A 57,671-nucleotide genomic window follows, 5' to 3' on the forward strand; every position below is an offset into this window, starting at 1 on the left:
CAGAAAATTCAAATAAAACCAATGCCAAGGGAAACATTAAGGTGGCACGACTTAATTTTGTGGTTTGTACGTTTTGCATTGTTATCTACATATCAAATGTGTGCTGTCGAGCTTGAAATGACAAATAGGGAGAGACACTTCAGCCCAATGACGAGCATTGTAATATTAATTTTAAAAATGAATTTTCGGCGTATCCGCCATATGTGCATCGTATTCACAAGACGCTAGATAGAGATAAAATGAACTTCAACGAACCGATCTGTCGGTTTGAGTCCGACTATTTTAACAGTGTTTGCTGGCGTTGTATTGGTCTTTTTATCTAGCCACTTTTATGGCTTTTCATTGTCTGCTTTTTGGATAAAGCGACCTTGTTTTAGGTCCTCATAGGCTTGCATGACTTCTGCAAAATGATTCATCACAAAATAGCCTCGCCCATAGATGGGTTCATTTAAAGGCTGCGCCGATAAATACAATATGTGGCTATCTTCGACTGCCGTCAATTCGACATTTTCACCTTGGCTCGACATGACTGCCATATGCTGTGCATTTAACTGTTCATCTGTTTCAGTAAATTTCAGTTTGCCTGAGCGTAAATACACAAGTGTGGTATCCCCTTCTTGTGCAGGTAGTGTGATACTTTGATTGGCACTGACAAAGACATCAAATACTTGCATGGGTGTATGTGTCTCTGCAGGGCCGTGGGCCGTTAAATATTGCCCTGCAATGATCCGTACATAACCGGCATCTTGGGCTAAATTGACCTTTGGAATACTGGCTTTGGTTAAGCTCTGATAGCGTGCAGGATTCATTTTATCTTTAGCAGGTAAATTGACCCACAATTGCAATATTTCAAATGCTCCGCCCCGCTGTGCAAAGGCTTGGCTAAAAACTTCTTCGTGTTGTATGCCTGAAGCTGCAGTCATCCACTGTACATCTCCCTCACCAATGACACCACCGCCGCCAGTCGTATCATGATGTTCAAGTTCACCTTTAAACACCAAGGTGACGGTTTCAAAGCCTCGATGTGGATGTTCCAATACGCCTTTTTTCAGTTTGGTTGGTTGCAGTACTCCAGGCCCTAAATGGTCGAGCAATAAAAACGGCGAAACGGTATTGCCCAACTCATAATGGGAAAATACTGAAGTCACTGGTGCAAAGTCACCCACGGGTGAACCTGAGTCATTAACATGAATAAAAGCGAGGGTTTTCATCATAAATTTGAAATCTGATCATGATTTGAATTCGGTTTTATATTATTAAAAACTATACGAACTCACGAGAAAATTTTTAGGATTGAATATTCTATGTTTAGGATGAAAATTAAGATACGCGGAAACTCATCCGCAACTGTCCGAGTCAGGACACATTCAATATGTAAAGTTTCTGCGACCTACACAATTGAAGATGGTATTTGACGAGTTTTGGGATGAAAGATGGTTTTGCTACTTTTGCCGAAACAAAAGTAGATACGAGCTCCAATCATCGAATTTAAAATGAAAGGACCCCGTCATGCTGAATATTTAATAAGAAATTTAGACCTTAACTTTTTATAATTTAAGGACACTTCGCCGATTGGAAAGTCTTGGTATTTTTACCACGTTGGCACTGATATTCCTTTTGCGTATTTACACGCTCCCAGTTACCATCCACCAATCTAAAACTATAAATGGTACGAACCGATTTCACCGAATCATCCATCAAACCTGTTTCCGTCACTTTCACCTGCCCCGCATTTGGCGACTCAACACGGTTAAAGTACTGACGAATTTCCACAGTCGACAGCTCTTTACGCAAATCAGGACGTTCTTTTAATACCTGATCGAGTGGCGTTGCAGAAGAACCGACTTTAGACACAATTTTCTGCGTTGTCGCACAACCCGCCAACATCCCCACACACAATGCAGACACAGCAATTAAACGATACATAGAAGCAACTCAAATTTATTATTCAGACCTATCATGCCGAACATTTGTCCAAAACACTATTTAAGCAATGTAAAAGAAGTAGTCCAGTCCACAAAATCAACGTGCGCTCTCTCATCCATGTGCGGCTAAAAAGGCGTGCTATAGCCATAAAAAAACGCACCCGAAGATGCGTTCTAGTACGTCTTTAAAAAATTAAAGATCGAACAATTTACCTGGGTTCATAATTGCATTTGGATCGAATACTTTTTTCAATGCTTTCATATATTCGATTTCTTCTGCTGAACGTGTGTAATCGAGGTAAGGCTTCTTAGTCATACCTACGCCATGTTCTGCTGAAATTGAACCGTCATATTTTTTCACAGTTTCAAATACGTATTTGTTTACCACTTGGCATTTTGCAAAGAATTCATCTTTACTTAAATCCGCAGGTTTCAAAATATTTAAGTGCAAGTTACCATCACCAATATGACCGAACCAGCAAATTTCAAAGTCTGGGTAGTTCGCTTCCACAATTGCATCAATTTCTTTAATAAATGCAGGCACATGTGTAATCAGAACTGAGATGTCATTTTTGTATGGTGTGAACGGTGCGATTGACTCTGAAATGTCTTCGCGTAAACGCCATAAGCTATGTACTTGGTCTAAGCTTTGGCTCATCACGCCATCCAGTACCCAACCTTGTTCCATGCAATGTTCAAAGATTTCCATTGCCGCATCCATGATCGGTTCAAATGGTGCTTCAAACTCAAGTAATACATAGAACGGACATGGTGTTTCAAACGGACGTTGCACATGACCATTGTCCAATACTTTTTGCATCGCAAGTTCACCAAAGAACTCAAATGCAGTCAGGTCGATTTTCTTTTGGAAGGCATGCAGAACAGGCATAATCGCATCAAAATCAGGGACACCAAGCACCAACACTTGTAAGTCATGGGGTTGGCGTTCAAGTTTGATTTCAGCTTCCGTCACGAGGCCCAAAGTCCCTTCACCACCAATAAATAAGTGTTGAAGTGCATAACCCGTCGCGTTTTTGATCATGCCTTTGTTCAAGCGCAGGATGTCACCTTTACCAGTAACCACAGTCATGCCCAACACCCAGTTACGAGTCATGCCGTATTTGATAACTTTAATACCACCCGCATTGGTACCAATGTTGCCGCCAATTTGAGATGAACCTGAAGATGCAAAATCAACGGGGTAGTACATGCCTTGTTCTTCAGCATAGTTCTGAAGTTGTTCAGTCACCACGCCTGCTTGTACGCGAACCATACGGTCAGCTGGGAAGAATTCCAAGATTTGGTTCATCTTGTCCATGCTCACCACGATTTCACCGTTGGCAGCTACAGCACCCGCAGATAAACCAGTACGGCCGCCACTTGGGGTAATCGCTACATTAAATTGGTTTGCCAGCTTAACAATTTGTTGAACTTGTTCTGTGCTTGAAGGGAAAACGACGACCGACGGATTTGGATCGAAGTGCTTAGTATGGTCACGACCCCAATTTTGGAGACTATCCGCATCGGTTTTAATTCGGCTTTCGCCAACAATAGCGGTCAATTGGGTCAATAACTCTGGGGTTAAAGCGACTGGAGCATTCATCGTTTTCAGACCTTGCAAGAAGTAAACAAGTTTTTTTAAAGGTCCAGACTTCATTCAGTCAAAACTGCGGTAACGCATATTTCAAGGGAAAAAGCCTGAAACAGAGCGCATCAAAATGTCAGGAAATTGGTCATGATGATTTTGAGCGGCACCATTATAAGCTATAACTGGGCTTTTTTTGACAAAACCCAAAGAAAAACGTGATTTCAAAATGTCACGAGAAATATGACCAAGTTAATTAGACCAAATCTAAAAAATATTGACTCATCATTCGCCAAAATAGCCATGACGTCAGTCATAAAGGAAATGTATATCAGGCGACTTCCTATGCTATTATATGCGCACTAAATTTGGCCTTTGTAGCGGAGCCGTAATGAGCCAACATCTTTCTTTACCTAAAGATAAAATTCGTTTCTTGTTGTTAGAAGGCGTTCACCAAAACGCAATCGACACTCTAAATGCTGCTGGATACACCAACATTGACTACCGTAAAACTGCGCTTGAGGGTGAAGCGTTGAAAGAAGCGGTTAAAGATGCTCACTTCATTGGTATTCGTTCACGTACTCAATTAACTGAAGAAGTTTTTGAAGCGGCGAACAAACTGATTGCTGTGGGTTGTTTCTGTATCGGTACAAACCAAGTGAACTTAAATGCTGCAATGATTCGCGGTATTCCAGTATTTAACGCACCATACTCAAATACGCGTTCAGTTGCTGAACTAGTACTTGCTGAAGCGATTCTATTACTTCGTGGTGTTCCTGCAAAATCTGCTTCAACTCACCGTGGTGGTTGGAACAAGTCTGCAGTTGGTTCATTTGAAACTCGTGGTAAAACTTTAGGTATTGTTGGTTACGGTTCGATTGGCTCGCAACTTTCTGTACTTGCTGAAAGTTTAGGTATGCACGTAATTTATTACGATGCTGTAACTAAACTTCCAATGGGTAATGCACGTCAAGTCGGTTCTATGGGTGAACTTCTTGCCAATGCAGACGTCGTATCTCTACACGTTCCAGACGTTCCATCAACTCGCAACTTCTTCGGTAAAGAGCAATTTGCTCAAATGAAAGAAGGCGCAATCTTCCTCAATGCTGCACGTGGTACATGTGTAATCATTGAAGATCTTGCTGATGCAATCAAATCTGGTCATATTGCTGGTGCGGCTGTAGACGTATTCCCTAAAGAACCTAAAGCAAACGGTGAAGAATTCGTTTCTCCACTTCGTGGCTTAGACAACGTGATTTTGACTCCTCACGTGGGTGGTTCAACCATGGAAGCGCAAGCGAACATCGGTCTAGAAGTGGCTGAAAAATTCGTTGCTTACTCTGATAAAGGTATGACTTTATCTGCAGTGAACTTCCCAGAAATCGCGTTACCGTTGACTGAAGGCAAACACCGTTTACTTCATATCCACAAAAACGTGCCAGGCGTTCTTTCAAAAATCAACAACTTGTTTGCTGAACACGGTATCAACATCTCTGGTCAGTCTTTAATGACCAAAGGCGATGTGGGTTATCTTGTGATGGACGTTGATGCAACTGCATCTAAAGAAGCTTTGGATACTCTTCACGAAGTTGAAGGTACCATCCGCGTTCGCGTATTGTTCTAATTTAATTAGACACTGAAGCCACAGCCTTCGGGCTGTGGTTTTTTTATTGTAGTAGACTTTTAAAATCTGGCTTTTGCCAATCTCCCGCTATTCGAGTCATCGAAACAAATTTAGTCTATGCCAAATTTTAAAATTACCCCTGCTCTACAAGCACCACTGATCTTGCTTATTGCAATGATCAGTATGCAAAGCAGTGGTTCGTTCGCTAAGTACCTGTTTGGTCAGTTTCCCATCCTGACCGTATCCGCGATGCGTTTACTGCTTGGTGCATTAATCTTGGCGATTATCTTTAAAATTTGGCAAATCAATTTTAAACAAGTCAAATGGTCTGCAATTATCAGCTATGGCTGTGCGCTTGCAGGCATGAATATGCTGTTTTACTTGTCCATTGATCGCCTACCTCTCGGCATTGCCGTCTCTTTTGAATTTATTGGTCCGCTCAGTGTCGCACTATTTGCTGCACGCCGAAAATTTGATTTTATTTGGGTCGGACTGGCTATTTTAGGCCTTATCCTACTTTTTCCTTTTGACCAAGCTGTACAACGACTTGACCCAATTGGGATCTTGCTTGCCCTCGGTGCAGGTGCGTGTTGGGCACTCTATATCGTGGCAGGTCAAAAACCATCAGGGGTCTCAGGCAATCATACCGTTTGCTTAGGCATGTTCGTCGGCATGTGTGTTCTGATACCCATCGCAATCTTTGCAGGTATGCCGGTAGAGGCGTTTGAGCCAAGTAGTCTGCTGTATTTTATTGCACTTGCGACCTTAGCTAGTGCTTTACCTTTTACTCTAGAAATGATTGCGCTACGTAACATGACTGCGCTGAGTTTCGGTACACTCATGAGTTTGGAACCCGCTGTTGCCGCTCTCTCGGGTTTTATCTTTTTGCATGAACAATTGTTATGGACACAATGGTTGGCATTGGCAGTGATAATCAGTGCTTCGATTGGCTGTACTTATACCACGCAAAAGGCCAAATCAATTTAAATTCAAACCGCCTTAATCTTTTGAAAATATCTCCATTTTTTATTTTGAATTTAAAAATGGTGGCGATTTAAAGACGATTTTTTATATTCAATTTTTTTAAATTCAAAACCTGCAAATTGCATTTCTGCCTCTGAAAAGTCATCAATAATTCAATATTAACCGCTATACTGAGCAGAATTAAAAATTGGGGTACTTTGTTCCCCCCACCACAGCGTGCCGCATGCCAAACTCACAATTATTAGCAGTCGTTTTCATGGTACTTTCCATGATCTCCTATCAAATCAGTGCATCATTCGCCAAGCAATTATTTTTGGTGCTTGATCCACTCAGTGTGACCATTTTACGTCTCTGTTTTGCTTCAATTATTATCTGCTTAATGTTTCGTTCATGGCACATTTTAAAACGACTGTCGTTTTTAAAATGGCGTGATCTGCTCTGCTATAGCGCAGCACTGTGCCTCATGAATGTCTTGTTCTATATGTCACTGGGCAAACTCCCTCAAGGCATTGCCGTAGGACTCGAGTTTATTGGGCCGCTAGGTTTGGCACTGCTGTCGATTAAAAATCGTAGTGACTATATTTGGGTGTTTTTGGCGATCTTAGGGATTGCGTTGATGGTACCTTGGGGGCAAGCTCAAAGTGGTAATTTCTCAATATTTGGAGCAGCTTGTGCCTTAACTGCGGGGCTATGTTGGGCATTCTATATTTACTTTGGACAAAAAGTGGTACACCAAAATATTGGTATGCATGCACTGACCATCGCCATTAGTTTATCGGCATTGACCTTATTACCCATCGGCCTCTATAACAACGCATCAGCTTTATTGGATACGCAATATTGGCCTAAAGCCTTGTTGATTGCGATTTTAGCTACAGCCATACCTTATGCCCTTGACCTCAAAGCGTTGAAGATTCTAAGCAAACTGAGTTATGGCACATTGTCGAGTATCTCACCTGCTTTGGCAGCCATTACGGGTATGGTGGTATTGGGGGAACGCATTAATATAGGGCAATGGCTTGCTTTGGTGTGTATTATGCTTGCCTCGGTCGGGGTGACAATGCGCTCCTCTCGCACTACAACGACTAGCGGATCAGACTAAATTTTTATATTTATAGTTGAAACAAAAAGACGGCCTCTGCCGTCTTTTTTTTGATTTTGCATTCGTCTTCAGGCTTCACTTGCGTTTATCCCGTCAAACTGTCTTTATCTGCTTTCTTGTATTTCTTATATTCCGCCAAATATTGTTTGGCTAAACTTTCCTTTTGTTTTTCATCTAAGATTTTACCTGCTTGCTGAAAAAAGCCATGTTCTTCTTCCTGCAAATGATGATGTACCGTTTCAGATAACTTTTTCGCAATTGCCAACCAACCTGGATTACTAAATTCAGTTTCCGTCAGTTGCTCTAATAATTCATCCATCTCATGATGTTCCGCCAATGCATGACGGGTGATGTTTAGGCCTGAATCAGTCATCATTAACGGGATGTAAAAATAACGATCTTCGCCAACAGCATGAGCAAATAACTCATTTTTGAGCAGCTCAAATAAATCTCGACGCTCAGGTGTATCCCCTGATGTTTGAATGAGTTTTTCAACAAGTTCTCGTTGCTTTTCATGACTTTGGCGTAAAGCTTCAAATATATTCATTGTAGTGATGACCTCTGATGCTTAGCTAATTGTGTATTATGCAATTTAATTATTATCCACAACTCAAACGAGTCGCTTATTTTCATACTAATCATTTCAGCGACAGAATTCAGCAACGCTCTGTTAAGATTTGTTTTAAGCTTGTCCCGTAAAGGTTTGATAACCCAACCGTATAATCAAAATACTCACCAAAATCAAAAATAGAATTCGAATAAAGCCACTACCGTATTTAATTGCCGCACGCACACCAACGATCGAGCCTAAAATATTTGCTACAGCCATCATTAAGCCTATCGCAAATAACACATGGCCAGTGGGCGCAAAAAAACTCAGTGCAGCTAGATTTGTGGTTAAGTTGGCGACTTTTGACAAAGCAGAGGCATGTAAAAAGTCTGCTTGTAGATAACGAATAAAAAAGAAAATAAAGAAACTGCCAGTGCCAGGTCCAAAGATGCCATCATAAAAGCCAATCACCAGACTACCAATAGCGGCAAAACCGAGGATTTTAGGAGTCAGTTCTTGGCGTACATGCACCTGACCAAATTGTTTTTTGGCAAAGGTATAAATCGCAATCACGATCAACATGACCAAAACGAAAGGACGTAAGACTTCTTTTGGAATCATTGATACACAGGCTGCTCCCACAAAGGAGGCAACAAATGCACAGCTTGCAATGACCGCAAGTAATTTCCAACGGAGTTTGACTTGGCGTAAAAAAGAATAGGAAGCTGACGCTGTACCAAAAATCGAAGACAACTTATTAGTGCCAAATACGGTCGCTGGAGATAAGTGCGGCATGGCATTCATAATGGCAGGAATTTGAATCAGTCCGCCACCGCCAACAGCTGCATCAATTGCACCAGCAAAAAATGCAAAAAATAGCAGGCTTAAGATGATTTCAATTTCCATAATTTGGCTTCAGTGGCTGTTAATGACTATTCAAGATTTAATACACGTTTTGGTACTAAGCGCTTACGATCGGTAATTTCCGCTAGACCTAAGCAACGCTCACCTTCAAATACCAAAACCTGCGCTTCCGCAGCATGCTCAATATTACTTTCCATTCCACGACTAAAATATTCAGCTCGACCTTCCGGCGCTTGCACTTTGCAGAAATGATCGACAGGCGAATACACCGGCAGCAATAATGCTTCACGCTCAGCTTCGGTCAGACTCTCTAAATATTCAATAGTGTAAGTTGGATTGAGATCAAAATGCCCTGTTTGCGTACGGTGTAGATAGGTCAAATGTCCAAAAGTACCCAATGCTTTGGCAATATCTTCGCCTAAAACACGAATATATGTGCCTTTGGAACAGGTGATGTCGAGTGTAATACTATTCTCATTAAATGATAATAACTCGATGGCATAAATCGAAATTGGACGTGCTTCACGCTCAATTTCTATGCCTTTACGCGCCAACTCGTACAGCGGGCGACCTTCTTTTTTCAATGCCGAATACATGGGTGGAATTTGTTGAATATCCCCTACAAATTGCGCCAAGACATTTTGAATATTTTCTTCAGTCAATGTTGGAACAGCTTGCTCTAATAGTACTTCACCTTCCACATCACCCGTCGTGGTACTGTGTCCTAAAAAGACGGTGGTTTTATAACGTTTAGTCGAATCCAATAAAAAATGCGAAAACTTTGTTGCTTCACCTAAGCAAATTGGTAATAAACCTGAGGCTAATGGATCTAGCGCACCTGTATGTCCTGCTTTTTGTGCTCGATACAACCAACGCACTTTTTGTAATGCAGCATTCGAGCTAATGCCCAAAGGCTTATTTAATAAAAATACACCATGTACAGGACGACGCTGAATCTTAGGAGAAGCTTTTTTCATGACTAAAATAGGGCAAAAAGAGAACTGCGCCATGGTATCAATCCATGCTAAGCGTTTACAACTTTTCTATGTTTTTATCTGCATTTTATGTCATATTGAGTTCGCATTTAGAACTCTAGAACAATTAAAAACGGAATAAAGGTGCATTGGGATATGCAAAAAAATAAACTTTGGCTCATCATAGCCTTGGTCGTTATCGCAGTTGCTGCATTCATATATTGGCTTGCGCCAAAAGCATCACAAAATGATCCTTCAGATCAATCGATTCAACAACAAAATACGCCTTTAGCTCAGGGCGAAACCGCTACGGCTCAAGCAACAAGCGGTTCTTCGCTGCTCAGTCCAAGTCAACAAGACACGGAAGTTAACTGTCAAATCAGTATGGATGGTTCAAACCGTTTGATCGTGAATGAACAAACACGGAATTGCTTTGAATATTTCATTACTCAGTATGGTGAAAAGTCGTTAGATCAAATTAAAAAGGATTTTAAAGCCTACATTGCACAAGGTCATAAAGAACCTGCGCTGTCCCAAATTTATGATTTGTGGGATCGTTATATGAAATATCGTGAACAGTTAGGTCATTTACAGCCACCAAGCGACGACAAAGAATCACCACAATACTATCGCTCGATCTACAGCAGCACCCAGAATTTAAGAAAACAGTTCTTTTCTGATTATGAAATTGAAGGTTTATTTGGCAAGGAAAATACTTATCACGAATACACGCTGAAACGGATGGAAGTAGTAAATGACAAAAAACTATCTGAATCAGAAAAAGCCAAAAAACTAAAAGCCCTGTTTGATGAACTCCCAGAAGATTGGAAAGAAAATCTGGAACAAATCAATAAACTTGAAGATTTACGCAAGCTCACAGCAGACATTAAAGCCCGTGGTGGTTCAAGCGAAGAAATCCATCAAATGCGGTTAAATTTAGTGGGTCCAGAAGCTACTCAGCGCCTTGAAAATCTAGACAGCCAGCGCAGCTCTTGGAAATCTAGCGTAAATCAATACCTCACAGAGCGTGACAGCATTGTGAAAAGCAATATGAGTGACAGTGCGAAACAACAAGCGGTGCAGCAACTCCGTAATCAACATTTTAAATCGAAGGAAGATCAGCTCCGCGTCAGTACCTTTGAATCTGTGCATGATCAAGGTGGAAAATTACCTTTCGCAGAATAACTGCAAACAACAATTTAAAAACAACCTCAATTTCAGGATGAAATGATGAAAAAACCACAAGCTCTTTTATGCGCAATCATCGCTACATCAGCAGCGATCGCCAGCACACAATCCCAAGCGGCGGCAGGACTCCAACATGTCACCGCCAACAGCTCGGCAAACTATGCCAAGACCAAATATCCGATTGTGTTTACCCATGGTATGTTCGGGTTTACTCGCATTGGTTTTGACAGCTTTGGCATGGATTATTTTTATCAAATTTTGCCAGATTTAGCTCGTAATGGGGCCAATACCTTTGCTGCCCAAGTTTCACCGCTAGAGTCGACAGAAGTCCGTGGTGAGCAATTGCTCTCTCAAGTCGAAGAAGTTCTTGCTCTGACCGGCCAACCCAAAGTGAACCTCATTGGTCATTCACATGGTGGACCGACAACTCGCTACATTGCAGCGATCAAACCTGAATATGTGGCTTCGGTGACTGGGGTTGCAGGCACTTATCGTGGCTCTCTAGTCGCAGATAAAATCCAAGCGAATAAAACCATTAATTCAGTCTTTGGGGTCCTTGGCGATCAACTCTTAGCACCGATTATTACTTGGGCTGAAGGCAACTCGAGTCTACCCAACAGTGTTGATGCATCACTTACCGCGATCAGTGAAAAAGGTTCTGCTGAATTTAATGCAAAATTTCCAACCGCAGCACTGGCTGCGAACTGTAATCAGTCGGGTGCCAAAGTCGACAATGGCGTGTATTACTACTCATGGACAGGTACAGCACAAACCACGAATCTATTAGATGTACTAGATACAGTGATTAGTCAGCTTGCCCCTTTGGCCTATGGAAATCGTGACAATGACGGTTTGGTTGGACGCTGTAGCACCCACATCGGACAAGTAATCCGTGATGACTACAATCACAACCACTTAGATGAAGTGAATATGGTCTTTGGTCTACGCAGCCTATTTTCACCTGACCCAGTTGCGCTCTACCGCCAACATGCCAATCGTTTAAAATTACAGGGACTGTAACTTCAAAAAGTTGGCTCCCTTTCAGCACTGAACAGGACGTCTTTGGACGTCCTTTCTTGTTTACAATTTTTTTATTTGTACGCATTAAACAATTTAATTCAATAAGTTATTAAATGATAACAACTAAAATAAATAGCAAAAATAAAAGACGAATGTATATAAATATACTTGTCACCTCAATGCCGTCCATGTCCTAAAATGACATGGAATTTCAAACCGAGCATGAAAAAATGACAAGGCATCTTTGTCTATTCAAACTCTCTAAAATCAAAGATATGGCTTGGCCAATCACAAAGATGTTACTTAAAAACAGAGAGTATTTTCATTATTAAAAAGTAATAAAAACAACATCAGATCAAGGAACATTTATGCGATCTTTAGTAAACACGGCCAAGATGGCCTCTGTAGCTGCAATTGCAAGCTTAGCGATGAGTATATCGGCAAGCACTCAAGCTGCGCCTAGCGTCCTCCAGGTGAAGGAAACGGCAAAATCTGACTACGCAAAAACCAAATATCCAATTTTAATGGTGCATGGTTGGCTCGGTTGGTCACGTATCGGTACCGACACCATTGGACTGGATTATTGGTACCAAATCTTGCCAGATATGGCACGAAATGGCTCAACCGTATTCGCAGCGCAATTATCTCCTGCAAATACTACAGCACATCGTGGTGAGCAGTTAATTGCACAAGTTGAAGATGTTTTGGCTATTACAGGGAAGCCAAAACTTAACTTAATCGGCCACTCTCATGGTGGTCCAACTGTATTGTATGTTGCTCAAACAAAACCACAGTACATTGCGTCTATTACAGGTGTTGCAGGTACCTATCACGGCTCTAAAGTAGCGGATGATATTCAAGGCAACTCACTTTCTCGTACTGCCTTCAATATTTTAGGTGATTATATTGTCGGCCCACTGATTGCTTTAGGTCAGGCAAAACCTGAGCTTGAAATTGATTTCGATGCTTCTATGAAATCATTATCACAAACAGGTTCTGCTGCATTTAACAGTACGGTTGCAAAATCTGCTGTAGCTGACGGTGTTTTGGCATCTTCAGAAAATTGCAGTAAGAACTTAAAGCAAGTCGACAGCAAAGGCATTCAATACTATTCATGGACCGGTGTTGCGCAAACCACAAATCTACTTGATATCGACACGATCCTAATGCAACTCGGGCCATTGTCTTATGGCAATAAAGACAATGACGGTATGGTTGCACGTTGTAGTGCTTATATCGGTAAAGTCATTAATGACAGTTACAAACTTAACCATACCGATTTAGCCAATATGATGTTCGGCTTAACAGGTCTATTTGCACAAGATCCTGTGGCGCTGTACCGTCAACATGCAAACCGTTTAAAACTGCAAGGACTTTAATTCTTATCGTTGAAATTTAAATGCAATAAGGGGGCTTCGGCCCTCTTATTTGCTTTTATCAATCTGAAAATTCGTGATCTTTTATTTTGTTACATTTAGCGTCACAGTTAATCTTTTTCAATTTGCAACAGGTGATCTTTATTGCTTTATTAGAAGTGACAATAAATATTGTCATAAAACAATAATACATTGAGGATCGCTCATGAAATACGGATCATTTTTAGCAGGTTTAATTGCAGCTACGTTCATCAGTAATGTATCTGCATCGCAAGCAACCCAAGTCACTGCCAAAGCTAGTTCCAGCTATGCAAAGACCAAATATCCAATCGTATTTAACCATGGTATGGGTGGTTTTATTACCGTTGGTACGGACTCATTTGGACTCGACTATTGGTATCAAATCCTTCCTGATCTTGCCCGAAATGGTGCAAATGTTTGGGCAACTCGCGTATCGCCTTTTAACTCTACCGAAGTGCGTGGCGAACAGCTTCTACAACAAGTTCTTGAAATCCAAGCACTCACAGGTGCGGATAAAGTGAATTTAATTGGACATAGTCATGGTGGACCAACGATTCGTTATATTGCCGGTGTTCGCCCAGATGTCGTGGCTTCATTAACCAGTGTTGCAGGACCTCATCAAGGCTCCCCTGTTGCAGACTTAATTTTAAAAGCTGAAGGCACCGCTGTCGAAGCACCCTTGGTTGGAGCTGTGAATTTTGTCTCTAAAGCCATCGTTTGGGCGCAAGGTCTAGATCCAAAGACTTACCCTCATGATGCATTGGCAGGTGGTTCAAGTTTAACGCTAGCGGGTTCTGCAAAGTACAATGCCGCATTCCCTCTGGGCTTGCCTAAATCCAATTGTGCTGATGGCAATAGCGTTGAGAAAGGCATTTATAACTATTCATTTACAGGTGTGGGCCAAATCACCAATATTTTAGATTTAGACTCAGCCCTAAAAGTGACCGCATTACTGATCGATGGCGGAAAAGACAATGATGGCCTCGTATCACGCTGTAGTGCCAAGTTTGGTAAAACCATTCGTGATAACTACAACTGGAACCATTTAGATGAAGTCAACCAAGTGCTTGGTCTCAAAGCGTTGTTCGCACCAGATCCTGTCGATGTTTATCGTCAACATGCCAATCGTTTAAAACTTCAAGGTTTATAATTTAGTAAAGCTATACATTAAACCCTGTAAATTCAGGGTTTAATGATATTTTCATTAATCTATTTACAAAATATCTTTCATTCTGTCGATTAGCTCTCACATTTTGCTTTCCTTTTTTTATAATCCTTAATGACAATAAAAATTGTCAGATAGGCAATTTTGTCTATTTCCAAACTGAACTAAATCACAGTTTGAATACCAAAACAAAAAGAAAGGAATGAAAAATGAAAGGAAAATTGCTCTTCGCCACGCTCCTTGCAAGTATGGCAGTGACCCAAACGCATGCTGAATTGGGTATACAGCAAGCGACCACTAAAAAAGTCATCGACAATTATGCTGAAACCCAATACCCCCTAGTGTTTGTACACGGGATGTTTGGTTTTAACCGCTTAGGCGGTGCCGTTTTTGGTCTAGATTATTGGTATCAAGTTCTCCCCGATTTGGCAAGCCATAAGGCAACGGCCTTTGCTACTCAAATCTCCCCATTGGAATCCATTGAAGTTCGCGGTGAACAACTGTTAGACCAAGTTGAACAAGTGGTTGCAATTACAGGCAAACACAAAGTGAATTTAATTGGTCATTCACATGGTGGTCCTACGGCTCGATATATTGCTGGTGTACGACCTGATTTGGTTGCCTCTGTCAGTACAGTTGCAGGCACCAATGACGGTTCACCTGTGGCGGATTTAGTACAGAGTGTGCCGATTTTAAATGGCGTATTAGCGACAGTTATGGATGCCTTAATGACCCCAGTGATTAACTTCGCCCAGCAGTCGAATCTGCCTTCAAATTTTAAAGCTTCGATCTACAGTATGTCTCAACCAGGTGTGAAAGCTTTTAATGCAAAATTCCCGCTCGGTATGCCTACAACCAAATGTGCTGATGGCCCAAATGTAGCCAATGGCATTAGCTTCTATTCATGGACAGGTATATCTAACACCACCAACTTACTTGATCCAGATACGATCTTTACTGCAATGGGGCCAATAGCATTTAGCGGACAACCGAACGACGGCTTAGTGAGCCAATGCAGCAGTAAATTGGGTAAAACCATCCGTGATAATTATAAGTGGAACCATTTCGATGAAGTCAATCAAGTATTAGGCTTGAAAGGCTTATTTGCACCAGACCCTGTTTCAGTCTACCGTCAACATGCCAATCGTTTGAAACTTCAAGGGTTATAATTTTCTTTCTTGCATAAAAAAATGCGCCTAAAGGCGCATTTTTTTACAGCGTTGTAAAACAAATTATTTTGCTTTACGAGCTGGTAATTTTTCACGAATACGTGCAGCTTTACCAGACAATTCACGTAGGTAGTAAAGTTTAGCACGACGAACGTCACCACGACGTTTCACTTCGATACCAGCAACGATTGGTGAGTGAGTTTGGAATACACGCTCAACACCGAAACCACTAGAAATTTTACGTACTGTGAACGCAGAGTTCAAACCACGGTTTTTCTTAGCAATTACAACACCTTCAAATGCCTGAAGACGTTCACGCTCACCTTCTTTTACTTTTACTTGAACAACTACTGTGTCACCAGGAGCAAAAGCAGGGATGTCTTGTTTCAACTGTGCATTTTCAACAGCTTGTACTAAAGGATGTTTACCGCTCATGGGGTATCTCCAATTATGCGAGTTAGAAGAGGTCTAATCATCGCTGGGGCTAGAGGCTAAAGCGCATAGACCCGATTGACTTTCCCTTTATGCTTGACCGCTTCAATGCATAAAGAGCCTAATATAAGATTTAAAAAATTTAAACCTGGGAATCTTTTAGCCATTTCTTTTGCTGCTTGGTCAATTCAACTTTTTCAACCAACTCAGGTCGGCGTTCTAAAGTGCGTTGATATCGCTGCAAAAACCGCCACTTCTCAATATTGGCATGATGTCCCGATTTTAATACTTCAGGAACATCTAAACCTTCAAAATGGTCTGGCTTGGTATATTGTGGGCAATCTAAAAGACCATCCACAAATGAGTCTTGCACATGTGATTGCTCATCAGACATTGCACCCGGAAGTCTCCGAATCACACTATCCAATAAAACCATCGCAGGAAGTTCACCACCAGATAAAACGTAATCGCCTATTGACCATTCCTGATCAACATATTGTTGGATCAAACGCTCATCTACACCTTCATAACGACCACACAATACAATCAATCCATCATATTTGACGAAATCTTGTACCGCAGGTTCATTTAAGGTTTTTCCTTGCGGCGACATATACACCACAGGGACATGAACAGCACCCGCTTGCTTGGCAAGCTCTTTGGCACGATGAATTGCTTTCGCTAATGGCTCAGCCATCATCACCATACCTGGACCACCACCAAATGGACGTTCATCCACTCTTTTGTAGTTGCCCTCAGCAAATTCGCGTGGATTGATACAATGAACTTGCACAATGTCACGTTTTGCTGCGCGCCCGCTAATACCGTAGGCTGTAATCGCTTCAAACATTTCAGGAAAAAGCGTAATGACTGCAAAAAACATCGCAGACTCCTCTATTTTCCTGCTGCGTCAATCCTTAAAGGATTAATAATCTACGCCCCAATTTACGTAGATACGACCAGCTTCGAGATCAACACGCTGTACTACATCTTTATGCCATGGAATCATTCGCTCTTCGCTATCGACACTGTCAGCAGTAGCGCGAACTACCATCACGTCGTTAGCACCTGTTTCAAACAATTCGTGGATTTGACCGAGGTTGACTTCTTGTTCATCTTCTCCAAGACCTAACACTGTTAAGCCCTTCAAATCTGACCAGTAATACTCGTCCACGCCTGCTTGAGGCAGTTGCGATTTAGAAATCCAGATATTTGCGCCAACCAAGTTATCTGCTGCGGTACGATCACTCACACCTTTTAGCGAAACAACCAAGCCTTTGCCATGTGGTTTCCAACGTTTTACATCTACTGTTTGCCAACCTGCTTTGGTCTCAATGTACCAAGGGAGGTAGTCAAAAATATTGCTCATAGGTTCTGTATTGGAATAGACCCAGAGCCACCCATTTAATCCATATGCTGAACGTAGCTGTCCAATCTGAATACGATCTTCGGGAACATTCTGTGTTGGTGTCATGGGTAACCTACTACTAATTAAGCAGTAGCTGCAGCTTTCTTAGCTTCAGCAGCTAAAGAAGCAACACGTTCTGAAGGTTGAGCACCTTGTGAAACCCAGTGAGCAAAACGGTCAGCATCTAAACGAAGTTTTTCTGCTTTACCTTGAGCTGTAGGGTTGAAGAAACCGATACGTTCGATGAAACGACCGTCACGTGCATTACGGCTATCAGTCACAATGATTTGATAGAACGGACGTTTTTTAGCACCACCGCGTGCAAGACGAATAACAACCATGATAGAACCTTATAGTTTTTACGGATTATCCCTGTACCGACCATCGATACATTTCAAACCCCTTTCATAGAGGGCAATATTTTACGTGAAATTTGCCCTGAATGAAAGATCAAAAAGTGTTTATCCACAATTTTGAATTTGAGGTTATTAGTTATTCCAAGATGAAGTATCAGTAAGATCAGCAATAGTACAGGTTCGGCCTTTGGACCAATATTTTTGACTCCTATGATTTATACATATTGAGCCATCATTTTGTTGAGATGTTCCTAAAACTGGTGTTGCAATCAATGCCCAAGTTGTAGGTGTAACATTGGTCAATTGAATAGTATATAAAACTGTACCTTGACTAGGAATTTTCCCAGAATGCTGTAAATCATTTAACGTCATCGGCACTTCAACATTATTTATCAATGGGACGTATGAAAAATTCGCAATTTTAAAACGCTGAATTCGGTTTGCTAGGTCAAGCATTTCAGACTGTGCTTCAGCTCTCTTAGTTTTTCTAACATGTTCTTGGTAAGAAGGATAAGCAATGGCGGCAAGTATACCTAAAATTGCAACCACAATCATAAGCTCAATAAGTGTGAAGCCTTTTGTCATACGATTCACCATTCTTCACGCCCCGTATTTTCTGTACCACATGAAATAGATGCAGAATCGATAAGACTAGCCGTTTTATTTTTACACCGTACACCAGTACTAGACATTAAAAAATTGTAATTCTTTGGATCTGTAGCCAACGCTGTAATTAACCATGTCTGACCACCAACACCTGGTACTACTGTAAAATTATATTTTACAGCAGCCCCCGTCGCACCTCTAGGCTGTACATTCATCCCTGACGGCATTACAAAACCTTGATAATTAAAATTTCTAGATTTATGACGATCTAAAGCCATAGCGATTTGTTGTATTTGATCTTGAGCCTGCGTAGCCTGAGACCGACGAATGTACTCTTGATAAGATGGAATTGCAATTGCGGCAATAATTGCCACAATCACCACTACTACCATCAGCTCGATTAGTGTAAAGCCTGATTGGAAAAAGTTTTTTCTTTTCATTCCCCCCCCCTAAGATACTTTACGCGCGAGTTTTTCATACCATCGCTGTGGGATAAGGCACATTTCTGTCGCTTCTCCATTACCAAAACTACCAGTCACCGTTAAGGCAATTCGACCACTTGTATTGATACAATAATTTGTAGCACTCGTATTACCGGTCGCTTTTGGTGGACAAGATTCGTCTTGGCATTCTACTGGAGGACATATACCTCCGGCACACTCCTCTCCACCACCGGTACCACCACCATCTTTACCACCAACAGTAACTGTATGAATACCTACACCAATAACGCTACGTGAAGGCTCTATTTTGGTCGCACATTGACCAAACGGCATACAGAATGCAGTAAGCATACTTTCACCTTTCACACCTGCACCACAATCACCAGAAATACCCGGCTTACTTGCATCAAACGTTGATACATAAAGTTTATAGTTCATAGCTAGAGGTGTACCAAAGACCTTTTCACTTTGTTTCTTATAATTACTGCAATTTGTCAGCTTACCATCCACACCAGCCGTACAATTTTGAAATTTGTAGAACCACCCCCCTTTTTCAGAATAAGGAGCAACTAAAGTTGAATTTGCAAAACGATTTGCCTCTGTTATTTCACCTAAATTTGATTTTTGAAGGTTTTCTGTATATAAATTTGTTGTTCTATTGAATAGGTCGCGACGTGCCACATCCTTATCATAAACATTATAGATCGCGTCATAATCATAGCCAGCTTCAGTAGAAGAAAAATCCTTCATTGGTGTACTACGATTACCGCTTCCTTGTGAAATTACAGCAAAGGTCTCACCATTTTGATTATATAAAGAAAATCCTGGCATATCGTAAAATCTAGGACTTTTAGCGCCATCATTTAATGTTAAAAGTTTAACTGGTGTTTTTGGAACAGCGCCTTTTAACTTTTGTTTATTATCAAAATCCACTCTGAATAATTGTCCACCTAGATCCCCAAAATAGATGTGATCAATTAAATCATCACCATCGCGATCAACTGTACGGATTTCACTTACGACACTGTATTTTAAATCAGTATGCTTCGTTGCTATCACACCTGTGTTGGTATTTGCTGCGGATGTAGTTGCAACATTATCACTTGCCCACCAAAGAAGATCACCATTGTCCGCATCAAACATATAAACGCCAGCGCCTTTTGATTTCGTAGGATTATATGTATCACTTTCATATCCAGCATATAAACCTTTCACACCACCTGTACGCGCATCCCCATCATCACCACCAGCATCGTATCCACCACCAACTAACATGACTCGTTTACGTTCGCCACCCCAATTTACCCAACCAATCGATGGTTTCGACCAACTTTGCCCCATATATTGAAGCTGACTAAACGTTGTAGATTTTGAGCCGCTGTATACCTTTTGAGTTGCAGGGTCAATATGAAATTTAAGTTCAGGACTATTTATATTACTGAGATCTAATGCATAGTAACTACGCCCCCCCATACGCAAACCACCATATGCTATTTGCATACCTTTCTGGCTTGTTGTACGACCATTTCCTACAACCAAGCTGCCAGAACTATCTACCACATATTGTGTATAAAGGCTCCATGGTCCATCAATACCATAATAAAGTTTTTGCATTCCACCATTGGTAACACTGGATAAACGGAAAGCATCTTTTTGATTCTCAACCATTTCATTTGGCACAAAAGCAAACTTTTCTACACCTGTGTCTGCATCAACCACATGTAGTAAGCCTTGCGTGGTCCCAAATAATACGTAGTCCTCACGACCGGTTGACTCCATAACTTTTTTAGTCTTGTTATATTCCAACTTACCTTTATTCGTTACCAAAACTGGATAAGAATGCATCACTGCACCCATTTGACGTAAACTACTCTGTGCTTTCAAGGCGTCAATCGTCGTTGGTGGGTTTGCTACGTCTAAGTTATATCCCAATAATGTAAGCAAATAGCCTCTATTCGGATCATTTTTATATGTTGAATCTGTAACATCAGTTAGTTGAACCTGACGCAATGAACCAGCACCACCAAATGTGTTACCAACTGCTTTACGATTTGTTAATAGTTTTCTTTCAGCATTATTTTGAACATTTGCTCCAAGTAGCATTTGTGACCAAGCACCGCCACGTGCAGCAAACTTCTTACTGCCCACTGTATTTTCATCACTATTTTCTACAGCCGTATTAACGCTTTTTGCCCAATAATCGTAAACTGCAGAGGTAATATTTCCGTTAGCATCATAAGTAGGTTCTTTAATACCACCATCAGTTTTAAATACATCACCTCCTGTTTTACCTTTAAGCTTCCCATCATCACCAACTAAATATTTCTTTAAATTACCTGTCCATAATTGATAATTGGTATTGGGAGTCGGTTGAAAGCTTTGATAATAAGCATTATTTTGTAGCTCAGCAGGGTTTAAAGCATCTCGTGGGATGGTCGGAGAACCTGTTGTTACAGAAGGAATATCTTTAGATAAATTACTAATAAAGTCATTCACACTTTCTACAATATCAGCAGCCTCGTTACCTGAATACCAACCTCCTTCCCCCATAATCCCCCAATATGCTGCTTCTTGTACATTCGTTAAATTTGTCTTTTTAGTTCCATCAGTATTTACGAATGGGGCTAAATTTTCAGCTTGTGATTTATTAACATCATATTTTGGAATATTATTAAAACTATTACCAAAACCCACCACAGCTGTCTTAAATTTTAGCTGTTTTGCATTTTTAGTTGGATCCAATAAAGCTGAATTCAATTTACCGATACAATCCCAGCCTGGAGATGTTCCCGTACAAGAGGGAAAAGTTGTTTTCCCAATTGCAGCTCTAGACAAATCTGCAGTTGTACCCTTATTAGGTTCACCATCTGTTAAGACATAGATACCCTGTCCACTACATTTTTTCACTTCATCTGTTTGAGTCAATGAATACGGTGATAGATACTTGTTACCATCCTTTGTCAAACTATCCGATTCACTCCAACCTCCATTATTAATATCTTTAGTGGATGTCCCCATTAAATATGAAATGGTCGTCGCATATGATCGCCCTGTAGGTGTATTTGAATTAGCGGACAATCCATTTATCTTCTGCCACAAAATTTGTCGTTGCGTTTTCCCCCCTACAACAGCATCTAACCTTCTTGCAGGGACTAAAACCGCACCTGACTCTGTATTGCTAGGTGATCCTAAAGTTGATAAACCAATAATTTTATCATCACCCAATTTATCAATTGTTGCAGTACCATTTAAAAGGTTATCCATGGCCGTTTTTAATCGAGCTATTCGGGTTTTTCCTGTACCATCATAAGAACCACTCCCAGTCATACTCCCAGATACATCTAGCATAAACATCAACGTAATATCACCAGATTTCGCATCCTGATAAATATCAATATCACTTGCTTGTGAAACACTTGTAGTCACTAAGCCCGTACTAAATGCAGCCATACTTGCTACAAGAACTTTATGGCGACATGAATTAATAAAATTCTTAGTTTGTTTTTTCATTTCATTACCCCAAATCTATACAAAGTCTTGAACAATCACATATTCCGTTACATGTGATGTATATGGAACATTTAAATCAGCAAGACACTCTGTCACTGTTTTACGTGAAATTGCATTTAGTGCCACTGAAGTACCTTCAGGTACAGTTGCTTCACTCATATGATTTCTAAAACAATTATTAATATCTGTTGTTGATGCATTAGTTAGTGTTGGCATAACCGAGACCGCAAAAACTTTTACAGGTTTAGTACTATCAAATTTAACTGTTTTGTCATCTGTGCCAAATTGCGCACCAAAAAACGGATCATTTTCTGAAATACTTGTAAATTTCACAGCCACTTGTGTCATAACTGCCTTACGACCGCTAGTAAAAAAGTTAGTCGTACTTTCGTCAGCATTACAGTATCCATCTAAACCAAATTCATTATTTGTTGGGGCTACCTCACCAGGCTTCCAATAAATTAAACTGGCCCGGTTAATATCAAAAAAACTAGGCTCTGCTCCGCGATAGCAAAAAACCATTTCCTTTTCCTTATCAGGAGCCCCACTGATATACCCAAACATACCACTTGAACTCAATGCTTGAATGATATTGTCTTCACGCTCGACATTAAAAAAAGCTGAATCCGAGTTTTGTAGCAATAGCTGTTGTGCCTGACTATTTGTTGCAATATTTAAGCTCACTAAACTTTGGCGAACAGCCAAAGTTCCTAGGACCACAATTGCGAGTAAAAGAAATAAGACAACAATTAAAGTTGCACCACGCTGTTTATTTATCATTGTCCTCTCTCCCCAAAAGTGTTGCGCAACGATACTGTTTGCGTGACAACCTGTCTTGCATATTTAGGAGCACTAGCTGTAGGTGTTGTTACTGTGACTTCTTGATCCAAAATCCGAAAGGTTTGATCATCTTTAAAATCAGCACCACCACCTACAGTCTGATTTGAACGCACCAAGACCCCGAGTTGAACAGCCAAAATTCTTGGACGGGGATCCATAGCCATGTATGTTGCTGCATCAACATAACGATGGTTTGCACCTGACTGAATCGAATATAAGACCCTAAATTGGTCTGCTCTCTTTATAATAATTTCACCCGCCCCACCCAAACCGTCGATTTCAGTTGGTGAGCCCTCTAATGGGTAGTGCCCCGCATCACATGCTAATGCCAAAGGTGAGTTAGGCTCATTTGTACTATTATTCGTATCTGCTCTTAAAAAATAACGCTGAACAACAACATGTCGACCTTCAGCAAGAGTAAATTCAAGTTCATTACCCTCACAATCTGATCCGCCATACCAAACATCATCGGCTTCCGTTGCCGTATTTTTATGATCTAAAATATATTGAGGCACAAATTGAATTGTAAGCTGATCACTAGCTTCCCCTTGTACGTTTGAAACACCTGTCCACTGTGGAGCTGTACCAACTGAAAGACCATGACTTCTACTTAAAAGCGTTTGACTTACAGAATTTCCTACTAAACTTATCGGTAAATTTGCTTGTTTTACACCACTGACTTCAACAGGATTTGATGATGAACGAAAAACCACACCACCATAAGTTGTCAAATCGTTGATGCTAGATTGAACAGTATTTAAATTTCCCAACCGAATGTCTTTCACAATATAATTCAGTCCAAAATTAGCATCATCTTGTAAACTAGCCTGTCCTTGCTGTAATGCTTGGCTACGTGAACTTGTCAGAAATAGCATTGTGGCTGCTGCAACAATTACTAAACCTAGAGCTAATGCAATCATCAACTCAATTAAGGTAAAGCCTGCTTGTTTAATTGGGTTCATTTAGTAAACCTCCATAATCAAACATGTTGATTCCTGTTCATAGCTAGCCCCTGTTGTACAGTTCCCCCTTTCAGCACCATCAGTAGCAGAAGTATCACCCCACGCAACATAAATACATCTACGGCTATCCGCATTTCCTTGGCATGGTAAGTAATTAACAGACATTCCAATAACTCTTGCTTTTGTTGCAATCTGAGCAACATCAAAATCAGCCAAATCGGCACTAGAACAATTCGCATTAAAGCAATTTATTGGGAAAACTCGCTGAGTATTTGCTGTATTCAAATGAAAAGCATAAACCTCTTCAGCACCACGATTTACCCGCATTCTTTCAGCCAAATCACGTGCTAAATTAATTGCTTGTATTCGCGAGCCACTTTCAGCAGTTGCCTCGATAGCTCTATATTGCAAAGCAATAAAACCCATCACCCCTATTGCAAGGATCAAAAGAGCTACCAATACTTCAATTAATCCAACACCTTGTTGATTCTTCTTTTTAATCATTAGCATGTACCCTCAACAACTTGCTGAATCGTTCCCATTTTTGAAACACTAATTGTTTGAGATTTACCCCCAGCAACAGAACACAAAATAAAGCTAGTATCTGTTGTTGCGCCAACCACTCCACCACTTAAACCATATGTAATACTTGTTTCACTTGCGGACGTTAAATGTGTTTTACCATGAGGCATCCAATTCACTACTGTGGCAGTATCTATAGGCAATGCATCTGTTTCTTCTGAACTTAAATTGACATCTATGTTCCTACGCTCCAACACTGCCTTTGCTCGCGTTTGATTTAACACTCCAATAAGTTCATTTGTGCTTTTCTTTAAATTTTGGCGAACAATCATATCTCCAAATGAAGGCGCAGCCAGCATGGCGATAATCCCCATCACAGCAATCGTCACCATCAGCTCTATTAACGTAAATCCTTTATTTTTCTGCATACTCCCCCCCAAGGCGCGCCAAACTTTACCCTATTAAAAATAATATCTAATTAAATTACAAAACAAACACAAATAAGGATAAAAGGCATAAAAAAACAGATAATTGCCAAAAAGCAATTATCTGTCAATTCTTAAAAAAATTCAGAATGTTAAGTCATTAACACTTTATGCCTGAGTTACAGGAATACGTAACTCTTTTGGCAAACTAAATGTAATATTTTCTTCACGACCATCCAACTCTTGCGGCGCTTTTGCTCCCCAATCTTGCAGTCGCTGAATTACTTGTTTAATTAATATTTCAGGTGCAGATGCTCCTGCAGTTACACCAATTTTTGTGTGTTCATTAAACCATTCTTGCTGCAACTGATCTGCATTGTCCACCAAATACGCATGCTTACCCATCCGTTCTGCCAATTCACGTAATCGGTTCGAATTCGAAGAGTTCGGCGAACCCACAACCAATACAACATCACATTGCTCAGCCAGATCACGTACGGCATCTTGGCGGTTTTGAGTGGCATAACAAATATCATCTTTGCGCGGCCCCTGAATTTCAGGGAACTTCTGACGTAGGGCATCAATGACTTTTGCTGTGTCATCTATAGAAAGCGTTGTCTGAGTTACAAACGCTACTTTTTCCGGATGCACCACTTTTAGATCAGCAACATCTTGTTCATCTTCAACCAAATAAATCGAACCACCATTTTTAGTGTCATATTGACCCATTGTCCCTTCAACTTCTGGGTGACCTTCATGACCAATCAAAATCGCTTCCACGCCTTCACGTGCGTACTTGGTCACTTCTATATGTACCTTGGTCACCAAAGGGCACGTCGCATCAAAAACTTTTAGCCCACGGCGCTCAGCTTCTTGTTGTACTGCTTTAGATACACCATGCGCACTGAAGATCACAATATTGTCATCAGGGACTTCATCCAGTTCATCCACAAATATCGCACCACGTTGACGCAAGTCGTCCACCACAAATTTATTGTGTACCACTTCGTGACGTACATAAATGGGTGGGTTAAAGCATTCCAATGCACGGTTCACAATCGCGATGGCGCGATCAACACCTGCACAGAAACCGCGTGGATTAGCTAAAACAATTTCCATAGAATCCTCAATGCCCACTCAATTTTACGGGTATCACTTGAAATAAATGTAAACAATAGACGTCTGACTATTTTGTTTGGCGCGCGTCTACTCTAAAATAGAGAAGATATTTTATCATATCAGGAAAAATATCATGTCGGGTCTCTTGTTTGTCGTTTCTGCTGCATCGGGAACGGGCAAAACATCCCTCGTTAAAGCCCTGCTTGAACGTGTAAACAATTTACATGTCTCTGTTTCTCATACCACTCGTGGTCAGCGTCCTGGCGAATTAGACGGCGTACATTACCATTTTGCTAAAAAAGAAGATTTTCTATCTTTGGTAAATGAAGGCGGCTTCATTGAATATGCAGAAGTTTTTGGTAATTATTACGGTACTGCACAGCGCACAGTAAAAGAACAATTGGCCAAAGGTCATGACGTTTTACTTGAAATTGACTGGCAAGGTGCTGAACAGGTTCGTAAACTTTTTCCTGAATCTAGACAAATTTTTATTCTTCCTCCGAGTCAGTTCGATTTACGTCAACGTTTATCCAATCGTGGTACAGACTCTGTTGAAGTAATTGAACATCGTCTTAGCTGTGCCGTAGAAGATATGCAGCAATACGTTAATTTTGACTATATCATTATTAATGATGACTTTAATAAAGCACTGCATGACTTAGAGTCCGTTATTATTGCCAATCGTCTTGTTTTAAAACAACAAGCTATGCGCCATGAAAAACTGATTGAGAAATTAATCACCCCTATGGAACAGTGATTAAAACTTGAGTCTATAGACAAAGCACCTTATACTGCACAGTCTGTTAAAATTTTATATTCAAACGAGAATTCTTATGGCACGCGTAACCGTTGAAGATTGTTTAGACCATGTAGACAACCGCTTTGAGCTTGTACTAGTGGCAAGCAAACGCGCGCGTCAATTGGCACGTCAAGGTATCGAACCTACTGTTGAGTGGGACAATGACAAACCAACCGTTGTTGCTCTTCGTGAAATCGCAGCGGGTCACGTTTCTAAAGACATTTTGAAACAACGTGAACAAGACTACCAAACTTCAAGTTTAGACCTTGCACTTTCTGCAAATAACCTAAACTTAGACGGTTTTTCTTTCCAATAAGATAAACCTGACCTTAAAAGCCTAGTTTTTAACTAGGCTTTTTTTATGGATTCTCTTTAATATTTTACTCAGAACAGTTATAACATAAGCTTAAGAAGTGCAAAGCAGGCGAAAAAGATTTTCATTTTTTTAAACTAAAAAATTGACAAGTCATGCAATATGCATTTCATTAAAGTATTAACCGTTTCATTTGTAAATCAGTAGTAAAAGGGTGTTCTATGCCAGGCCCAATGGTCAGCCAAGCCAAGCAACAGTTAAATGTGATTATCGACGCTTACCTTTCAGTAAGTGATGTCGAACGCGTGCTTGAAGCTTGCGACTATGCGGATATTGCCCATGATGGCATTACACGTAAAAGTGGCGAACCCTACATCCTTCACCCAATTGCGGTGAGCTGTATTTTGGCGCATATGCGTCTTGATGCGGAAACTTTAATGGCTGCTTTACTACATGATGTCATCGAAGATACTGAATTTACCAAACAAGATATTACTGAAAAATTTGGTCTGACCGTAGCTGAACTCGTCGACGGCGTCACAAAACTCAGCCACTCTAGTGATAAAGAATATAATAAAGCCGCATCTTTCCGTAAAATTCTGCAAGCAACACTACAAGACCCACGTGTCATTATTATTAAACTGGCAGATCGTTATCACAATATGACCACACTAGGTGCTTTACGCCCTGACAAACGTGCTCGTATTGCCCAAGAAACTTTTGAAATTTTTGTGCCTATGGCACGCCTTGTCGGTATGAATGAAATGGCCGACAACCTTGAACATTTGTGTTATCAAAATCTCGACTTAGATATGTATAACAATGTTCAAGAAGCTTTATTACAAACCAAACCGAAACGCTGCGAATACCAAACCAAGTGGGAAAATAACCTCACCGCCTTACTAGAACAACACCATATTTCAGGTCGAATTAAAAAGAAGAATAATAATATTGAATTACTTCGCCACTTTGTAAAAAACGATATCGATCTGCAAGAGCTCACCCATAGTCATGCCTTTGAAATTATTTTACAAAGCATCGCAGACTGTGACCGACTTGCTGATATCCTCAAAGAAAGCTTTAAAGTTCTAAATTACACCGATCATATTCGCCGCCCGTTACCCGGTGGCAACCAGTCACTGATGATGCGCTTAAAAGGTGAAAAGACCATTTTATCTCTGACTATCCAAACGGAGTTGATGCGTAAAGCGGCGCGCTTTGGTGTGGTTCTCGGTGAAAATGCACCACAAGCTTGTCGCTCAGCGATCCAAGCCTCCATGCAAAATTTAAACGTGTTAGTCGATGGCGCATGTGCAAAGACCACATTTAGTGAATTACTGGATTATCTACATCAAGAAAAAATTTGGGTCTACACCCCACACGGTCATTTGCATGAACTCCCTCAGGGTGCCACAGCTGTTGATTTCGCTTATTCAGCAAGCTTATTTTTGGGCAACCATGCCGTTGGTGCAAAAATTGATGGGGAAACCAAGCCCCTTTCAACACCATTACTGAGTGGTCAAGTGATTGAAATTATCACTGATGTTCTTGCAACACCAAACCCTGACTGGCTAAGCTTTATTAATACCCAAAAAGCCCGCCGCGCATTACAAAATATCCTCCGTGACCAAGACCAAGATGAACAACGTTTAGTTGGTCAGCAAGCTTTAAATCGCGCATTAAAACTCTTTAACCGTTCTGTAAGTGATTTGACATTAGCGGATTGGGAAAATGTGCTGAATTGGCGTCATTTAAATGATAAAGAACAATTATTTGAACAGATTGCCGTGGGTGACTTATTACCGCAATTGGTTGCTAATCATTTATATGCTCAAGATACCATTCAGACTTCAAACTCTGCACGCTTAATCTTGGGCACTGATGGCGTCGACGTCAAATATGCGCACTGCTGTAACCCCGTTTTAGGCGATCCAATACAAGGGCATTTATCACGTCGTGGTTTGATTGTGCACCGTTCACGTTGTCATAATTTATTGCATGAACAACATTTACATCCTGAAAATATCATGCCTTTACACTGGACTACAGAAGACAGTGAGGACATTAGTTTTACAGCCTATTTATGCTTAAACATGCTGTTAAATGATGAGCAAATTTCAGAACTGATCTATCTATGCCGTAAAGAAAAAATAGGTGTAGAAACTGTCCGCTCACATGAAGAAAAAACCTATGTGAATATTGTTGTACACAATCGTAAACAAATTGCCGAAATTATCCGTAATTTAAGAATGCATTTTGGCTTCCCACGCATCAGTCGTTTGGCACAACCTGTTGCCATTGCTGAGCCTGCGAAAGTTGCCAGCTAACCTGACACCGCATATGTATATGTGCTGTGTCTGTGATGATAATAGGAGAAATAGATGTCCCGCCAGGTAATCCATACTGAAAATGCACCCGCTGCAATTGGTACTTACTCACAAGCCATTTTAGTGGGCGACACTTTGTATTTATCAGGTCAAATTGGCTTAGATCCATATAGCATGGAGCTGGTAGAAGGCATTGAAGCTCAAATTCGCCGTGTATTCGACAACTTAAAAGCGGTATGTGAAGCTGCAGGTGGTTCGCTAGCAGATATCGCTAAGCTGAATATTTTCCTTACCGACCTTTCTAACTTCCAATTGGTCAACCAAATTATGGGCGAATACTTTGCTCAACCCTACCCTGCACGCGCAGCACTCGGTGTTGCTAGCCTACCAAAAGGTGCACTAGTTGAAATGGATGGCGTGGTGATTATTAATCAATAAGTTAGTAAACACCGATTAAGCCCTTAACTAAATATCATATTCCAAAAGAACAAAAGCCACACATGGAAATCTGAGCATTACTCAGATTTCCGCTTAAATGACATTTTTTATTCAAAAACTCAATTATCTTAAAAGCATTTTTAAATGATTTTTATTGACAAACGATAATAATTATCAATAATATTACTTATCCCATTTATTCACTTGGTTTGATTTCATGTACGTTTGTTTGTGCCGTGGTATTACTGATCAAGACATTAAAGATGCAATTGCCAATGGTGCAGAAAGCTATCGTGAAGTTCGCGATATGCTCGATTTAGGCACCTGTTGTGGTCGCTGTGCTCCTGAAGCACGTATGATCATCAGTGACGAAGTTGCACAAATTGCAGCCCGTATCGCAATTGCTGCTTAAACCAAGTTTTTAAGTTTCATCAACAATCATAATTATAAAACCAATGGTCTCAGACCATTCCTCCTCCCCCGCTTCTGACTCTAAGCGGGTTTTTATTTATTAAAGATCTGAAAATTAGCGCCTTGTTTTGATTGTGATTTTCATTTGCTGTTCTATAAAACACTCGCTAAATTACACTTTGTTGTTTAAGATATTTCTATTCTAATATCGAATTTATATTGCTTAGTTCGAGCTTTATTGCAGTTAAGGAGTCAGACATGAAAGGCAATCGTGATGTAATTAATCAGTTAAATCAGGTGCTTTATCATCATTTAACTGCAATTAACCAATACTTTTTACATTCGCGCATGTTTAACGATTGGGGCATTGAGAAACTCGGTTCTGCAGAATATAAAGAATCAATTCGTCAAATGAAGCATGCTGATAAAATTATTGAACGCATTCTATTTTTAGAAGGCCTACCTAATTTGCAACACCTAGGTAAGCTCTATATCGGTCAGCATACCGTTGAAGTTTTAAATTGTGATGTACGTAAAGTCAAAGAGAACATTGAAGCCATTCAAACTGCAGTTAAACTAGCAGAAGAGCAGTTAGATTATGTCACTCGAGATCTAGTTCAAGAGATTTTAGAAAAAGAAGAAGAATGGTTGGATTGGACGACGACTCAGCTTGATTTGGTTGAATCTATTGGTGTAGAGAATTATATTCAGAGTCAGATTTAAACTTATTAAAAAACCCGCATCTGCGGGTTTTTTATTTTCATAAATTACTACCAAGGGCGAAGGTCAACAATTTTTATCACTTCACCTGTTTCCTTATTAACTAAGACAGTCATATCTACAGCATTGGCTTTTAAGGGCACGTATCCAGTCACTTGAGGATACTTCACTAATATCTCTTGTACTTGTTTCTGATCATTAAATTGCTCTAAATCTTTTAGGCTTTTTGCACGTTTTTTTATTTGTGGCAAGGCTTTAGTAAAATCCACATAACGTTCAGGCTTTTGAGCAATTGAAATTCCGCCTAATGCCTCAGCAAACATATCGTTCTCATGTTGTAATTTATCTTTAGCAAATTCTACAGATACATATTGAGGGCTTAAAAATAAGGCCTTCTGATATAGAATTTTCGCTTGATCTAAATGCTCGGTAATTAGTTCATTTTTACGTACCAATTCAAAACGGTCTACATTATAAGCAATCCATACAGGGCGCCCTTGCTGTATACTATAAATTCCATAGCCCAAAGCAGCAATTTGAATAATAATTATACCTAAATCAAATTTGAGTGTCTTTTTTCCTTCTTTATAGACTATTAACCCCAATAATGACATCTATGACACACATTATCAGCAAAATTTGCATCACGTATACCGCTATTGCTAGTGGCGAGGGATACCAAATAAAAAAATATACAAAAACCAATGACACAACTAAAAAAGAATACAATAAATGCTTAAGAAAAAATTTTAGTCGCATAAAAATATTTGCTATAGGTTTAAAAAAATTTAGACAAAAAAAAACGCATCTTATAGATGCGTTTTTTATTAAAAAATTAATTACGGCACTCAGCTGGAACGTGTTTATGATTAGCAGCAGGAGCTGAGCATTGCCATGTGATTGGTGCTGCTGGAATTGCACCAGCCACAAGCGCTGGAGTTGGAGTCATAGTTAATGGAACTGATCCTGCATTAGCATTTGTAGTTACAGTAATAATACCTGCATCACTAATTGCAACAGCACCACAGTTATTAGTTGCGGCATTCGCATTAAAACCAGAAGCAAATGCTGTACCAGCAGAAGCATTTTCAACTACCGTAGTTTTAGCACCCGCCATTAAGCCCACACATTCAGAAACACGTGCACGAACTGTGTAATCTTGATAAGCAGGAATCGCAATCGCAGCAAGAATACCGATAATTGCAACAACGATCATTAATTCAATAAGGGTAAAACCTTTTTGAGCGTTCATAACATTCTCCACAAATGTTTTTTAATTTAATTATTTAATAAAGCTATGTAGCTTGTTTTATAAATAGCACAGAGTGTGCCAAGATTTATTATAGTGAAAATGACAGAAAAAACAGCACTTTAAAAAAATATTTTTATTTTTTGTAATCATTACGTCTCTTTTTGTGTTTAAAAGTGACGATTTGTGTCACTTTATCACCGTTTTTTAGCGCAAAATAATGGGCGCATTTGCGATTTCATTATTTCGATCTACAGACTTTCCTGCATAAAAGTGATCCATCACTTCACCAATCTCTTTTACACCAACCGTCAAAGCTATTCGGTATTGTTTATTTTGCATGTTTTGGATAATTCGCGCGCAAATGGCCTGCCACACTTGGGCATTGGTTGCCTGTCTCATCCCACGATCAATGACAATTTCAACCTGACGTTCACATAAGTTTAAATAAAGCAAAACACCACTATTAAATTCCGTATCCCACACACCCAGTTCAGCAAAAAGCTGTTCAGCACGTGCGCGGGTATTTTGATAATAGGCTTGGTTCGAAGGAATATGCCCTTCAATCACCACTTGTATTTCGCCCACATGGCCATGTTCGGCTTCTGTCACTGCTTGTGCAATGGCCTGCTGATCTTGCTTATTAAAAAAACGGTTTGCTGCGGGCATATAAAAGAAGTGCTTCAACCAGCGTTTAAAACTTGGTTGCTGTATTTCCTGTGTTTTAGGACAGGTGACAATTTCTGTTGTTTCTGTTTTCGTTACCATGAACCTGATGCTCCCCCACCGCCAAAGCCACCACCGCCTCCACTATAGCCGCCGCCACCAAAGCCACCACCTCCGCTACGGCCTCCACCACCCCCACCACCAGCAAGAAACATTTGAAAAATGGTTTGAGCAATAGCCGTAATCAGTAAAAAGAAAATTGCCCCACCCATCAACAGACTGGTGAGTAGACCTGCACCATTGACCAAACCCGCAACGGTACCTGCAACAGCAGCAGTTGACGCACTTAAGCGCTTACCCACAATAAAGGATGCAAAAATACCAATCACCAAAATAATGAGAACCGTTGTAAAAGTTTTCTCTTTGGCTTGCTGCTCGTGTAAGGCTTGTTCCTGACGTTCTTTCAGCTCTTGGGCTGCTTGAGCTGCAACTTCAGGGTCTTGATTTAAAATTTGGGTTATTTCCGTTAAGCCAGCATCTATGCCTTGAGCATATTGGGCTTGCTTAAAATACGGTGTGATATGATTACGAATAATGCGACTGACGATGATATCGGGCATGATTCCTTCTAACCCATAACCCGTTAATATTTGTATGCGACGATCATTCACAGCGATCGCCATCAATATCCCATTGTCACGTTTTGCTGAACCGAGTTGCCATTTTTCTGCAACACGCATGGCGTAATCAAAAATATCTTCTTGACCTGTGGTTGGCACAATCACGACGCCAATTTGTGCCTTGCCTTGTTCGTGTAACTGTAAAATTTTCTGGCTAATGGCTTGCTTTTCAGCAGCAGAAAGTAAGCTTGCCTGATCAACTACAGGTTCATTGAGCGTCGGCAAGCCCCGAATCGACTCGCCATCTGACATATCATTGGCGATATTCGGCTGCTGAATTTTGATTTCAGGCTGCGCTGTTGTATCTTTTTGCGCAGCTGACTGTTGATCTTTTAATATTTTAGCGACAACAACTGTTTCAGCATCTACATCTGTAGCGGTGGCAGTTTCTGCATGTGTGAAACCCACCACACACAATAAGCATGCTAAAACCATGCGCTGCAACCACAACAAACCTGTATGTTTTAGCTCAAAATCCACCATCAGCCCACCTCACAATGCAGTGATGCCAATTAATTAAAATCAACTTTTGGTGCAGTTTGTGCACTTTGCTCTGCGCTAAAGTTAGGCTTGGTATCCATACCGATGACTTTAGCTGTCATCACTTGCGGGAACTGGCGTGCATAGCCGTTAAAGTCTTGTACCGTAGTAATGTAGCGATTACGTGCGACAGCGATCCTGTTTTCAGTGCCTTCAAGCTGTACCTGTAAATCACGGAATTGCTCATTGGCTTTTAAGTCTGGATAATTTTCCGAGACTGCAATTAAACGAGAAAGTGCGCTGGTCATCTGCGCTTGAGCTTCTTGATATTTTTGGAACAGTGCTGGATCTTCCAAAACTTCCTTATCCACTTTTAAGCCCGCAACATTGGCACGTGCTTGAGTCACTTCGGTCAGTACTTGTTCCTCATGTTTCGCGTAACCTTTAACCACATTGACAAGGTTAGGTACCAAATCTGCACGGCGTTGATATTGGTTTTGCACCTCAGACCATGCTGCTGTAACAGCCTCGTCTTTGACTTGTAATGTGTTATAGCCACAACCACTCAGGGTCAACGTACTGACTAATGCGATTGCGAGCATGCTTTTTTTCATTGAATTCATAACCCTTAACCTCAAGTATTTATTTGTAATTGTTTAAATAAATTCATTCTAACCCTATTTTTCGAATGAATTATGTATTTTCTTTGTGATTAAACTGATCCACTCGAAAAATATTGAGCATGAAAAAAAGCCCACAACTCGGGTTTTTTTAACATTTTGAATTAACTATACAATTGCGGTGTGATTTCAGTCTGAAAACTTTCCATTTGATATTCATCAGCAAGGCGTTCTTTCCAATATTTCACGATCTGACTGTAATCAATTTCGCTCGGATGGAATTCTGCTTTGTAATATGACAAATATTCTGGCGTCAATTGAATAAACATTTTTGCCAATAAATACGCCCCGAATATATTTCCACCAACCTTCGGCAAACTTTTTTTCTTATCCTGCATAAATAGCTTCGTTGCAGAATAAAACGTAAGACTTGCAAAACCCGTGGTCACACTGCGCATAATCATGCGGCGTATTTTGTCATCTCCATAGACATGTTGATATACATCAAATGCCACTGCGCGATGCTCAATTTCTTCAATCGCATGCCAAACCCAAAGTTTCACTGCATCATCATCTAAAGTACTCAGTACTTCAGGATGTCTTAAAATATAGCCGCCAAGTAAAGCAGTAAAATGTTCAAATGCACAGGTAATTGCCAACTGTATTTTTGGATGTAAGTTTTTTACATAGCTATCTTTACGCGCCAGCCATGCTTGGAAACGATCTAAATTATAGCTTTCACTGCGCCAAGCATCGTTAAATTCAGCATGGGCTTTGGAATGCATCGCTTCTTGCCCAATGAATGCTGCGATCTCAGCTTGTAATTTTTCATCACTGACTTTATCGCGTACATTACGCACGCTATGCACAAAGAATTGCTCACCAATGGGAAAGGTCGATGACAATGCCGTCAACAAATGCGACATCACCGGTGAATTGGCAAAATAATGCCGGCGAATCGCTTTAGGATTGAATTGTGCTCGACGTACCGTAATGCCAATGGCTTTAGGACGATTCAGATATGTTTTTTGTGTCGTCACTTGCGTCATGGTCGCTTCCTAAGATTTAGATCATAATCGCAGTATGTAATTCCGATGTACTTTCACACATGGCAAAATGTGCTAGCACACTTGCATAATTCACCATTCTAAAGCGCTGTCTGACAACTTTTCAGCGTATTTATCTGCAAAATCCATTTACTTGTCATTTGAGGTAAATTCCAAAAAATAAAAAACCCGCCGAAGCGGGTTTTTTGAATGAATCCAGTGTAAGCACTGGCGTGTCATGACTTAAACATCTAAGTAGTCAAGAATACCTTCTGCAGCTTGGCGACCTTCCCAGATTGCGGTTACCACAAGGTCAGATCCACGTACCATATCACCACCGGCGAAAATTTTCGGATTCGATGTCTGGAACTTAAATTCTTGCTGTTCAGCAGCAATGACTCGGCCTGAACCATCCATACTGATGTTTGATGTTGTAAACCAATCTGCAGGGCTGGTACGGAAACCAAAGGCAAGCAATACTGCATCTGCTGGTAAAATTTCTTCTGAACCTGGAACTGGCTCAGGGCTACGACGACCGCGACTATCAGGCGCACCAAGCTGTGTAGTCACAACTTTAACACCCGTCACTTTGCCATTTTCACCTACAATTTCAATCGGCTGACGATTAAATTGGAAATCCACACCTTCTTCACGTGCATTTTTCACTTCACGACGTGAACCCGGCATGTTTTCTTCGTCACGACGGTAGGCACAAACTACCGATTCGGCGCCTTGACGGATCGAGGTACGGTTACAGTCCATCGCGGTATCACCACCACCGAGAACAATCACTTTTTTGCCTTCCATGCTGATGTATTCAGATGGATCTTTTTCCCAACCTTGCGTACGGTTCACATTGGCAATCAAGAAATCCAGTGCATCATGCACACCAACAAGGTCTTCACCCGCAAAACCGCCCTTCATGTAGGTATAAGTTCCCATACCCATGAATACAGCGTCGTAATCAGCCAATAGCTGATCAATGGTCACATCTGTACCAATTTCAGTATTGAGACGGAATTCAACGCCCATGCCAGAGAAAATCTCACGGCGACGTTTCATTACGTCTTTTTCCATTTTGAATTCTGGAATACCGAAAGTCAGCAAACCACCAATTTCGGGGCGTTTGTCAAATACAACTGGTTTCACACCATTACGTACAAGAATATCTGCACAGCCAAGGCCAGCAGGGCCTGCACCAATAATCGCAACTTTCTTGTCTGTCCACTTAACGTGTGACATATCTGGACGCCAGCCCAATGCAAAGGCTGTATCGTTAATGTATTTTTCAGCATTACCAATGGTGACTGCACCAAAGCCGTCATTTAGCGTACAAGCGCCTTCACATAAACGGTCTTGTGGACAAACACGACCACAGACTTCAGGTAATGTATTGGTTTGATGGCACAATTCTGCCGCTTGGAAAATGCGACCTTCTGCAATCAGTTTTAACCAGTTTGGAATGTAGTTATGTACTGGACATTTCCATTCACAATACGGGTTACCGCAACCTAAGCAGCGGTGTGTTTGGTTTTTTGCAACTTCAGCTGTAAATGGTTTATAGATTTCCACAAATTCTGCTTTGCGGACAACTAGATCTTTTTTCTCTGGATCTTGGCGTGCTACATCCAGGAACTGAAAGTCATTATTTAGGCGCTCTGCCATGTCTCTCTCCGTGGGTAGGTGTAAGCATGTTTGGACTTAAACCTGCCTATCAAATCTGCAGTAGTGGAATTATTGTGGATCAGCTTGAGTTGTTTTCAACAAAGTCTGCAAATTAGCAGCTTTTGGTTTCACAAGCCAGAATTTGCGGCTATAGAAGTCAAACTCGTTGCGGATCTTATACGCCCAAGCACTACCTGTTTCTTTAATATGTTCATCTAAGATACGGCATAAGAACTCTTTGTGTTCTTCCATCGATTCTGTAGAGATACGGTTCAATTCAATCAGCTCGTGGTTGTAATGGTCAACAAAGTCATTGTCGAGGTCGAGCACATAAGCGAAACCGCCTGTCATACCCGCACCAAAGTTATGACCCACTTTACCCAATACAGTCACGATACCACCCGTCATGTATTCACAGCAGTGGTCGCCTGCACCTTCAATCACGGCAAACGCACCTGAGTTACGTACAGCAAAACGCTCGCCTGCTGTACCTGCAGCAAACAATTTACCGCCTGTTGCACCATACAAACAGGTGTTACCAATAATCGCAGTATTTTGCGTTTGGAATGGTGAACCTTTCGGTGGGAAGATCGAGATACGACCACCAGCCATACCTTTACCCACGTAGTCATTCGCATCGCCCTCTAGGCTGATGTGTAAACCACCGGCGTTCCAAACACCCAATGACTGACCTGCAGTCCCTGTTAATTTAACTTTAACAGGGTGCGCTTCCATACTGAGGTTGCCATAACGTTTTGCAATCTCACCCGAAATACGCGCGCCAATTGAACGGTCACAGTTACCGATAGTGAAGCTATATTCACCGCCTGTACCTGCTTCAATCGCTGGCAGCATTTCTGCCACCATTTTTTCAGCCAATAGGCCTTTATCAAATGGTGCATTGCCTTGTACTTCACAGTACTGTGCTTTACCTTCAGCCGCAGGATGCGATTGAAGTAATGCGCTCAAATCAAGGTGTGCATGTTTTTCAGTTTCACCTGGAAGCATTTCCAGTAAATCTGTACGGCCAATCAAATCTTTCAGACTTGAAACGCCTAGCGCTGCTAACCATTCACGTGTTTCTTCCGCAATAAAGTGGAAGAAATTGATCAGCATTTCAGGCTCACCGATATAGTGTTCCTGACGTAAATGATCTTGCTGTGTTGCAACACCGGTCGCACAGTTGTTTAAATGGCAAATACGCAGGTATTTACAACCCAATGCGATCATCGGTGTAGAACCAAAACCGAAACTTTCAGCCCCAAGAATCGCTGCTTTCACAACGTCTAGACCTGTTTTCAAGCCACCATCAGTTTGTACACGGACTTTGCCACGCAGATCGTTCACACGTAGCGCCTGATGCGCCTCAGATAGACCAAGCTCCCATGGAGAACCTGCATGGTGAATTGAAGAAAGTGGAGAAGCCGCTGTACCACCGTCATAACCAGAAATGGTAATGAAGTCTGCGTATGCTTTTGCCACACCTGCCGCAATCGTACCAACACCGGGCTCAGAAACCAGCTTAACTGACACCATCGCCTGTGGGTTAACCTGTTTTAAATCGAAAATTAACTGTGATAAATCTTCGATTGAGTAGATGTCGTGATGCGGCGGCGGAGAAATTAATGTCACACCCGGTACTGAGTAACGTAAACGTGCAATTAAGCCATTCACTTTACCGCCCGGCAACTGACCACCTTCACCTGGTTTTGCACCTTGTGCCACTTTAATTTGAAGGACTTCTGCAGAAGTTAGATATGCAGGGGTCACACCAAAACGGCCAGATGCAATTTGTTTGATTTTCGAGTTACGGATAGTGCCGTAACGCGCTGGATCTTCACCGCCCTCACCTGAGTTCGAGCGACCACCAATGGTATTCATAGCGATTGCAATAGCTTCGTGCGCTTCAGGTGATAATGCACCTAAAGACATCCCAGCCGAGTCAAAACGCGGCAGAATCTCTTCTACGGATTCAACTTGATCGAGTGCAATCGATTGATCTGTTTTCAGCTTGAATAAGTCACGAATCGTCGCGATTGGACGGTTATTCACTAGCTCTGCGTATTCTTTAAAGTCCGCATAATTACCAGAACGCACAGATTTATGCAGTGCATTGATCACGTCTGGGTTAAATGCGTGATATTCCTTACCGAATACAAATTTCAGCATACCGCCTTGATCGATTGGCTTACGTGATTTCCATGCCAAATCTGCCAATTTTTTCAAGTCATTTTCTAGATCAGAGAATGTTGCGCCTTTAATACGGCTCGGTACGCCAGTAAAGCATTTTGCAACCACTTCATCAGAAAGGCCGACCGCTTCAAACAACTGACCGCCACGGTAAGAGGCAACAGTAGAAATACCCATCTTAGAAAGGACTTTCAATAAGCCTTTCTCAATACCTTTACGGAAGTTCGCTTGCGCATGAATTGGGTCACCCAACAATTCGCCTTTCGAGATCAAGTCATTAATCACGTCATATGCAAGGTAAGGATAGATCGCTGTCGCACCGAAACCAAGAATCACCGCAAACTGGTGTGCATCACGTGCTAAACCAGTTTCGACAATAATGTTGGCATCGGTACGAAGACCCACATTGATTAAATAATGGTGAACCGCGCCAGTTGCCATCAATGCATTTGCAGGTAAGAAACCTTGACGGATTTTCTTATCAGACAATACAAGTAATGTCTTTCCATCGCGAATCGCTTGCGCAGATTCTTCACAAATACGCGCGATGGCAGCTTCTAAGCCTTCATCTTCTGCATAGTTCAGGTCGATATCTGCAATCTCGTAACCTTTACGACCAAGGGTACGGATTTGATGCATTTTCGAATTTGACAGTACTGGGCTTGAAATGATCAGACGATCTGCATGCTCTGGACCTTGTTCAAATACATTTTGTTCACGGCCGAGGCATGTCTCTAACGACATTACGATCGATTCACGTAATGGATCGATTGGCGGATTCGTAACCTGAGCGAACTGCTGACGGAAGTAGTCAGACACATGGCGCACCTGACGAGACAATACTGCCATTGGCGTATCATCACCCATTGAGCCCACGGCTTCCTGACCACTTTCAGCGATTGGACGAAGCAATTGGTCACGTTCTTCAAATGTCACCATGAACATTTTTTGTGAAGCTTTCAGGTCATCACCTTTTAAGCCTTGATCACATAAATATTCTTCCAGCTCTGGACTGCCTTGTACACGTACTGAGTTTTCACGTAACCACTGACGGTACGGACGCATACGTTTGAGGTGATTACTCACATCTCGAGTATCGAGCATTTTGCCAGTAAAGGTATCGATCACCAAAATTTGACCTGGACCGACACGACCCTTAGATACAACGTCTTCAGGTTCATAACCCCAAACACCAATTTCTGACGCCAAGGTGATGTAACCATTTTTAGTAATTACCCAACGTGCTGGACGTAAACCATTACGGTCAAGCATACAAATCGCATGACGACCATCTTGAATTACCAGACCTGCTGGACCATCCCATGCTTCCATATGCTTCGAGTTGAATTCGTAGAATGCACGTAAGTCCGCATCTAAAGTTTCAACGTTTTGCCAAGCAGGTGGAACCAACATGCGTAGCGCACGGAACAAGTCCATACCACCACCGACAAGGATTTCCAGCATATTGTCTAAACTTGAAGAGTCCGAGCCTGTACGGTTTACGATTGGATTTAGCTCAGTTAAACCTGGCAACAATGGGTTTTCAAATTTTGGTGTACGTGCCATTGCCCAGTTACGGTTAGCAGTAATGGTATTGATCTCACCATTGTGTGCTAAGTAACGGAACGGCTGAGCCAATGGCCAACGAGGCAAGGTATTAGTTGAGAAACGCTGATGGAATACAACAATGTGTGACTTTAAACGCTCATCAGCAAGATCGGTATAGAAATCAGCAATGGCTGCTGGCATCATCAAACCTTTATAGCTGATCACAGTTGAGCATAAAGTGGTTACATAGAAATATGGGTCAGCAGTCAGCTGTTGTTCTGCACGACGACGTGCCATCAGCAACTTACGGTTGAATTCAACCTCTGAAACACCCATTGGGCAATTCACGATAATTTGTTCAAATGCAGGCAATGACTGCATCGCGATTGAACCCAACGCATCGTTATTGGTTGGCACAACACGCCAAGCGATGACTTTACAACCTTCGTCTTCGATTTCTTTGGTTAAAATTTGTTTTGCATGTGCGGCTAATGCAGGGTCTAGGTTTAGAAATACCGTACCCACAGCAAAGATTTCACTCAATGTAATGTCACTGAGTTTTTTCGCTTCTTCACGGAAAAATTCTTTTGGCATAGCAAGGAGTAGACCACAGCCGTCACCGGTTTTACCATCTGCGGCAATACCACCACGGTGGGTCATACAACTTAAACTATGCATTGCGGTTTTGACGAGATCATGGCTTGCATCACCCTGCATATGGGCGATTAAACCGAAACCACAGTTATCTTTAAACTCATCCGGTTGGTATAAACCTTGAGCGGGAGCTACAGTATTAGGCGATGGCATGTGCATAGCGTACCCTTCTTTTCTTTACAGCTCTTTCGAGCACTTAACAAACTAATTTCTTATTGCGATTCGTCTTAACTTACTCACATGAATTGTTCTGTCGAGCAAAATTATTTCTTATTCACACCCTTAAGATAAACCGAATTCATCTTAGATGCATGAATAAAAGTCAAATTTTCTGCTTTTGCAGTTCAGATCAGGGATAACGACTGGATTAATGACTTCGCACTTTTATCGAATCATTTTCGCGCCAAAACAGGGAGAAAAGTTCAATTTACGCACCAATTAAGCAATTTACATGCCAACTTGATGCATTTTCTCCTAAGATGGCTGATTACAAACATTTTTTAGTTATAACAAATAATTTAAATTGTTCTTTTATAATTTTATGCACTTTTTCTGTGCAGTTTAGACTTTTCCTAAGACATCTTGCGCTATTTTAGAACTAATTGAATGGATCGGTTACTTCTTGCTCTACCGGTGCAGGTTTTGGACGTGGTGCATCTACACTACTTTGTGATTTTTGCACATCAATCACATTCCCTTCAGCATCACGGCGAGTCACAGTAGTACTTGTTGTTGCATTAGCTGGAGTTGTTACCGTCGCTGCAGCCGCTGCTTTTCGTGCTGCGATTTGAGCTTCATCAATTTTCGGTAAAGGCACAGACTTTAATTTAACAGCATATAACTTTTGACTCGACGACATTTCTTCCGCGCCTAAGTCATTCACATATGCTTGATATTGTTTAAATTCCACAACCTTAGGTTTAATTGATGCAGGCAAAGCAATATTGAGGCTCGACATTGCAGTTTTCGCATCATTTTGAGACGAATATGCTCCTGTTAAAATGACGTATTGCTCAGGATGGTCTTCACCAGAAAGACGTAGATAAATAAATTTGTGACGCTCAGGCTGCTTGCGTAAGAAGCTTTTTAAAATATCTTCTTCAGAAACCCTAAATAATTCAATACCATAAAGCTTGACAGAATCATTGATAAATTTAGTGCCGCGAAATTCTGGTTCATGTTGAGCTGTAGCAACCACACGGGTCGTCATATCAAGCGGACGCACTTCGTCATTTAATGCACCAAGATGGGACATTGCTGCCACTTTCTCTGGCTGAATTTGTAAATCGACTTCGGTTTCCGCTTGTTTTTCAACTTCAACCAATTCTTTGGTATCTGTAATCGCCCAGAAAACCAATGCAGCGAACAGACACACAGCTCCACCCACCAACCATGTGTAGTGATGAACTTTTTGCCATTGAGACTGCCGCGCTGCCATGATGTACCTACTCTGCCTGATTTGCCAAAATTGTCTGTTTCATTAATTCGACATCAAACTCTTTGGTGATGATGGCCTGACCTAATGATTTCAGTAAAATAAGTCGTAATTGCCCATTCAATACTTTTTTATCATGGGACATATACGCCAAAAATTCCTCTAGCGGAATTTTAGGGCAAACTATCGGTAATTGTGCACGTAAAATGATTTTTTTTGTACGCTCTAAATCTTCAACTGTGATCCAGCCCATACGATGGGACAAATCTGCAGCCATCACCATCCCTGTTGCAACGGCTTCGCCATGTAACCACTCACCATACCCCAAGTACGATTCAATCGCATGGCCAAAGGTATGACCCAAGTTTAATAACGCACGCTCACCTTGTTCTTTTTCATCATTGGCCACAATACGCGCTTTATGGGCACATGAACGATAAACCGCTTCAGCCAACAAAGTTGCATCACCTGCAACTAAAGCATCCATATGCTGTTCAAGCCAAGTTAAGAATTCAACATCACCCAACAACGCATATTTGATCACTTCAGCCAAACCTGCAGAAAGTTCACGCGCTGGCAAAGTTTTTAATTGCGCCATATCCGCAAGAACCACTTGGGGTTGCTGAAAGGCACCAATCATGTTTTTACCTAGTGGATGGTTAATCCCTGTTTTGCCACCAACACTTGAATCCACTTGAGAAAGTAAAGTCGTCGGTACTTGAATAAAATACACACCGCGTTGATAGCATGCAGAGGCAAAACCGGTCATATCTCCAATAACACCACCACCTAATGCCAAAACCGTACAATCGCGGTTAAAGCCTGCTTCGAGCAAGGCATCAAAAATTAAATTCAAATGGTCTAAATTTTTATACTTTTCACCATCAGGCAAAATACATGTCGCAACAGTTTTCCCTAATGCCTCAATTGCTTCTACATAATGTTTTAAATAGAGCGGGGCCACTGTGGTATTAGAGACAATCATCACTTGTTTACCCTGAATATAAGGCTCAAGTAAAGTTTGTGGATTAAGGTCACTCCCAATAAAAATAGGGTAGCGACGATCACCGAGTTCAACATGTAAGGTTTGCATGAATTTAACCTTTTCTAACGAGATATATTTTGTGAAACAATTAAATTAAAAATTTTTTGCGCAAGATCTCTCGCAGCACCTTGATTGGTTTCAATAATATAGTGCGCGACTTCACGATAAAGAGGATCACGGGCAGCCAATAAATCTCGTAGCTTTTGCTCTGGATTTTCCACTTGAAGAAGTGGGCGATTTTTGTCGCGGTAGGTTCGTTGTAACTGAATTTCCACCGGAGTATATAGATAAACAACAATACCACGTTGTTTTAAAAATTCACGATTTGGGGGCTGAGTCACAGCACCACCGCCAGTCGCTAAGACCAGTTGTTTCTTTGCAGTTAACTCATCAATGACATTCGTTTCACGACTTCTAAAGCCTTTTTCCCCTTCCTTTTCAAAAATCCAAGGAATGGTCGCACCTGTTTTACGTTCAATTTCATGATCACTGTCTAGAAATTCACGTCCTAACAATTCTGCTAAATGTCGCCCTACGGTTGTTTTTCCTGCCCCCATTGGCCCTACCAAATAGATATTTGGTAGGGTTTCAAACTCTTTGCTTGGCAAGGAGTCACCTATTTCTTTTGTTAAATTGAAAATATATTAATGATTTCTCGTAACACTGTCATTAACAATTCGCGGAGTAACAAAAATCAGTAACTCATTTTTTGCATCGCTTTTCATATCTTTACGGAATAAGCGACCCACATAAGGAATATCACCTAAGAACGGTACTTTAGTTTGCTTACTTTGTGTTTCCTGATTAAAAATACCGCCGAGCACAACAGTTTCACCATTGTTGACTAAGACATCGGTATTAATTTCATTTTTATTCAGGATGATTTCACCATTTTGTGCATAACCTGCTGGTGAGTCGCTCTTGATATTCAGCTTCATTTGCACTTTACCATCTGGAGTAATGCTAGGCGTGACATCCAAACTTAATAAAGCTTCTTTAAACTCGGTAGAAGAAGTTGCATTTGAACCTGTACCCGTTATGGTTTGATACGGAATTTCTTGACCTGATGCAACTTTGGCGGGTTGTTTATCCGCTGTCAGTACTTTTGGTGTAGAAATGACTTCACCATAACCATCTGCTTGTAAAGCAGAAAGCTCTAAATCCAACATAAAATCAGAAAGACTAATTAAGCCGAACGCAATTCGACTGGCACCTGCAGTAGTCACCCCTAAGTCCACGTTTAAGTTACTTGGACGCTGAATCGTATATTTACCATCATCATCCGGTGTTTTTAAGTCCCAAAGCGTAGTATCACTACCACCCACCAATAAATGGTCATTTTGGTTAATCCCTTGAGACAAGAGACCCCATTTCACACCCATTTCTTTGGTAAAGTCGGTAGAAGCTTTTACAATACGTGCTTCTACCATCACTTGTTTTACCGATACATCTAAAAGATCAATCATCTTACGAATTTGATCAATTTTAGTAGAGGTATCATTAATTATTAAAGTATTAGTCCGGGGGTCAGTTGAAACTGTTCCACGTGGGCTAAGCAAACTTCCGACATTTTCACCAGTATAATCATTACTATTTGATGAGTTTGAGTTTGAGTTTGAGTTTTTAGAATTCCGACCTTCTGTAATAAGTTTTTCGACGTCTGTTGCCTTAGCATAACTGAGTTGAATGTATTCAGTTTGAAGAGGAGCTAGCTTTACACTTTGTGCAATCGCTTTCGCTTCTTCTTCTTCCGCTTTAATCAACTCAGATACAGGCGCAATCCAAATCACATTACCATTACGACGTTTGTCCAAATTCTTGGTTTTCAATACGATATCTAGTGCTTGATCCCAAGGCACGTCTTTCAAACGAAGTGTAATATTTCCTTGAACCGTATCAGCAGCAACCATATTGATTTCAGTAAAATCAGCCAAAAGTTGCAGCACACGACGTACTTCAATATCTTGGAAGTCTAATGAAATCTTCTTACCGGTATAATGATTGGCAGCTTTAGGACGTAATGGATTCTTATCTTCCGGACGTTTCAAACTTACCGTTAATTTATTATCAGTTTGGTACGCCATATATTCATAGCTGCCCGTCGACTGAATGGTAATCACACCATTACCGCCATCATTATGTGCATCTACCGTTGCAACAGGTGTTGCAAAATCATTGACATTTAAACGGCGAGTCAAATGTGCAGGTACTTTATTGCCTAAAGTACGGATCACCACTTTACTGCCTTGCTGTTGAACATCAACGGGGGTATTTCCACCCAGTAAATCAACAACAACTTGACCTTCACCATTAGAACCACGGTGGAAACCAATATTTGAGATGCCCTGTTGCTGACGTTGTGCTACAGGCTGTGCATAATTTGCAGCTTGTGCAGAGTTGATTTTTAAAATAAAGGTATTACCTTCAACACGCGTGGTAAAAGCGCCAGCATTGGCTAAATTCACAGTTAAGCGCGCACGTTGTGCATCCGAACTCACATCCACAGTGCTCGCTTCAGCCGTTGCAACAGGAATTGAACTTTGTTTTAAATTTTGCTGTGCTTTATCAAAGTCTAAAACCAATCGTGATGGTTGATCGAGTTGATAAGCTTGTGGTTGCGGCGGCAAGCCATTAAACATCACGCGAATTTCAGTCCCTTGACCTGGAATTTGCATTGGTACCACATTGGTTACACTCACCTGAGCATTGGCAACTTGCATCATCGCCATTGCAACAGCCCCCATCGAAAACTGACGAAACACATGATTCATTGTATTGCCATCCCCAAAAATAAAATCTTGTACACTATTCTTCATTTTTATTCCTTTAAGCTTAAGGTGCTGGTCCAATTAATATGAGACTTCTAGGACGCTCTACATATCCTTCTCGCCCATCCGGAATAATCTCAATCAAATCAATTTGAGTCGGGGTAATATTTACCACCCGACCATGATTGAGCCCCATATAACTTCCACGTTGAATACGCTCAACTTCACCATCAGGTGTCTGAATCAAGGCTAATATTTGCCCAGATTGGTTACGCATACTACCCTTCATATTCAGGGTTTCGAGTGCATAACTCTCCAAAGGTTGAGGCTGACGGCTCAAGTTTGGATAAACACGCTTACCTGCCATGATTTTAAGTTCTGCTGCCAAGGAACTTGGCAAGAACGGACTTTTTAAAGAATGCGCCGCATAATTAAAAGTTTCGACAGGTACAAAATCTGGCGCTGGTTCAATCGCTAGTGGCGCTTGATTGCGTATATTTGCCATCTCTTGATTGACCACATCAATACGTGATTCACAACCAGCCAATACAAATCCAACCATCACAGAAAGTGCCAATTTATTCATTTTCATTTTGGAGCCTCCTGTGTGCTTGCTGAATCTGCAGCTTTCGCAGCACTTTCAGTATTCCCTTCATAACGATATGTTTTTGCAGAAATCACATAGTCAATTTTTGGAATATCTGAGTTCTTTTCTTTATTTTCAGTTGCTGTAATCGTTAAATTATGCAAAGTCACAATCCGTGAAAGCCCCGCAATACTACTTACAAATGAACCAAAGGCGTGGTAATCACCTGTTGCCTCAATATGAATTGGCTGTTCCGTAAAGAACTCTTGCTTCACTTCAGGCTCAAGACGAATAATTTTAAATTTCAATCCAGAATTCACGCCTGTTAAGTTGATATCTTCAACCAAACCTGGAATTTCAGTTTCTTTCGGCAATTGTTCTAACTGTTGATTAAAACGTGCTTCCATATCCTGCAACTGCAATTGATATTGTTGCAAATTACGTAGTTTTGAATCTTTTTCACGAAACTCATTTAACAAATTTTGTTCTTGTGCATTGGCACTTGAAATAGCTTCAATCTTGCCTTTAATCGCCAAGAAATAGCCCAAAATTGCCACAAGGATAATGATAAAAATCCAACATGTAATTTTGACTGAAATTGGCCAACTACCATAGTTATTCGGATCTAGCGTATTGAACTGCTGTACAAACTTATCAAAAGTCATTTTCTTTTTCGGAATGACCACAGCATCTTGATTCAATTGTTCAAATTCATCACGACTCATTTTGCAGCCTCCGGAGTTGGTGTTGCTGCAGTTTGTGCGTCAGATGTTTGCGCCGATGAAGCTGACTGTCCTGCATTTGCTGCTGGATCATTAATGGTCGGCTGCGCAATTTGCTCCAAATCAGCAGTCACAGTAAATGCACCATAAGATTCTTCTACGCGAGGAACCACTGACGTCGGCGCTTTGTCTTTTTTCTCTTCCGCCACGAGGAATGAGCTCATGAAGGCATTACGATACCAAGGTGATGCTTCCAAATTACGCAGTAGATCTGCAACAGTGTTTGGACTTTCCGCACGCCCTTCGATCATAAATTTGTCGCCATTACGTTCAAATTTTGTGATGTACATATTGGCAGGTGTCACACGAACCAATTCATCTACAAGATGTACAGCGATTGGACGTTGACCTTGTAAGCCTTGAATCAACTTCATTCGTTCAATAATGGCATTACGCTGTTCCTGTAAACCATCCAAAGACTTTAATTGAACATCTAAGTTTTGGTTATGACTGATAATCAATTGGTTCGCTTGTTCTTGATCTTTTAATTTGTGATCAAAGTACAACCATGTTAAACCAACCCCAATTACCCCAATTAAGAAAGCCCCAATACAAAGTGCAATAAATTCTTTTTTTCGTTTCTCTCTTAGCTCATCACGCCAAGGGAGCAAGTTAATTTTTGCCATTAATCAAAACTCCTCAATGCTAGACCGCATGCCACCATGAGTGATGAGGCATCATTTTCAATTTTTTTAATATCAATTTGAGGTGAAAAACCCATTTGCAAGAATGGATTGGCAATCGTGACGCGGTAACCCAATTTTTGTTGAAGTAATTTTGCAAGCCCCGGAATATTGGCATTCCCCCCTGCCAATAAAATATGGTCAATTTCGTTAAACTGTGAAGATGAGAAAAAGAACTGTAAAGAACGTGCTGCTTGTTGAACGACAGCTTCTAAAAAGGGTTCTAAGACTTCGATATCATAATCATCTGGCAAGGCACGTGTTTTTTTCGCTCGACCTGCTTCTTCGAAAGACAATGCATAGCGATTTTGAATTTCCTGTGTCAATTGTTTGCCACCAAACACTTGCTCACGGGTATAAATCACTTTGTTATTCTGCATGACAGATAAGGTCGTCATACTATGACCAATATCTAAAATACCCACGGTATTCACACCCATTGGCAAAGTATCTGAGAAAACTTTAAACGCATTTTCAATTGCAAAGCTTTCTACATCACCAATTTTTGGTGTAAGACCAGCAAGCTGAATGACTTCCGCACGCGCTTCGACATTTTCAATACGCGTAGCGACAAGCAAAACATTGACACGATTTGGGTTGGACAAACGATCTGGCAAGACCTCAAAATCAAGGCTCGCTTCATCAAGTGGGAACGGAATATATTGCTCAGCATCATCACGAATCTGAATTTCACGTTCATCATCGTTCATATCTGCGTCCATTTCGATGATTTTTGTAATCACCATCGACGTTGGAACCGCCAAAGCTGCATTAGTGGTCTGCGTATTGGCCAAATTAATTGCGCGCTCTAAACAGTCACCGACAGCTTCCGGATTCAATATGTTCTTTTCAACAACACTTCCTTCTGGTAATGGCACCAAAGCATAGCTTTCTACCCAATACCGCCCACTCTTTACAGAAAGTTCCAAAACCTTAACAGAAGTCGAACTAATATCTACTCCTATTAACCCCTTATTTGGCTTACGATATAACCTGAGCACAATATAATTCCTATTATTTTTTTATCCCCAAAAAAATTAACCCACTAATTAGCATTGGTCTATAATTTTATACAGATACAATAACTCATCTAACAATCCGTATATCGAAAGGATATACTGACCACCAATTAGTTTGCCATTAGCTCTTATTAAAACTTACTTGTTATGAAAAAGCTATCTTGTTCAGGCCTTGTTCATCCATTTTTTTTGGCCATTATTATTGTTTTGGTCGCAATTCCAATGGGTTTCTATGGCATGTATCTCTATATTGCCCCGTCTTTGCCTGAAATGTCCATCTTAAAAAAGGCTCCATTATTAAAACCATTGCAAGTTTATAGTGCTGATAATGAGCTGATTGCAGAATATGGTGGCAAACTTTCGGTTCCTGTAGAGTACGACCAAATCCCCTCTCATTTCATTCATGGCTTTTTAGCTGCGGAAGATTCTTCGTTCTTTGAACACAGCGGAATTAGTTTCAAAGGATTGGGGCGTGCCGTCAGTGAAAGTATTACAGGCTCAGATGTGCAAACGGGTGGTTCAACCATTACCATGCAGGTTGCAAAAAACTATTATCTGACTCCAGAGCGTACTTTAAAACGTAAACTAACCGAAGTTTTCCTTGCTCGAAAAATTGAACAAAATCTAAGTAAGGAAGAAATTTTAACGCTGTATGTTAACAAAATCTTTTTGGGCAAAAATGCATACGGGATCGCAGCAGCTGCAAAAATTTATTATAACAAGAGCTTGCAAGATTTGAGCTTGGCTCAAATGGCAATGATTTCAGGCCTCCCCAAAGCACCATCAAAATATAATCCTGTAGCCAATCCAAAACGTGCTTTAGAGCGTCGTAATTGGATTTTAGGACGTATGTTGCAATTGGGTTATATCAATCAATCGGAATATCAAGAAGCAATTGCTGAACCAATTAATCTCGATATGCCTGACCGCGGAGTTAGCAACAAATTCCCCTATGTCGGGGAAATGGTTCGCTCTGAGCTCGTAGAAAAGTTTGGCGAACAAGCGATAGATTCTGGCTATAAAGTCTATACCACCATCAACAGCCAACGCCAAGCCTATGCTGAGCAAGCTGTGCAAGATGGTCTTGAAGCTTACGATAGACGACATGGTTGGCGTGGTGCAGAAGCACATGATGAGCCATTAAAAAACTTTATTCCATATGCCAACACATACCCTGCCGAAGTCACTAAAGTTAACAACACCAGTATCGAAGTGTTGATGCAAGACGGCAGTAGTGTGACTGTTCCATGGTCAGGTCTGTCTTGGGCACGTCCCTATCGCAATGCCAATAGTGTAGGCAATGCGCCAAGCAAAGCCTCACAAATTGTTAAAGTAAAAGATATTATTCGCCTACGTCCGAATGCTGATAAAAGCTCATGGGCTTTGGTGCAAATTCCAAAAGCGCAAGGTCAATTGATCGCACTCAACCCCAATAATGGTGGCATTGAAGCCATTGTCGGTGGTTATAATTTTTATCAATCTAAATTTAACCGTGCCTTACAAGGCTGGCGTCAGCCGGGTTCAACCATTAAACCCTTTGTTTATGCTTTAGCACTTGAACGCGGTATGACTCCGTATTCCATGGTCAATGACAATCCAATTACGATTGGCAAGTGGACGCCTAAAAACTCTGACGGTCGCTATTTAGGGATGATACCTCTACGCCGTGCCCTCTATTTATCACGTAACACAGTTTCAGTTCGCTTATTACAAGTCGTCGGAATTGAACGTACTCGCCAATTATTTATGGATTTTGGCTTACAAGAAAACCAAATTCCACGTAACTACACCATTGCTTTAGGTACCCCACAGGTATTGCCGATTCAAATGGCGACAGGTTATGCGACATTTGCCAACGGTGGATATCGTATTCAACCGCACTTTATTAGTCGTATTGAAGATGCTTATGGCAAAGTGATTTATCAAGCCAATCCTGAATATGCATGTATTCAATGCATCAATCAAAAAGACGAAGTTGAATCTGCAGATCCAACCACGCCGGATGATGAAGTGATTGAAGTCACCAATCAGGATAACAAGCCCGCTGAATCAAAAATTTCCGATACTGAAGCAGCAAACTATAAACAAGCTCAGCGGATTTTGAAGTCAAGTTCAGCCTTTGATATGGCGAACATCTTGCGTGACGTGATTCAACACGGTACAGGTCGTGCGGCTTTAAAAATTGGTCGCGGTGATTTAGGCGGTAAAACCGGTACAACCAATGATGCAAAAGACGCGTGGTTTGCTGGATTTAATGGAAAATTGGTCACTGTGGCTTGGGTCGGTTTTGACCAACCCTCTACTTTAGGTCGCCGTGAATATGGTGGTGTTGCAGCATTGCCTATTTGGTCAGATTTTATGGCGAAATCACTTAAAGGTACACCTGAAGCTTGGGTGCGTTTAGACACCCATGCCAAGAATCCAATCAACCGTAATTCGGCTAAAGCGACTCAAGGTCAACCTGAACAAGATCGTGCAGCAACGCCACCAATGGCTCAACCGCTGTATCGTCCTGCTCCTGTTGCACCGAAGCCGCAGGCTTCGCAAAATGATTTTGACGACCTTCCTGGGTCTACTGAAACCAATCTTGCACCGACTCGAACTGCGCCTCCGCCAATGCAGCCTAAACCACAAGGTGCAGAGCATAAAACGGACGCACTTGATCATCTCATCGATCAAGTTCAGTAAATACTGCATAAAAAAAGCCCTCAAACGAGGGCTTTTTTATCACTTCCAATGCATTATTTCTTTTTAAAGAGATAAATTTGATACTGCGCTTGCAACTCAAATTGTTCATTTTTTTCTAGAGCTTCTCGACGCTCAGCTTTGACTTTATAGGCATAAGGTGTCATTGCAATTAAGTTTTTGAGATCCTGCTGAGAAAGTGACATTTTCGCTTGTACCACTTGCTCACTTTCCAGTTCAAAATCATTCGCCAGTTGTTCCACAAATTTATGCGGTTCATGTAGTTTTACTTCTTCAAACAGGGCTTCACGCATTGCATAAAGATGCTCTGGCGCAGGTGTAACCACCATCAAGTGCCCCTCAGGCTTTAACACACGAAGGATTTCTTCTTGAGGAATAGGACTAAATAAACTCGTACACAAGTCAATCGAATGATCTAATATAGGTAAGGTCGCCCCTGTCCCAACCACCCAAGTCACCTCTTTATTCAGTTTAGCGGCCACTTGTACTGCATTTTTAGCGATATCGACACCCACACACTGTAATACTTCAGCTTGCATCGCATTGGTGTAATAGCCTTCACCACAGCCAATATCCAACAAGTTTTCAACCCGCAATTTTTGAATCAATGCCACCACAGCCTGTTGCAAAGGTGCATAGTGACCTGCACTCAAAAACGCACGGCGCGCCTGTACAGATTCTGGCGTATCACCCGGGTTTTTACTGTGTTTATGTTGAACCACGTGTAAATTGACATAGCCTTGTTTTGCAACATCATAGCTATGATTATTTTCACAGCGCCATGTCCGCTCTGTGAGTTTTAATGCTTCACGGCATACAGGACACATCAACAGGTTCATCATTTACTCCACTATATTTTTGAAATAAAAAAACCGGCATCTGTGGGAGCAAATGCCGGTTTCGTTTATATATTTGCTTAACGTAATTTTAAAGTCATTAGACCCAAAACTACCAGCATAATCGTGATAATCCAAAAACGAATCACCACCTGAGTTTCACGCCATCCCTTTTTCTCATAGTGATGGTGCAGCGGTGCCATTAAGAATACACGCTTATTCCGCATACGCAGTGAGCCAATTTGCAAGAAAACAGAAATAGCTTCAACCACAAAGACACCGCCCATAATGGCAAAAACGATTTCTTGACGAACCATGACTGCGATCGTACCGAGCATCGCACCTAGAGATAAGGCCCCGACATCACCCATAAACACTTGAGCTGGATGCGCGTTAAACCATAAGAATGCCAAACCAGCACCGATCATTGCCGCACAGATCACGACAAGTTCAGATGCGTATTTCACATAAGGGATATGTAAATAATCGGCAAAACGAACATCACCAGCCAGATAAGCAAACACACCTAAACCAGCGGCAACCAGAACAATTGGCATAATTGCTAGGCCATCTAAACCATCGGTTAAGTTCACAGCATTAGATGCGCCGTTAATCACCAAATAAGTAAAGACAATAAAGCCAATACCGAGTGGAATAATAGACAATGGAATGCTAATTTCTTTAAAGAATGGAATCAGCAGATCCAACATATTTGAGGTATGTACTGGGTTTGCTTGCTGTGTCGCAATCACATAAAGTGCAATACCGGCGCCTAACGATGCCACAGAAGTCCAAAAGAATTTCTTCTTCGCAGGTAGACCGGCATTGTCTTTATAACGGATTTTAATCCAGTCATCGGCCCAGCCAACAGCACCAAAGATCACCATCACGCCAAGTACAATCCATACATAAGGGTTTGAAAGATCGGCCCAAAGTAAGGTTGAAATCCCAATAGACAGTAAAATCAACACACCGCCCATAGTCGGTGTGCCCATTTTTTTGGCATGATTTTCAGGTGCAAATGAACTGACTGCCTGACCATATTTGAGAGCTTGCAATTTGCGGATCATCACAGGTCCAAGCAACAGACCAATGGCCAATGCCGTTAAGACACTGAGTAGTGAACGAAGCGTTAAATAACGAACAACCTGAAACGAGCTGTGATAACCCGCAAGCTGCTCAAATAACCATAACAGCATTAAAGTTTCTCCATCAATTCAGCCATCAAAGTTTCCATGTGGGTATAACGAGAACCTTTAAACAGGAAACTCATGGACTGAGGCTGATGTGTTTTGACTAGACTAATTAATAACGGTAAAGCCTGTTCTTGAGTAAGAAAGGCCTGTAATTTTTTACCATATTGTGTACTGCGCGCGCCTTCTTGCACAGCAGGTGAAAACTCACCGACAGCAACGACAAATTGAAGACCAGAGTGTGATACAAGATCACGTCCTAACATGTAGTGCTGCTGTGCAGCAGATGAACCTAACTCACCAATATCCCCAATGACCATGACTTTGATGCCATCTTGCTGCGCAAGTACATCAGCAGCAGCACGCATTGAGGTTGGATTTGCATTGTAAGTATCATCAATAAACAAATAATCTTTGTGTTGAATAAAGTTTAGACGGCCTTTGGCACCTGTCGCATGTTCAAGCCCCACAACGATATCATCTAAACTCACACCAATCGACAACGCGAAAGCTGCGGCTGCAGTGGCATTTTGCACATTATGTTCACCAGCAAATGGCAGTTGAACAGGACGTGCACCTTGTGGCGTATTTAAGATAAAACGTGAAGATTGAGCCTGAAGCTCCGTCTCAGTCGCAAAGACATCCCCGCCCTGACCAAAACTCATTACTTGCTCAGTTTGCACCGCTTGACGAATGGCATCTGTAAAATCATCTGCCGAAGGGACAATCGAAGTTCCTGTTTTCGCTATATGTGCATAAATTTCAGACTTGGCACGACAGATGCCATCACGCCCACCAAATTCACCCATATGAGCGGTGCCAATATTTAAAATTCCGGCAACCTGAGGCTGTACCAAATTTGAGGTGTAATCAATTTCACCTTTATGACTGGCACCAAGCTCCATCACGGCATACTGATGTTCTGGACGCAACTCAAGTAACATCATCGGCACACCAAGGTCATTATTTAAATTACCGCGCGTAATTAATGTTGGTGCAAGACGAGAAAGGATACTCCCGAGCATCTCTTTCGTCGTAGTTTTACCACTGCTTCCTGTCAAGGCAATTACTTTTAAAGCTGGGTTTTGGGCACGACGAAATGCACCCAAATGCCCAAGCGCCAAACGTGTATCTGCAACCACCAACTGACAAATATCCACATCGACCGGATGACTAACGATGGCAATTTCACAACCCTTTTCAGCCACTTGAGCAAGGAAATCATGCGCATCAAAGCGTTCACCTTTCAGGGCAAGAAAAGCGTCACCTTGCTCTGCATGACGTGAGTCGGTCAAAATTCGTTTTACAGAACCTGTCGGCGCTTGATTATTATGCCAGTGACCTTGTGTCGCTTGAACCAACTGTTCGGCAGTCCATGGTTCTAACGGAACCGTACTGGTCGTTGAAGTATGCATATCTGTTTCCTATTGCGCTGGATAAGCCGAGTCAGTGTTGTGATGCTGGGAATCAATCGCTGATTTCACTTCCACCACATCATCAAACCAATGTCGAACACCATCAATTTCTTGATAGTTTTCATGGCCTTTACCAGCAATCACCACAATATCACCCGCTTGCGCATGGTTGACTGCGAATTTAATCGCTTCACGGCGGTCATGGATTTCATGGACAGTTTTTTCAGTAAAATCAATACCAGCCTTCATATCTGCAAAAATTTGTTCTGGGTTTTCAGTACGTGGATTATCCGAGGTAATCAACGCAACATCTGCATGGTTTAATGCCGCTTGTGTCATCAATGGACGCTTACCACGGTCACGATCACCACCACAGCCAAACACCGCCCATAACTGTTGCGATACATGACGTTTTAAGGTCTGTAACACTTGAACTAAAGCATCTGGTGTATGTGCATAATCCACCACAAACAGGCGTTCATCATCACGAATCACTTGCATACGACCCGGTGCACCTTTTAACTCGGGCGCAGTTGCGATCAAGGCAGATAAGTCAAAACCTGCTTGCTCCGCTGAAATTAAGCTCGCCACAATATTTTCAATATTGAAGTGTCCCAATAATGGACTTTGCACCACAAATTCAGCTTGAGCAGTACGCAATTTAAATTGTGCGCCCGTTAAGCTGTATTGAATATCCGTCACTTGATAATCCGCAGCCTGACGCGTTGAATAAGTCAAAATTTTAGGCTGAGCCGGATTTTGGCGTGCGGCATTCAGCATCACTTCTGCATGTTCATCATCGAGATTGATGACTGCAACTTTGAGCGATGGAAACTGAAACAAACGTGATTTCGCTTCAGCATAGGCTTCAAGGGTTTTATGATAATCCAAATGGTCACGACTTAAATTGCTATAAGCGGCAATTTCAATTGCACAGCCATTTAATCGACCTTGTTCTAAGCCATGCGAACTTGCCTCAATGGCAGCAAACTCTGCACCCTCAAGCGCATAGGCATGCAATGCATTTTGCATATGTAACGCATCTAAAGTGGTGTGAGAAGAGGCTTCTAAATTCGGTAAAATTCCATTACCAGTGGTTCCCATCACTGCACATTTTTTGCCTTGCAGCATGAGTAATTCAGCGATTAAACGAGAGATCGTGGTTTTACCATTGGTACCCGTCACTGCCAAAATTCGTGCAGCTTGAGCTGGTTGAGTCGCCTGTAA

General features: G+C 41.3%; 53 protein-coding genes and 1 pseudogene (2 of these 54 running past the window's edge). 15 read left to right on the top strand and 39 right to left on the bottom strand.

From position 1 onward, the window contains the following. The 4 genes from FTU13_RS03875 to FTU13_RS03890 form a co-directional block, all read right to left on the bottom strand. Positions 1-79: the 5' portion of an MFS transporter gene (locus FTU13_RS03875; protein ID WP_078189336.1), read on the bottom strand. The gene continues 1,151 nt to the left of window position 1, outside the view; the window shows 79 of its 1,230 coding nt (coding positions 1-79); its start codon is at positions 77-79; its stop codon lies beyond the left edge, outside the window. Positions 80-329: 250 nt separating this feature from the next. Continuing rightward, the gene (locus FTU13_RS03880; protein WP_180127031.1) at positions 330-1,211 is read right to left on the bottom strand and encodes a pirin family protein; all 882 of its coding nucleotides are present in this window, start codon (positions 1,209-1,211) and stop codon (positions 330-332) included. Positions 1,212-1,554: 343 nt separating this feature from the next. Further along, positions 1,555-1,926, bottom strand: coding sequence for a hypothetical protein (locus tag FTU13_RS03885; RefSeq protein ID WP_180106875.1), 372 nt, complete (start codon positions 1,924-1,926; stop codon positions 1,555-1,557). A 192-nt stretch (positions 1,927-2,118) separates the two neighbouring features. Further along, a complete protein-coding gene (locus FTU13_RS03890; RefSeq protein WP_078189543.1) occupies positions 2,119-3,528 on the bottom strand; it encodes an FAD-binding oxidoreductase in 1,410 nt (469 codons plus the stop codon). A 373-nt stretch (positions 3,529-3,901) separates the two neighbouring features. Between FTU13_RS03890 and serA the strand changes: the two genes are divergently transcribed. The 3 genes from serA (at position 3,902) to FTU13_RS03905 (ending at position 7,220) form a co-directional block, all read left to right on the top strand. Beyond that, positions 3,902-5,134 (top strand): phosphoglycerate dehydrogenase, encoded by a 1,233-nt coding sequence (gene serA / locus FTU13_RS03895; protein WP_180021554.1) that lies wholly within the window; start codon positions 3,902-3,904, stop codon positions 5,132-5,134. A 117-nt stretch (positions 5,135-5,251) separates the two neighbouring features. After that, positions 5,252-6,121 carry an EamA family transporter gene (locus tag FTU13_RS03900; RefSeq protein WP_180126886.1) on the top strand — a complete coding sequence of 290 codons (870 nt, stop codon included), beginning with the start codon at positions 5,252-5,254 and terminating at the stop codon, positions 6,119-6,121. Positions 6,122-6,341: 220 nt separating this feature from the next. Beyond that, positions 6,342-7,220: a DMT family transporter gene (locus FTU13_RS03905; RefSeq protein ID WP_180126889.1), complete on the top strand. Its 879-nt coding sequence runs from the start codon at positions 6,342-6,344 to the stop codon at positions 7,218-7,220. Between the two features lie 85 nt (positions 7,221-7,305). On the opposite strand, the gene FTU13_RS03910 is transcribed toward FTU13_RS03905, so the two are convergent. The 3 genes from FTU13_RS03910 to truB all read right to left on the bottom strand — a co-directional run bounded on the left by FTU13_RS03910 (position 7,306) and on the right by truB (position 9,611). Next, on the bottom strand, positions 7,306-7,767 hold the full coding sequence (locus FTU13_RS03910) for a hemerythrin domain-containing protein (protein WP_180126891.1): 462 nt from the start codon (positions 7,765-7,767) through the stop codon (positions 7,306-7,308). Positions 7,768-7,902: 135 nt separating this feature from the next. Continuing rightward, the gene (locus FTU13_RS03915) at positions 7,903-8,676 is read right to left on the bottom strand and encodes a TSUP family transporter (protein ID WP_180121399.1); all 774 of its coding nucleotides are present in this window, start codon (positions 8,674-8,676) and stop codon (positions 7,903-7,905) included. Positions 8,677-8,702: 26 nt separating this feature from the next. After that, on the bottom strand, positions 8,703-9,611 hold the full coding sequence (truB, locus tag FTU13_RS03920; RefSeq protein ID WP_180127033.1) for a tRNA pseudouridine(55) synthase TruB: 909 nt from the start codon (positions 9,609-9,611) through the stop codon (positions 8,703-8,705). A 153-nt stretch (positions 9,612-9,764) separates the two neighbouring features. On the opposite strand from truB, the gene FTU13_RS03925 reads away from it, so the two are divergent. From FTU13_RS03925 to FTU13_RS03945, 5 genes are all read left to right on the top strand, one after another. Continuing rightward, complete coding sequence (locus FTU13_RS03925; protein WP_180126893.1) at positions 9,765-10,793, top strand: lipase secretion chaperone; 1,029 nt, start codon at positions 9,765-9,767, stop codon at positions 10,791-10,793. Positions 10,794-10,835: 42 nt separating this feature from the next. Then, on the top strand, positions 10,836-11,816 hold the full coding sequence (locus FTU13_RS03930; RefSeq protein ID WP_180126895.1) for a triacylglycerol lipase: 981 nt from the start codon (positions 10,836-10,838) through the stop codon (positions 11,814-11,816). Between the two features lie 368 nt (positions 11,817-12,184). After that, a complete protein-coding gene (locus tag FTU13_RS03935; protein WP_180126897.1) occupies positions 12,185-13,195 on the top strand; it encodes a triacylglycerol lipase in 1,011 nt (336 codons plus the stop codon). Between the two features lie 202 nt (positions 13,196-13,397). After that, positions 13,398-14,363, top strand: coding sequence for a triacylglycerol lipase (locus FTU13_RS03940; protein WP_180126899.1), 966 nt, complete (start codon positions 13,398-13,400; stop codon positions 14,361-14,363). 224 nt (positions 14,364-14,587) lie between these two features. Next, positions 14,588-15,547, top strand: a complete 960-nt coding sequence (locus tag FTU13_RS03945; RefSeq protein ID WP_180126901.1) for a triacylglycerol lipase — start codon at positions 14,588-14,590, stop codon at positions 15,545-15,547. 63 nt (positions 15,548-15,610) lie between these two features. On the opposite strand, the gene rplS is transcribed toward FTU13_RS03945, so the two are convergent. The 12 genes from rplS to ispH all read right to left on the bottom strand — a co-directional run bounded on the left by rplS (position 15,611) and on the right by ispH (position 26,170). After that, positions 15,611-15,982 carry a 50S ribosomal protein L19 gene (rplS, locus tag FTU13_RS03950; RefSeq protein WP_078189351.1) on the bottom strand — a complete coding sequence of 124 codons (372 nt, stop codon included), beginning with the start codon at positions 15,980-15,982 and terminating at the stop codon, positions 15,611-15,613. 139 nt (positions 15,983-16,121) lie between these two features. Further along, on the bottom strand, positions 16,122-16,862 hold the full coding sequence (trmD, locus tag FTU13_RS03955; RefSeq protein ID WP_180024307.1) for a tRNA (guanosine(37)-N1)-methyltransferase TrmD: 741 nt from the start codon (positions 16,860-16,862) through the stop codon (positions 16,122-16,124). 42 nt (positions 16,863-16,904) lie between these two features. Further along, positions 16,905-17,453, bottom strand: a complete 549-nt coding sequence (gene rimM, locus FTU13_RS03960; protein ID WP_078189353.1) for a ribosome maturation factor RimM — start codon at positions 17,451-17,453, stop codon at positions 16,905-16,907. A 17-nt stretch (positions 17,454-17,470) separates the two neighbouring features. Next, positions 17,471-17,728: a 30S ribosomal protein S16 gene (gene rpsP / locus FTU13_RS03965; protein WP_078189354.1), complete on the bottom strand. Its 258-nt coding sequence runs from the start codon at positions 17,726-17,728 to the stop codon at positions 17,471-17,473. Between the two features lie 147 nt (positions 17,729-17,875). Beyond that, the gene (locus tag FTU13_RS03970; RefSeq protein ID WP_249708865.1) at positions 17,876-18,328 is read right to left on the bottom strand and encodes a type IV pilin protein; all 453 of its coding nucleotides are present in this window, start codon (positions 18,326-18,328) and stop codon (positions 17,876-17,878) included. Between the two features lie 5 nt (positions 18,329-18,333). Continuing rightward, positions 18,334-18,789, bottom strand: coding sequence for a type IV pilin protein (locus tag FTU13_RS03975; RefSeq protein WP_180126905.1), 456 nt, complete (start codon positions 18,787-18,789; stop codon positions 18,334-18,336). A 9-nt stretch (positions 18,790-18,798) separates the two neighbouring features. Next, positions 18,799-22,302 (bottom strand): PilC/PilY family type IV pilus protein, encoded by a 3,504-nt coding sequence (locus FTU13_RS03980; protein ID WP_180126907.1) that lies wholly within the window; start codon positions 22,300-22,302, stop codon positions 18,799-18,801. A 15-nt stretch (positions 22,303-22,317) separates the two neighbouring features. Further along, the gene (locus tag FTU13_RS03985; RefSeq protein ID WP_180126909.1) at positions 22,318-23,082 is read right to left on the bottom strand and encodes a pilus assembly protein PilX; all 765 of its coding nucleotides are present in this window, start codon (positions 23,080-23,082) and stop codon (positions 22,318-22,320) included. After that, the gene (locus tag FTU13_RS03990; RefSeq protein ID WP_180126911.1) at positions 23,079-24,104 is read right to left on the bottom strand and encodes a PilW family protein; all 1,026 of its coding nucleotides are present in this window, start codon (positions 24,102-24,104) and stop codon (positions 23,079-23,081) included. The genes FTU13_RS03985 and FTU13_RS03990 overlap by 4 nt, the downstream gene beginning before the upstream one ends. Further along, positions 24,105-24,614, bottom strand: a complete 510-nt coding sequence (gene pilV, locus FTU13_RS03995) for a type IV pilus modification protein PilV (RefSeq protein ID WP_372491161.1) — start codon at positions 24,612-24,614, stop codon at positions 24,105-24,107. Beyond that, positions 24,608-25,054 (bottom strand): GspH/FimT family pseudopilin, encoded by a 447-nt coding sequence (locus FTU13_RS04000; protein ID WP_180126915.1) that lies wholly within the window; start codon positions 25,052-25,054, stop codon positions 24,608-24,610. The genes pilV and FTU13_RS04000 overlap by 7 nt, the downstream gene beginning before the upstream one ends. A gap of 165 nt (positions 25,055-25,219) precedes the next feature. Then, the gene (gene ispH, locus FTU13_RS04005; RefSeq protein ID WP_180084571.1) at positions 25,220-26,170 is read right to left on the bottom strand and encodes a 4-hydroxy-3-methylbut-2-enyl diphosphate reductase; all 951 of its coding nucleotides are present in this window, start codon (positions 26,168-26,170) and stop codon (positions 25,220-25,222) included. A 133-nt stretch (positions 26,171-26,303) separates the two neighbouring features. Here ispH and gmk point away from each other — a divergent pair, with 133 nt between their 5' ends. From gmk to bfr, 6 genes are all read left to right on the top strand, one after another. Next, complete coding sequence (gmk, locus tag FTU13_RS04010; RefSeq protein WP_180055425.1) at positions 26,304-26,927, top strand: guanylate kinase; 624 nt, start codon at positions 26,304-26,306, stop codon at positions 26,925-26,927. A gap of 76 nt (positions 26,928-27,003) precedes the next feature. Beyond that, entirely contained in the window at positions 27,004-27,285 is a 282-nt protein-coding gene (gene rpoZ / locus FTU13_RS04015) for a DNA-directed RNA polymerase subunit omega (protein ID WP_067762989.1), read from the top strand. Between the two features lie 218 nt (positions 27,286-27,503). Continuing rightward, positions 27,504-29,609: a bifunctional (p)ppGpp synthetase/guanosine-3',5'-bis(diphosphate) 3'-pyrophosphohydrolase gene (locus FTU13_RS04020; RefSeq protein ID WP_180126917.1), complete on the top strand. Its 2,106-nt coding sequence runs from the start codon at positions 27,504-27,506 to the stop codon at positions 29,607-29,609. Between the two features lie 54 nt (positions 29,610-29,663). Beyond that, positions 29,664-30,047: a RidA family protein gene (locus FTU13_RS04025; protein ID WP_180024298.1), complete on the top strand. Its 384-nt coding sequence runs from the start codon at positions 29,664-29,666 to the stop codon at positions 30,045-30,047. 217 nt (positions 30,048-30,264) lie between these two features. Next, positions 30,265-30,459, top strand: coding sequence for a bacterioferritin-associated ferredoxin (locus tag FTU13_RS04030; RefSeq protein ID WP_078192519.1), 195 nt, complete (start codon positions 30,265-30,267; stop codon positions 30,457-30,459). A 257-nt stretch (positions 30,460-30,716) separates the two neighbouring features. Next, entirely contained in the window at positions 30,717-31,181 is a 465-nt protein-coding gene (bfr, locus tag FTU13_RS04035) for a bacterioferritin (RefSeq protein WP_180126919.1), read from the top strand. Positions 31,182-31,228: 47 nt separating this feature from the next. On the opposite strand, the pseudogene tfpZ reads toward bfr, so the two are convergent. From tfpZ to FTU13_RS04115, 16 genes and pseudogenes are all read right to left on the bottom strand, one after another. Continuing rightward, positions 31,229-31,943 (bottom strand): annotated as a pseudogene (tfpZ, locus tag FTU13_RS04040) (TfpX/TfpZ family type IV pilin accessory protein). 70 nt (positions 31,944-32,013) lie between these two features. Continuing rightward, positions 32,014-32,430, bottom strand: coding sequence for a pilin (locus FTU13_RS04045; protein WP_180126921.1), 417 nt, complete (start codon positions 32,428-32,430; stop codon positions 32,014-32,016). Between the two features lie 204 nt (positions 32,431-32,634). Further along, positions 32,635-33,195 (bottom strand): TPM domain-containing protein, encoded by a 561-nt coding sequence (locus FTU13_RS04050; RefSeq protein ID WP_180126923.1) that lies wholly within the window; start codon positions 33,193-33,195, stop codon positions 32,635-32,637. Beyond that, positions 33,189-34,256 (bottom strand): YgcG family protein, encoded by a 1,068-nt coding sequence (locus FTU13_RS04055; protein WP_180161097.1) that lies wholly within the window; start codon positions 34,254-34,256, stop codon positions 33,189-33,191. Before FTU13_RS04055 ends, FTU13_RS04050 begins: the two co-directional genes overlap by 7 nt. A gap of 29 nt (positions 34,257-34,285) precedes the next feature. Beyond that, complete coding sequence (locus FTU13_RS04060; RefSeq protein ID WP_078189372.1) at positions 34,286-34,876, bottom strand: LemA family protein; 591 nt, start codon at positions 34,874-34,876, stop codon at positions 34,286-34,288. 161 nt (positions 34,877-35,037) lie between these two features. Further along, a complete protein-coding gene (locus FTU13_RS04065; protein WP_180126926.1) occupies positions 35,038-35,922 on the bottom strand; it encodes a metal-dependent hydrolase in 885 nt (294 codons plus the stop codon). A 240-nt stretch (positions 35,923-36,162) separates the two neighbouring features. Beyond that, entirely contained in the window at positions 36,163-37,584 is a 1,422-nt protein-coding gene (locus FTU13_RS04070) for an FAD-dependent oxidoreductase (protein WP_078189374.1), read from the bottom strand. A 69-nt stretch (positions 37,585-37,653) separates the two neighbouring features. Beyond that, positions 37,654-42,129 carry a glutamate synthase large subunit gene (gene gltB / locus FTU13_RS04075; RefSeq protein ID WP_180127035.1) on the bottom strand — a complete coding sequence of 1,492 codons (4,476 nt, stop codon included), beginning with the start codon at positions 42,127-42,129 and terminating at the stop codon, positions 37,654-37,656. Positions 42,130-42,574: 445 nt separating this feature from the next. Further along, on the bottom strand, positions 42,575-43,414 hold the full coding sequence (locus tag FTU13_RS04080; protein WP_180126928.1) for a hypothetical protein: 840 nt from the start codon (positions 43,412-43,414) through the stop codon (positions 42,575-42,577). A gap of 7 nt (positions 43,415-43,421) precedes the next feature. After that, a complete protein-coding gene (gene aroB / locus FTU13_RS04085; RefSeq protein WP_180126930.1) occupies positions 43,422-44,504 on the bottom strand; it encodes a 3-dehydroquinate synthase in 1,083 nt (360 codons plus the stop codon). A gap of 14 nt (positions 44,505-44,518) precedes the next feature. Continuing rightward, positions 44,519-45,064, bottom strand: coding sequence for a shikimate kinase AroK (gene aroK, locus FTU13_RS04090; RefSeq protein WP_078189378.1), 546 nt, complete (start codon positions 45,062-45,064; stop codon positions 44,519-44,521). Between the two features lie 36 nt (positions 45,065-45,100). Next, on the bottom strand, positions 45,101-47,227 hold the full coding sequence (pilQ, locus tag FTU13_RS04095) for a type IV pilus secretin PilQ (RefSeq protein WP_180127036.1): 2,127 nt from the start codon (positions 47,225-47,227) through the stop codon (positions 45,101-45,103). Positions 47,228-47,288: 61 nt separating this feature from the next. Next, complete coding sequence (locus tag FTU13_RS04100) at positions 47,289-47,816, bottom strand: pilus assembly protein PilP (RefSeq protein WP_078192530.1); 528 nt, start codon at positions 47,814-47,816, stop codon at positions 47,289-47,291. After that, positions 47,813-48,535 carry a type 4a pilus biogenesis protein PilO gene (locus tag FTU13_RS04105; RefSeq protein WP_078192531.1) on the bottom strand — a complete coding sequence of 241 codons (723 nt, stop codon included), beginning with the start codon at positions 48,533-48,535 and terminating at the stop codon, positions 47,813-47,815. The genes FTU13_RS04100 and FTU13_RS04105 overlap by 4 nt, the downstream gene beginning before the upstream one ends. Beyond that, the gene (locus FTU13_RS04110) at positions 48,532-49,218 is read right to left on the bottom strand and encodes a PilN domain-containing protein (RefSeq protein WP_078189382.1); all 687 of its coding nucleotides are present in this window, start codon (positions 49,216-49,218) and stop codon (positions 48,532-48,534) included. Before FTU13_RS04110 ends, FTU13_RS04105 begins: the two co-directional genes overlap by 4 nt. Further along, entirely contained in the window at positions 49,218-50,276 is a 1,059-nt protein-coding gene (locus FTU13_RS04115) for a pilus assembly protein PilM (protein WP_078192532.1), read from the bottom strand. The genes FTU13_RS04110 and FTU13_RS04115 overlap by 1 nt, the downstream gene beginning before the upstream one ends. A gap of 165 nt (positions 50,277-50,441) precedes the next feature. Between FTU13_RS04115 and ponA the strand changes: the two genes are divergently transcribed. Beyond that, positions 50,442-52,982, top strand: a complete 2,541-nt coding sequence (gene ponA, locus FTU13_RS04120; RefSeq protein ID WP_078192533.1) for a penicillin-binding protein PBP1a — start codon at positions 50,442-50,444, stop codon at positions 52,980-52,982. 53 nt (positions 52,983-53,035) lie between these two features. On the opposite strand, the gene FTU13_RS04125 is transcribed toward ponA, so the two are convergent. The 4 genes from FTU13_RS04125 to FTU13_RS04140 all read right to left on the bottom strand — a co-directional run. Beyond that, positions 53,036-53,839 carry a putative RNA methyltransferase gene (locus FTU13_RS04125; RefSeq protein WP_180126932.1) on the bottom strand — a complete coding sequence of 268 codons (804 nt, stop codon included), beginning with the start codon at positions 53,837-53,839 and terminating at the stop codon, positions 53,036-53,038. A gap of 77 nt (positions 53,840-53,916) precedes the next feature. Beyond that, positions 53,917-55,035: a phospho-N-acetylmuramoyl-pentapeptide-transferase gene (gene mraY / locus FTU13_RS04130; protein ID WP_078189386.1), complete on the bottom strand. Its 1,119-nt coding sequence runs from the start codon at positions 55,033-55,035 to the stop codon at positions 53,917-53,919. After that, positions 55,035-56,444 (bottom strand): UDP-N-acetylmuramoyl-tripeptide--D-alanyl-D-alanine ligase, encoded by a 1,410-nt coding sequence (gene murF, locus FTU13_RS04135; protein WP_180126934.1) that lies wholly within the window; start codon positions 56,442-56,444, stop codon positions 55,035-55,037. Before murF ends, mraY begins: the two co-directional genes overlap by 1 nt. 9 nt (positions 56,445-56,453) lie before the next feature. Continuing rightward, on the bottom strand, positions 56,454-57,671 hold the 3' portion of the coding sequence (locus FTU13_RS04140; RefSeq protein ID WP_180126936.1) for a UDP-N-acetylmuramoyl-L-alanyl-D-glutamate--2,6-diaminopimelate ligase. Its footprint extends 279 nt past the window's final position; the window shows 1,218 of its 1,497 coding nt (coding positions 280-1,497); its start codon lies beyond the right edge, outside the window; its stop codon occupies positions 56,454-56,456.

The organism is Acinetobacter sp. YH12064 (genome assembly GCF_013419735.1).
GTDB classification, from domain to species: domain Bacteria; phylum Pseudomonadota; class Gammaproteobacteria; order Pseudomonadales; family Moraxellaceae; genus Acinetobacter; species Acinetobacter amyesii.

Coding starts and splice junctions, on each gene's coding strand:
- FTU13_RS03880 (WP_180127031.1), bottom strand. CDS start 1,211: ATGAAAACCCTCGCTTTTATTCATGTTAATGACTCAGGTTCACCCGTG.
- FTU13_RS03885 (WP_180106875.1), bottom strand. CDS start 1,926: ATGTATCGTTTAATTGCTGTGTCTGCATTGTGTGTGGGGATGTTGGCG.
- FTU13_RS03890 (WP_078189543.1), bottom strand. CDS start 3,528: ATGAATGCTCCAGTCGCTTTAACCCCAGAGTTATTGACCCAATTGACC.
- serA (WP_180021554.1), top strand. CDS start 3,902: ATGAGCCAACATCTTTCTTTACCTAAAGATAAAATTCGTTTCTTGTTG.
- FTU13_RS03900 (WP_180126886.1), top strand. CDS start 5,252: ATGCCAAATTTTAAAATTACCCCTGCTCTACAAGCACCACTGATCTTG.
- FTU13_RS03905 (WP_180126889.1), top strand. CDS start 6,342: ATGCCAAACTCACAATTATTAGCAGTCGTTTTCATGGTACTTTCCATG.
- FTU13_RS03910 (WP_180126891.1), bottom strand. CDS start 7,767: ATGAATATATTTGAAGCTTTACGCCAAAGTCATGAAAAGCAACGAGAA.
- FTU13_RS03915 (WP_180121399.1), bottom strand. CDS start 8,676: ATGGAAATTGAAATCATCTTAAGCCTGCTATTTTTTGCATTTTTTGCT.
- truB (WP_180127033.1), bottom strand. CDS start 9,611: ATGAAAAAAGCTTCTCCTAAGATTCAGCGTCGTCCTGTACATGGTGTA.
- FTU13_RS03925 (WP_180126893.1), top strand. CDS start 9,765: ATGCAAAAAAATAAACTTTGGCTCATCATAGCCTTGGTCGTTATCGCA.
- FTU13_RS03930 (WP_180126895.1), top strand. CDS start 10,836: ATGATGAAAAAACCACAAGCTCTTTTATGCGCAATCATCGCTACATCA.
- FTU13_RS03935 (WP_180126897.1), top strand. CDS start 12,185: ATGCGATCTTTAGTAAACACGGCCAAGATGGCCTCTGTAGCTGCAATT.
- FTU13_RS03940 (WP_180126899.1), top strand. CDS start 13,398: ATGAAATACGGATCATTTTTAGCAGGTTTAATTGCAGCTACGTTCATC.
- FTU13_RS03945 (WP_180126901.1), top strand. CDS start 14,588: ATGAAAGGAAAATTGCTCTTCGCCACGCTCCTTGCAAGTATGGCAGTG.
- rplS (WP_078189351.1), bottom strand. CDS start 15,982: ATGAGCGGTAAACATCCTTTAGTACAAGCTGTTGAAAATGCACAGTTG.
- trmD (WP_180024307.1), bottom strand. CDS start 16,862: ATGTTTTTTGCAGTCATTACGCTTTTTCCTGAAATGTTTGAAGCGATT.
- rimM (WP_078189353.1), bottom strand. CDS start 17,453: ATGACACCAACACAGAATGTTCCCGAAGATCGTATTCAGATTGGACAG.
- rpsP (WP_078189354.1), bottom strand. CDS start 17,728: ATGGTTGTTATTCGTCTTGCACGCGGTGGTGCTAAAAAACGTCCGTTC.
- FTU13_RS03970 (WP_249708865.1), bottom strand. CDS start 18,328: ATGACAAAAGGCTTCACACTTATTGAGCTTATGATTGTGGTTGCAATT.
- FTU13_RS03975 (WP_180126905.1), bottom strand. CDS start 18,789: ATGAAAAGAAAAAACTTTTTCCAATCAGGCTTTACACTAATCGAGCTG.
- FTU13_RS03980 (WP_180126907.1), bottom strand. CDS start 22,302: ATGAAAAAACAAACTAAGAATTTTATTAATTCATGTCGCCATAAAGTT.
- FTU13_RS03985 (WP_180126909.1), bottom strand. CDS start 23,082: ATGATAAATAAACAGCGTGGTGCAACTTTAATTGTTGTCTTATTTCTT.
- FTU13_RS03990 (WP_180126911.1), bottom strand. CDS start 24,104: ATGAACCCAATTAAACAAGCAGGCTTTACCTTAATTGAGTTGATGATT.
- pilV (WP_372491161.1), bottom strand. CDS start 24,614: ATGCTAATGATTAAAAAGAAGAATCAACAAGGTGTTGGATTAATTGAA.
- FTU13_RS04000 (WP_180126915.1), bottom strand. CDS start 25,054: ATGCAGAAAAATAAAGGATTTACGTTAATAGAGCTGATGGTGACGATT.
- ispH (WP_180084571.1), bottom strand. CDS start 26,170: ATGGAAATTGTTTTAGCTAATCCACGCGGTTTCTGTGCAGGTGTTGAT.
- gmk (WP_180055425.1), top strand. CDS start 26,304: ATGTCGGGTCTCTTGTTTGTCGTTTCTGCTGCATCGGGAACGGGCAAA.
- rpoZ (WP_067762989.1), top strand. CDS start 27,004: ATGGCACGCGTAACCGTTGAAGATTGTTTAGACCATGTAGACAACCGC.
- FTU13_RS04020 (WP_180126917.1), top strand. CDS start 27,504: ATGCCAGGCCCAATGGTCAGCCAAGCCAAGCAACAGTTAAATGTGATT.
- FTU13_RS04025 (WP_180024298.1), top strand. CDS start 29,664: ATGTCCCGCCAGGTAATCCATACTGAAAATGCACCCGCTGCAATTGGT.
- FTU13_RS04030 (WP_078192519.1), top strand. CDS start 30,265: ATGTACGTTTGTTTGTGCCGTGGTATTACTGATCAAGACATTAAAGAT.
- bfr (WP_180126919.1), top strand. CDS start 30,717: ATGAAAGGCAATCGTGATGTAATTAATCAGTTAAATCAGGTGCTTTAT.
- FTU13_RS04045 (WP_180126921.1), bottom strand. CDS start 32,430: ATGAACGCTCAAAAAGGTTTTACCCTTATTGAATTAATGATCGTTGTT.
- FTU13_RS04050 (WP_180126923.1), bottom strand. CDS start 33,195: ATGGTAACGAAAACAGAAACAACAGAAATTGTCACCTGTCCTAAAACA.
- FTU13_RS04055 (WP_180161097.1), bottom strand. CDS start 34,256: ATGGTGGATTTTGAGCTAAAACATACAGGTTTGTTGTGGTTGCAGCGC.
- FTU13_RS04060 (WP_078189372.1), bottom strand. CDS start 34,876: ATGAATTCAATGAAAAAAAGCATGCTCGCAATCGCATTAGTCAGTACG.
- FTU13_RS04065 (WP_180126926.1), bottom strand. CDS start 35,922: ATGACGCAAGTGACGACACAAAAAACATATCTGAATCGTCCTAAAGCC.
- FTU13_RS04070 (WP_078189374.1), bottom strand. CDS start 37,584: ATGGCAGAGCGCCTAAATAATGACTTTCAGTTCCTGGATGTAGCACGC.
- gltB (WP_180127035.1), bottom strand. CDS start 42,129: ATGCCATCGCCTAATACTGTAGCTCCCGCTCAAGGTTTATACCAACCG.
- FTU13_RS04080 (WP_180126928.1), bottom strand. CDS start 43,414: ATGGCAGCGCGGCAGTCTCAATGGCAAAAAGTTCATCACTACACATGG.
- aroB (WP_180126930.1), bottom strand. CDS start 44,504: ATGCAAACCTTACATGTTGAACTCGGTGATCGTCGCTACCCTATTTTT.
- pilQ (WP_180127036.1), bottom strand. CDS start 47,227: ATGAATCATGTGTTTCGTCAGTTTTCGATGGGGGCTGTTGCAATGGCG.
- FTU13_RS04100 (WP_078192530.1), bottom strand. CDS start 47,816: ATGAAAATGAATAAATTGGCACTTTCTGTGATGGTTGGATTTGTATTG.
- FTU13_RS04105 (WP_078192531.1), bottom strand. CDS start 48,535: ATGAGTCGTGATGAATTTGAACAATTGAATCAAGATGCTGTGGTCATT.
- FTU13_RS04110 (WP_078189382.1), bottom strand. CDS start 49,218: ATGGCAAAAATTAACTTGCTCCCTTGGCGTGATGAGCTAAGAGAGAAA.
- ponA (WP_078192533.1), top strand. CDS start 50,442: ATGAAAAAGCTATCTTGTTCAGGCCTTGTTCATCCATTTTTTTTGGCC.
- FTU13_RS04125 (WP_180126932.1), bottom strand. CDS start 53,839: ATGAACCTGTTGATGTGTCCTGTATGCCGTGAAGCATTAAAACTCACA.
- mraY (WP_078189386.1), bottom strand. CDS start 55,035: ATGCTGTTATGGTTATTTGAGCAGCTTGCGGGTTATCACAGCTCGTTT.
- murF (WP_180126934.1), bottom strand. CDS start 56,444: ATGCATACTTCAACGACCAGTACGGTTCCGTTAGAACCATGGACTGCC.